A 55,316-nucleotide genomic window follows, 5' to 3' on the forward strand; every position below is an offset into this window, starting at 1 on the left:
CATCTCCGGGCCGTGAAACCGAGCCGACTCAATCCGTCATTCAGGACTCTTTGCTGAATGTCCTCCCGAAGATGGCCGTGCTCTCGCGAAAGTTGGCGTCAAATCAGGGCCCGCGCGCGTCATTCAGGGCCTGATATCCCGTGTGATGCGCGCAGCGTGACTTGCAGCGGGATCGTGCGACGACTAAATGCGGGCGGCGTCGCTCATCAGGCGCGGACCGTCCGTCGGATCGGATCCGCGCCCTGCGGCGTTTCCCGAGCTTGATGACAGCCGTAGAAGTTTTGCCGGAACGCCTGCTGCCGGACGGTCCGACTGGAGAAGGTGCATGGCGAAAGAAGAATTGATGCAGTTCGACGGTCTCGTGATCGAGATCCTGCCGGACGCGCGCTACCGCGTGCAGCTCGACCAGGGCCACGAGATCGTGGCCTACACGGCCGGCAAGATGAAGAAGAACCGCATCAAGACGCTGGCCGGCGACCGGGTCACGGTCGAGATGTCGCCCTACGATCTTGAGAAGGGCCGCCTCGTGTTCCGGCACAAGGACGAGCGCTCCGCGGGTCCGCGTCCGCAGGTGCGGGGCGGTCAGTTCCGCCGCCGTTGAGGCCCGTGCGCGCGACCCGGGTTTCCTCGGTCGCGCCGGCCTATCTGCTCCTCACCCTCACGGCGCTGCTCTGGGCGGGGAACGCCGTCACCAGCCGTTGGGCGCCGGGCCATATCTCGCCGCAGGTGATCACCACGTTGCGCTGGGCTGTGGCCTGCACGGTGCTCGCGCCATTCGCTGGCCGAAAACTCGCGGCGGAATGGCCGCTCCTGCGCCCGCACTGGCTGCGCATCCTGCTGATGGGCGGCCTCGGCTACACCGCGTTCAACTGTCTGTTCTATGCCGCCGGCGTCCATACCGGTGCGGTCAACCTGGCCCTGTTCCAAGGGGCGATCCCGGTCTTGGTGATCGTGCTCAACCGCTTGGCCTACCGGGTGCCGGTCACCCTCGGGCAGATGCTCGGCGTGGTCCTGACCCTGATCGGGGCCGGCATCGCGGCGACCCACGGTGACTGGACGGTGCTGACCCGCCTCGACTTCAACCGCGGCGACGTGCTCGTGTTCGGGGCCTGCCTGCTCTACGCGGGCTACACGATCTTTCTGCCGACGCGCCCGAAAGTCTCGGCCCTGGCGTTCTTCGCCGCCATGGCGATCGCCGCTTTCGTCACGTCGCTGCCGCCGCTCGCCGTGGAGTGGGCCACCGGTCATGCGGTCTGGCCAGGGCCTGAGGGCTGGGCGATGGTCGCCTTCGTCGGCCTGGGGCCGTCGCTACTGGCGCAGCTGTTCTTCATGCGCGGGGTCGAACTGATCGGCCCGAACCGGGCCGGCCTGTTCGTCAATCTCGTTCCGATCTTCGGCGCGATCCTCGCCGTCCTGCTGGTCGGCGAGCCGTTCGGGGCGATTCAGGCGGTCGCCCTGGCTCTCGTGCTCGGGGGGATCGCCTGTGCCGAGCGCCTGAAGCCGGCGCTCGCCGCCGAGGCGACCTCTGACGCCGCTTATTCGCAGACGCGCACGCGCCGGATGTAGACGTCGCCGTAGGGATCGACGGTGCGGCGGCGCTCGAAGTGGCAGACCGGACCGTAATCCTCCTCCACGTAGACGGGCGGCGGGGCGCGATAGACCGGGCGGCCGGGATAGTAGCCGTTGTTGGACGACGCGATGGCGCCGCCGACCGCGAGGCCGCCGAGCACGCCGAGGGCAGCGGCGCCGCCGGCGCCGATCCCGTCACGGGCCTGGGCGGCCGGCGCGAGGGTGGCGAGGCTCCCGACGATGAGGCTCGTCGCGAGAAGGTACTTCATGACATTCCCCCTGATGGGTGCGATTCGGTCCGGGATAGGCTGACTACCACATCTCAGCTTTGGGGCGTTTGTTCGGCCGCACATCCCGACTTGACGTGGGGTGTTCCGACGCACCAAACCCGGGCGAGAGCGACAGAGCGGAGGCCGGCATGGTGACACGGGGCTTCGTCGGGCGCAGGCAGCCGCCCGAGACCGGCGCGCGCATCCCGCCCGGCCAATATCTCACCGACGACTTCCCGATCCTCCAGATCGGCCCCAACCCGACCGTGGATCTCGCCACTTGGCGGTTCACGCTGCGCGAGGGCTCGCGGCCGATCAAGGCGTGGAGCTGGGACGAGTTCGAGGCGCTGCCTCGCACCACCTGGCAGGGGGACATCCACTGCGTCACCAAGTGGTCGAAGTTCGACACCGCCTGGGAGGGCGTGAGCTTCGACGACCTATTGGCCGATGCCGGCATCACGGCGCCGACCGCCTTCCTGCTGGCGGAATCCTTCGACGACTACACCACCAACGTACCGGTGGCCGACCTCGTGAACGGCCGCGCCATGGTGGCGACCCGCTATGCCGGCCAGCCGATCCATCCGGACCATGGCGGCCCGGCGCGGCTGCTGGTGCCGCATCTCTACTTCTGGAAGAGCGCCAAATGGGTGAAGGGCTTGCGCTTCACGAACGTCGACACGGCCGGCTTCTGGGAGTTACGCGGCTACCACATGTACGGGGATCCCTGGCGTGAGCAGCGCTACACCGGTGACTGAGCCGATCGTCTTCCGCTGGCACCAGGCCGAGATCACCGCGATCGCACCCGTCACCCCGCAGGTGACGAGCTTTCGGCTGCGCTCCGAGCTCGCTCAGAGCTACCGCGCCGGCCAGCATGTCGATGTCCGGCTGACCGCCGAGGACGGCTACCAGGCCCAGCGCAGCTACTCAATCGCCTCGGCGCCGGACGGCAGCGGCACCCTGGAGCTGATGGTCGAGGCGCTGCCGAACGGCGAGGTCTCGGGCTGGTTCTCGGAGGCTGCCGAAATCGGCGACCGGGTCGAGCTGCGCGGGCCGATCGGCGGCTCGTTCTCATGGGACGGCCCGGATGGCGGCCCGCTGCTGCTGGGAGCCGGCGGCTCCGGCGTGGTGCCTCTGCTGGCGATGCTGCGCCGGCGCGCGCAGGTCGCCCCGGAAATCCCGGCGGCCCTGATCTACTCTGCCCGCACCCGCGCGGAGGCGATCGCGCTGCCCGAGCTGGAGCGGCTCGCCGGAGACGGCTCGGGATTCTCCCTGCACCTCAACACCACCCGGGATGCCGGCGGCCGGCGGATCGACGCCGCCCTGGTAGCCGGCGCCCTGGCGCGGATCGGACGGCCGGGAAAGGTCTTCCTCTGCGGCTCGAACCGCTTCGTCGGCGCCGCCTCGGACCTGATCCTGGCGGCGGGCGTTCCGGCGGGGGTGATCCGCACCGAGCGATTCGGCAGCTGATCAGGGGCTGAAGATCAGCACGAGGTAGACGAAGAACACCACGAGGTGCACCGCCCCCTCCAGCACGGTCGTGCGCAGGCCCGAGAAGGTCTGCATGCTCAGGATCAGCGTCACCGCGAGCAGCGTCATCTCGGTGGGCTTGAGGCCCAGCACGACGGTCTGGCCGGTGAGCAGGCCGATGGTGAGGATCGCCGGCACGGTGAGGCCCACCGTCGAGGTGGCCGCCCCCAGGCACAGGTTGATCGCCCGCTGCAACTCGTTGCGGGCGATGGCCTTCAGCGCCGAGATCGCCTCCGGGGTGAACACGATCGCGGCGATCAGCACGCCGCCGAGGGCGGAGGGCGCGCCCAGAGCCGCGATGCCGTGATCGAGGATCGCCGCCAGGCTTTTCGCCAGCAGCACGATCGGCACGACGTTGGCGAGAAGCAGCAAGACATGCTTGGCGATCCCACCGCCCGAGGTCGAGCCCGCGCCGGACCCGGCTTCCGCCTCGACCTCGGAATCCTGGAAAAAATCGCTGTGGCGGCTGGTCTGGATCAACAGGAATACGCCGTAGAGCGCCAGCGTGAAGACCGAGAAGGTCACCGCCTGGAGGGTCGTCAGGGTGCCGTCGGCGGTCGAGCTGGTGAAGTTCGGGATGATCAGCGCGATGGTGGTCAGCGGGATGATCACCGACAGGAAGGCCGAGGCCCCCTGCAGGTTGTAGCTCTGCTGGTGATGGCGCAGGCCACCCATCAGCAGCCCGAGGCCGACTACGCCGTTGAGCACGATCATCAGCACGGCGAACATCGTGTCGCGGCCGAGGGTCGGCGCTTCCTTGGCCGAGAGCATCACGGCCGAGATCAGCGCCACCTCGATGATCACGATGGAAAGCGTGAGCACCAGGGTGCCCAGCGGCTCGCCGAGCCGGTGGGCCAGATCCTCGGCCTCGTGCACGACCCCGAAAGCCGACCAGACGATCACCGCGAGCAGCCACGCGAACAGGCCGCCCGCGAACCAGGGCTGCGACAGGTCGCCGAGCCAGGTCTTTCCGAACCACGCGAAGGCGAGCACCGTCGCCCACGCCACCGCCAGCCGCAGGGCTCCCGTCATGGTCTTGGTCATCTCCGGTCGGATCGCTGTGATGGGGCGATGCACAGAACTAGGCCGTGTCATAGGTCGGATGACCGGCAAGGCCAGGGTTGCCCGAGCGCAGCAAGGATTTAGAGGTGGACGACGCAGGCTCGCCCCGCCCGCTCAAGCCCGCGCAACCGGCCCATGCCGTGGCGGGAGTGGTCAGCCGGCTCGGTTGGCGCTACCATCTGGGACCCGAATAAAGTCCGGTGCCTGATTCCTCCGCCGCGCGATGGCGCGCTGCCGGGCGCGGCGCGGCCGTTGAGAGTTCCCGAAACTTGCCCTTCCCGACCCTGCCCGCCCCCCTCGCGCGGGCCCTGTCCGAGCGCGGCTACGCCGATCCCACCCCGGTCCAGGCCGCGGTGCTGGAGGCTGCGGCCGGCGCCCGCGACCTCCTCGTCTCAGCCCAGACCGGCTCCGGCAAGACCGTGGCATACGGTCTCGCCATGGCCGACATGTTCTTCGGCAAGTCTACTCGCGATAGTGCCGATGATGACGCGTCCGGGGGTGAGACGCTGCCGCCGCCCGGTGCGCCGCTCGCCCTGGTGATCGCTCCGACCCGGGAGCTGGCGCTTCAGGTCCAGCGCGAACTGCTGTGGCTCTACGCCCCGGCCGGCGGGCGCGTCACCGCCTGCGTCGGCGGCATGGATCCCCGCCGCGAGGCCCGGATGCTCGCTGACGGCACCCATATCGTGGTCGGCACCCCGGGCCGCCTGCGCGATCATCTGGAGCGCCGCAACCTCGACCCGACGGCCCTGCGCGCCGTCGTGCTCGACGAGGCCGACGAGATGCTCGATCTCGGCTTCCGCGAGGATATCGAGTTCATTCTCTCGGGGACGCCTCCCGAGCGGGCGACCTACCTGTTCTCCGCGACCCTGCCGAAGGCGATCGAGTCGCTGGCCGAGCGCTACCAGCGCAACGCCCTGCGGCTGGCGATCAAGGGCGAGAGCAAGGGCCACGCCGACATCGCCTACCGGGCGGTGCGGATCATGCCCCGGGAGACCGAGCACGTGGTGCTCAACCTCCTGCGCGAGGCGGATGCGCCGACCGCGATCGTGTTCTGCAACACCCGCAACGCGGTGCGCCATCTCCAGGCCAGCCTGACCGAGCGCGGCTTCTCGGTGGTCGCGCTCTCGGGCGAGCTCGGACAGGGCGAGCGCAATGCCGCTCTCCAGGCTCTGCGCGACGGCCGGGCCCGAGTCTGCGTCGCCACGGATGTCGCCGCCCGCGGCATCGACCTGCCCGGCTTGAGCCTGGTCATCCACGCCGACCTGCCGCACGACGCCGAGGTGCTCCAGCACCGCAGCGGGCGCACCGGCCGCGCCGGCCGCAAGGGCACCTCGGTGCTCCTGATCCCGAATTCCCGGCGCCGCCGCGCCGAGCAGATGTTCGCCATCGCCAAGGTCAGCCCGGACTGGTCCGGCCCGCCCTCGGCCGACGACATCCGGAAGCTTGATGGCGAGCGCATGCTCTCCGACCCGCTCTTCTCCGAGCCCCCGGCCGAGGAGGATGTCGCGCTGGCCGGCGCCCTGCTCGCCGGCAAGACGCCCGAAGAGCTCGCCGCGCTGCTAGCCCGGGTCTACCGCACCCGCCTGCCGGCGCCTGAAGAGGTCAGCGATCCCGGCGAGGGCCGTGCGCCCCGCGGCGTCAGCGAGCGGCCGCCCTACGACCCGATGAATCCCGAGCAGATCGCCGCCCTCGGGCCGGCGGTGTGGTTCCGGCTCAATCTCGGCCGGCGCGACAATGCCGATCCGCGCCGCCTGTTGCCGATGCTGACCCGCCGCGGCGGCATCGGCCGCCAGGAGATCGGGGCGATCCGGATCTTCGACCGGGAGACCAAGTTCGAGATCCGCGGCAATGCCGCCGCGCGCTTCGCTGAATCCTTCGCCCGCAACGGCTCGCCGGAGATTCAGGTCGAGGCGCTGGCGGGCGACGCCGGTCCGGCCGAGCGCAAGAGCGCCCCCAGTGGTCCGAAGGGTTTCGCCAGCCCGCGGGCCGGCAAGCACCAGCGCCACGCCGAGCGGTCCGGTCCCCGGCCCGATTCCAAGCCGGGCCGGAACACCGGCCGCAGCTGATTTTTTGGGATTTTCCCCGGGGGCGTCGTCCCCCGGGCGGGAATGTCAAAAAACCTTCTTGACGGCGTCGCCCAGCGCGTCGACGCTCTCCTTCAGCTTCCGTCCGGCGGGCGCCAGGGACGGGAGCTTGATGCCGAGCACCTCTGTCTCCTCGTCGGCCGGCTCCGCCTGCGCGACGGTCGCGGCCGCAGCGCCGGGCTTGGCGGCGTCCGCGGTCTTCTTCGCCATGGGCGGCTTGTTCACGGCCACCGCCTTGCGGGCGGTCTTCTCGGACGAAGCTGCGGCTGGTGTCGTCGCGACCGGCTTGGCCGCAGGTACCGCGGCGGGCGCGACCACATCGCGGGCCCGGACCGTTTCCGACGCGCGCGGCGGCTGCAGCGCCGCGGTGCGGGTCGGTGGCAGCGGCACGACCACCTGACGGGTGGCGATCGGCGTCACCGGGGTCGGCGTGGGAATACGCTTGGTCGGCGCCTCGGGCACGGCCACGCTCTTGGCGGGAGCCACAGCGGCGACGGGCGCGGCCTGCGCGGGGGCCGGGACGACGGGGCTCGCTGGCGCGGGGGAAACCGCGGGCGCCAACGCCTCCGGCAACGAGGCCATGCGTAGGGCCGGCTTCTCCGGCTCCGCGGGCTTCGCCGCGACGGGAGCCGCTGGGGCGATCCCGGCCACGGCCGGCAGGCCGTCCTTCAGTTCGGGCCAGTCCGCGGCCCGGCTCATCGGCGCGCGCTTGACCGGCGTGGGGGCGGCGAGCCCGGCCATCAGGGTCGAGGCGGCGACGCCGAAGCCCGCGACGGCACTCGCGCCGACCAGCCCGACCAGGACGAGCCGCAGATTGGATTTGCGTCCGGGACGGGCCTCCGGCGACCGATGCGGTCTTGTATCGGACGGGTCCAGGGCGAGATCGATCATGGTCCGGGGTCTCTAGACACGATGCACGACGCGCGCGACCGGGCTCCCCATGACCGGCCGCCTCTCTCCCTTATTCGGAGATGGGTCGACTCCAGAGTCGATAGAGGAACCGCAATACGGCGCAAAGATGTCGGCTCGAATTGCGTGCCCGGCCAGTCGAGGATCGGCTATCCACAAGATAAGCCGAAGCCGCTTAAGAATCCGTCATCGGTTCCACCCCGGCGGGGCGGATGAACCCCTCTTCCGCGCCGGGCCGGGGCATGGACTTCGGCGATACGCCCGCTATGCGTCTGACCGTGGATACGACACCGAGCCTGCTTCCGACATCTGCGCCGCCGCCGACATCCCGCCGCGCCGGCTTCCGGCCCTGGGCCGATGGGTCGACCCGGGCGCGGCTCGTCGCAGTAGTGCTGTTCATCGACGCGTTGGCGGCCTTGGTCTCCTGCGGGGTGATCGTCCTCAACGCCCGCAATGCGGTGCGGGTCGAGACGCGCGCCTCGCTTGCCACCGTCGAGTCCCTGGTCGCCGACACGATCCGCCTGTCCGACACGACCTCGCCCGACACGCTGCTCCAGACCCTGGATCTGCGCTTCAAGGTTCTGCGCCACGTCCGGGTCGCCGTCCTCGAACCGGACGGCGACCAAGTCGGTAAGCCGATGCCGCCGCATAAATCCGAGCGCGAGGCGCCGCGCTGGTTCGCCGACCTGATCATGCCGCCGATCGAGCGCCACACCCTGCCGATCGTCGTCAATGGCCAGACGCTGGGCACCGCGCAGATCACCACCCAGCCGATGGACGAGATCGACGAGATTTGGGGCTATGCCCGGGCGCTCTCGATGACCACCCTGGCGATCAATGCCGCGATGCTGATCGCGCTCTATCTGGCCCTCGGCCGCATCCTGGCGCCGCTGCAACGGCTGGGCGCCGGCCTGACGCAACTGGAGCATCACGACTATACCGCGCGCCTGGAACCCCCCGGTGCCCGCGAGCTGGCGGTGATCGCCGAGCGGTTCAACAAGGTCGCCGAGGCCCTCAGCGAGGTGCGCGGCGCCAACGGCCGCCTCAACCGTCAGCTGCTCACCGCCCAGGACGATGAGCGCCGCCGCACCGCACTCGAACTGCACGACGAGTTCGGCCCCTGCCTGTTCGCCCTGGAGGCCAACGCCGCCTCGATCGCCCGGATCGCCTCCGGCCCGGCCGAGCCCAATCGCGAAAAACTCGCCGCCCGGGCGGCCGAGATCAGCGCCATCGTCGGGCAGGTCCAGACCGTCAACCGGGAGCTGCTGAACCGCCTGCGTCCGCACGGGCTCGGGCAGGCGCCGCTCTCCACCTGCCTCGACCTGCTGCTGCGGGGCTTCGGCCAGCGGCATCCCGGCACCAGCTTCGTCGGCCGGTTCGACGGCTTGGCCCGCGGCTACGGCGACCTCGTCGACCTCACCATCTTCCGCTGCGTGCAGGAGAGCGCGACCAACGCCGTGCGCCACGGCAGTGCCACCCGGGTCGAGGCCGAGGCCATCGAGGCGGTTGGCAGACTGCACGTCACGATCCGCGACGACGGCACGGGAATCCCCGCCGAACACCGCACCGGCCTCGGTCTCTCGGGGATGCGCGAGCGTGTCGAGGCACTGGATGGGACCTTCGCCCTTGACAATGCCGGCCCCGGCGCAATCGTCACGATCATGATCCCCGTTCCGCCGGAGCGGGTCGACGAGAACAACAACGCGCCGAGCGCATGAACGCCATCGCCTCCCAGATCGACGCCGCCGCCACACGCCTGCCGGTCCTCGTGATCGACGATCACCCGATCGTCCTCCAGGGCTGTCGACGGGTCCTCGAGGATTCCGGCGTCGAGACCATCGCGGAGGCGACCACGGTGGTCGGCGGCTACCGGATCTTCCACCGGCTGCGGCCGCCGGTGGTGATCTGCGACCTGACCTTCCAGGGCAGCGGCATGGCCGGGCTCGGCCTGATCCGCCGCATCCGCGCGGTCGCGCCGGAGACGCGGATCCTGGTGTTCAGCATGCACAACGATCCGGTGATCGTCGCGCGCGCCCTGGAGGCCGGGGCGCTCGGCTACGTGTTGAAGGACCACGCCTCGGCCGAGCTGTTCGAGGCGTTCGGCAAGGTCCGGGTCGGCGAGGTCTATCTCGACCGCCGGCTCGCCACCGAGGTCGCGATGCTGCGCGCCGATGCCCGGCGCACCCCGGAATCCCAGCTCACCCCCCGCGAGCAGCAGATCCTGGCGCGTCTCGCGCAAGGCCGCTCCTACGGCGCCATCGCGGCCGACCTGTCGGTGAGCTACAAGACCGTCACCAACGCCTGTTCGCAGATGCGCCAGAAGCTCGGCGTGCGGACTCTGGCCGAGCTGATCCACGTGGCCGTCACGCACGCCCAGCGGCAGGGGTAATGCGATCCCCTGAACGGTGGCGCCGATGTCCGGGATAGATAGACAGCCTGCCGTGAACCGGCTTCGGCCACACGGGTTCGAAGCGCCATCGCTCCTGAAAGCTGCGACGCGCCCCCTCTCCCGTGCGGGAGAGGGTGGGGGTGAGGGACCCGGTCTTTCCGGAGAGGTCGCATCCCTCACCCTGTCCCTCTCCCGCACGGGATAGGGGACCTGCGCTTTCTCCGGCGCATGATGTGCTGGCGTCCGCCAGGCGAACCTGAATATCCTGTAGCTGAGACTGGGCAGGAGGTGCCTTTGACCGATGGTGACCGGGGCCCAAATTCCTTCTCCCGGGAGGCCTGGGCGCGCAACGCGGCGGCCTACGAGACCATCCGGACGATGCCGTTCAACGGGGAGCTCGCCGCCGGCACGCTGCGGCAGGACAGGTTCCGCCACTACATCGTCCAGGACGCGCATTACTTGATCGGCTTCGGCCGGGCGCTGAGCCTCGCCGCCGCGAAGGCGCCGGACCCGGACGGGATCGTCCAGTTCTCCCGCGCCGCGCAGGACGCCATCGTGGTCGAGCGCGCCCTCCATGGCGGCTTCTTCCGCGATTACGGGATCGGCCCGGAGACGTTTGCGGGCACGCCGCTGACGCCCGCTTGCCACCACTACGTCTCCTACCTGCTCGCCACGGCCTATGCCGAGCCGTTCGAGGTGCTGTGCGCGGCCCTGCTGCCGTGCTTCTGGATCTACAAGGCGGTGGGCGACGACATCTTCGCCCGGGCGGTCGCGGACAATCCCTACCGGGCCTGGATCGATACCTATGCGGGCGAGGAGTTCGCCGCGGCGGTGGCGGGGATGATCGCCGCTACCGACCGCGCGGCGGAGCAGGCTTCCCCGGGTACGCTCGCGCGCATGCACGACGCCTTCACGCAGGCGACGCGGCTCGAATGGCTGTTCTGGGACAGCGCCTACCGGGACGCCGCGTGGCCGCTGTAACCCGCCCGGCCCGGGCGTGACGCCGCCGGATCTCAGCCGCAGGGCCGTGATCGCCGCCGGTGCCGCCGCGGCGGCTTTCGGGCCGGCCCGGTCCGAAGCCGCCGACGCGCCGGCCCCGATCCCGCAGGACCGTCCGGTCCGGATCGCCATGATCCTGTATCCGGGCATGACCGCCCTCGATCTGGTCGGACCGCAGGCGCTGCTGGCCGGCCTGGCTCCCGGCAGCCTGTACCTGGTGGCGCAATCCGCAGGCCCCATCGCCAGCGATACGGGCCTGGGCCTCGTGGCGACGCATGCCTTCGAAGCCTGCCCGCCCGATCTCGACGTCCTCTTCGTCCCCGGCGGCGATGGCACGCCGGCGCAGATGCGCGACGCGGCGCTGCTGGCCTTCCTGCGCGACCGCGCCGCTCGTGCCACCTGGGTGACGAGCGTCTGCACCGGCTCGCTGATCCTCGGGGCGGCCGGTCTGCTCAGGGGCTATCGCGCCACCTCGCATTGGTGCGTGCGCGACGCGGTTCTGCCGCTGCTCGGCGCCGTCCCGGTGGCCGAGCGGGTCGTGTTCGACCGCGATCGGGCCACGGCGGCCGGCATCTCGGCCGGGCTCGATCTCGCCCTGGCACTGGCCGCCCGCCTGCGCGGCCCGGACTATGCCCGCACCGCCCAACTCGTCGCCGAATACGCCCCGGAGCCGCCGTTCCAGGCCGGAACGCCCACGCAAGCCGGCCCGGCGATCGTGCGTGCGGCGGACGCGATCCTGGCGCCCCTGGTCGCGGGGGCGACCGAGGCGGCGAAGCGCTGATCGATGCACCAATGCCACGCTTCACGTCCACGTGATGCGCTATCCTTGACGGCGGGTCGCACGAACCGAACTGTGCCGTCAGGAACCCTCGGAGCCGACATGTCCCTGATCGCACGCCTGCGCGCCTACGCGACCGAGGCCCTCGGCGTCGGCGTCTCCGAGCCGGTGGACGATACCCATCTCGCGGCCACCGCGCTGCTCGTGCACGTCGCCCGGGTCGACGGCATCCTGGCGCCCGCCGAGAGCGAACGCCTGTCCCGGATCGTGCAGGGCCGCTACGCCGAGGGGCCGGACGCCGCCCGGGCGCTGATCGAGCGCGCCGCCGCGATCGATGCCGAGACCCGCGACGTGGCGAGCCTCGTCGAGATGATCCCGCACGAGGCCAACAAGGCCGAGCGGCAGGAACTGCTGACCATGGCCTGGTCGGTGGCCGCCGCGGACGGGACCGTCGACGAATTCGAGGAGGCGCTGGTCGAGCGCCTCGGCCGGTTGCTCGGCTTCGACGAGGCGGCGGTCACCGCGGCCCGGCGAACCGGGCAGCACGGCGTCGGCGCCGTCTGACCGCACGGTCCCGGACGATGATCGCCAGCCTGGCGCTGATCCTGCTCGCCCAGCTCCTGGGTGAGGCCCTGGCCCGCGGGGCTGGCGTGCCGATCCCGGGGCCGGTGATCGGCATGGGGCTGATGTTCGGCTTCCTTCTGCTGCGCGACAGCCGCCTCGGCCTGCCGCGCGTCCTGCCGAAGCCCCTGACCGACGGCACCCTCGAGACCACGGCGCGGGGGCTCCTGATGAACCTGTCGCTGATGTTCGTGCCGGCCGGCGTCGGCGTCGTCGGCCGCCTCGACCTGCTCCGGGCGCAGGGGCTCAAGCTCGCCATCGTGCTGGTGGTCTCGACCGCCCTGTCGCTGCTGGTGACCGTGCTGGTGTTCCGCGCCGTCGCGTCCCGGGTCGAGCGGCGCCGGCCCGACGGGGAGGCCTGAGCTTTGTCCGGCGACTTCTCGCTCTGGGTCTATCTCGCCCGCACGCCGCTGCTGTGGCTGACCGTGACCCTGACCTCCTACGTCCTGGCCGACCGGATCGCCGTCGCCACCGGACGCCATCCGATCGCCAACCCGGTGCTGATCACGGTGATCCTGGTCGGCACCGTCCTGGCGGTCACCGGCACGCCGTATCCGACCTATTTCGAGGGCGCACAGTTCGTCCACTTCCTGCTCGGACCGGCGACCGTGGTGCTGGCCATGCCGCTCTACGAGCGCCGGGCTACGGTCCTGCGCGCCCTGGTGCCGATGCTGGCCGCCCTGGTGGCCGGGGCCGCCACGACGCTGGCCGTGGTCATCGTGCTGGCGCGGCTGCTCGACATCCCGCAACCGATCCTGATCTCGCTCGCACCGAAATCCGTGACCTCCGGGGTGGCCATGGGCATCGCCGAGGCGCTGGGCGGCGACCCGACGCTGACCGCGATCCTGGTGATCCTCACCGGCATCATCGGGGCGATCCTGGTGACGCCGCTGATGAATCTTTTGCGGATCACCGACATGCGCGCCCGCGGCTTCGCGGCGGCGCTCGCGGCCCACGGCATCGGCACCGCCCGGGCCTTTCAAGTCAGCGAGACGGCCGGCACCTTCGCGGGCATCGCCATGGGGTTGAACGCGTTCCTGACCGCGATCCTCGCGCCCCTGGCGCTGCACCTGCTGTTCTGAGCATTCAGGCGTCGAGCTGCCCGATGACCGCCTCCGCAAGCGACAAGCTGGACGTCAGCCCCGGGCTCTCGATCCCGAACAGGTGGACGATCCCGGGGAGCCCGTGCTCAGCCGGTCCGTCGATCCAAAAGTCCGCCGCCGGCTCGCCCGGGCCGGTGAGCTTCGGACGCAACCCGGCGTAGTCCGGGTAGAGCGCCGCGTCCGGCAGGCCCGGCCAGTAGCGGCGGATCGCGCCGTAGAAACTGTCCGCCCTCTGCGGGTCCACCTGGTAGTCGAAGCGCTCAACCCATTCCACGTCGGGCCCGAACCGGGTGCGGCCGGCGAGATCGAGGGTGAGGTGGATGCCCAGGCCGCCGTCGATCCGCGGCGCCGGATAGATCAGGCGCGAGAAAGCCGGCTTTCCGGTGCAACCGAAGTAATTCCCCCGCGCCAGGCGCAGCACCGGCACCCGGTCGGCCGGATAGCCCTCCGTCCGCGCCGCGAGGGTGGGTGCTCCGAAGCTCGCGGCGTTGATGACGGCGTCGAAGGCCATCGCCCCCGGCTCGCTGCCGCCGAAGGCCGCGTGCCATTGGCCGTCCCGCCGGGACAGGCGCTCTACCGGCGTGCGCAGCGCCAGGGCGCCGCCGTGATCCTCGATCACGCCGAGGAGCGCCAGCATCAGCGCGTGGCTGTCGACGATCCCGGTTCGGGGCGCATGCAGGGCCAGCGTGCAGGCGAGGCTGGGCTCCAGGCGCTTGGCCGCCGCGGTGTCGAGCAGCTCCAGGTCGGGGACGCCGTTCGCCTCGCCCTGCTGGCGGATCGCCGCGATCGTGTCGGCCTCCGCGTCGTCGCCGGCGACGATCAACTTGCCGCAGGCGCGATGTGGCACCCCGTGATTCGCGCAGAAGTTGTACAACTTCTCGGCGCCATCCACGCAGTGGCGGGCGCGCGCGGAACCGGACGGGTAGTACATGCCGCCATGGATCACCTCGGAGCTGCGGGCCGAGACGCCGGTCCCGAACGCCGCCTCGGCCTCCGCCACGATAACGGCATGCCCGTTCAGGGCAAAGGCCCGTCCCACGGCCAAGCCGACGACACCGGCACCGACAACCAGAACCTCCATGCGCAACCCTCTCGGCTCTCGGCCCTACAGGTCCGGTGAGTCTTCAATACCGCACCCGAGCCGCCGCATAGGCCGCGTGTTAATTCGACATTGACCTGAATTATCAATTCTAAGTAGAAACAGCCGCGCAATAGATGCTCGCAGTGGTTGTAAGCGTAGCGAGCCGGCGCATAATGCCACCACGCGCTGCCCCAGGGCGGACCGGATTTCTGTTCCGGGCTCCATCACCGGCAGCCGACAGCACTGCCCTCTATCGACCCGACAAAGCCGCATCGTCCGACTAAAAACCTTGGGAGATGACAATGCTGACGACCTCTCCGAGCGTCGAACTCGCCGCCAAGATCCTAAGCGCCTACGTGACCAAGAACAGCGTGCCGGCCGCCGTTCTCCCGAGCCTTTTGTCCGAAGTTCACCGCTCGATCACGGCGCTCGATGCGCCGGTGGAGCGGCAGGTCCAGCGGCCGACCGAGGCACAAATCCGCGCCTCGATCCGGCCTGACACGATCATGAGCTTCGAGGACGGCAAGTCCTACAAGGCCTTGCGCCGGCACCTGACCCTGCGCGGCCTCACCCCGGAGGCCTACAAGGCCAAGTGGGGCCTGCCGGTGGATTACCCCCTGGTCTCGGCGGCCTACAGCGCCCGGCGCTCGAAGATCTCGCGCGAGATCGGGCTCGGCCAGAAGCTGCGGATGCAGCAGGCGGCGGAATAACGACGGTTGACGTCATGTCGGGCAGGGCCGGCCGTGTGCGTCACGGCCGGCCTTCCGCCGTCGAAACCTCTTGGATCAGCAGGGCCACGAGGCCGGACCAGCCGGTCTGATGCGAGGCGCCGACACCACGTCCGGTGTCGCCGTGGTAATATTCGTAGAACAGCACCAGATCCCGGAAATGCGGGTCCTCCTGCTCGATCCGGCTGTCTCCGTAGACCGGTCGGTGCCCATCCGAGCCGCGGGTCGAGAGGCCAATGAGGCGTCGCGACAGTTTCTCCGCGATCTCCCGGAGCGAGTAGGTCCGCCCCGAGCCGGTCGGCGCCTCGACGCGGAAATCCGGGCCGTAATAGGCGAAGAACTGGTTCAGCCCGGCGATCAGCAAATAATTGACCGGCATCCAGACCGGCCCGCGCCAGTTCGAATTGCCGCCGAACAGGCGGGAGCGCGATTCCGCCGGTTCGTAGGCGAGCCCCATGTCCCGGCCGTCCCAGGGGAAGCAGAACGGCTGGTCCGCATAGCTGCGCGAGACCGCCCGCAACCCATGCTCCGACAGGAACTCCGCCGGGTCGAGGGCCCGGTGCAGCAAGGCCTTCAGCCGGTGGCCGCGCAGCAGCGACAGCAGCACGGTCTGACCTTCGCCGGGTACGCTCCAGCGCGAGACCAGGGCCGCCAGGTCCGGGCGGTTTTCCAGGAAGAACCGCATCCGGTTCCGGAGCGCGGGCAGCTTGTCCAGATCATGCGCGCTGATCGTCGTGACCGCGAAGATCGGGATCAGGCCGACCATGGTCCGCACCCGGATCGGCAGGCGGTGACCGTCGCGGGTCTCGATGACGTCGTAGAAGAACCCGTCCGCCTCGTCCCAGACGCCGTCGCCGGTCGCCGCCGCGATGAGCAGAAAGTGCTCGAAGAACTTTTCCGCCATGTCCTCGTAGGTCGGGTCCTGGAGCGCCAGCTCGATGGCGATGCGCATCAGGTTGAGGGCGTAGGCCGCCATCCAGGCGGTCGCGTCGGACTGGGTGAGGGTGGCGCCGTCGCCGACCGGCTTCGAGCGGTCGAAGATGCCGATATTATCGAGCCCCAGGAAACCGCCCTGGAACAGGTTGCGGTCGTCGGAATCCTTGCGGTTCACCCACCAGGTGAAGTTCAGGGTCAGCTTGTTGAAGATCCGCTTGAGGAACACGTGGTCGGGGGTGCCGGTGAGCGCCCGGTCCAGCTCGAACACCCGCCAGGCGGCGAGACCGTGGATCGGCGGGTTGGCATCCCCGAACCCCCATTCGTAGGCCGGCAGCGCCGCATTCGGGTGGGCATAGGCCTCGTCCACCAGCAGCAGGAGCTGGTTCTTGGCGAAATCCGGGTCGATCAGCGCGAACACGATCGCCTGGAGGGCGAGGTCCCAGGAGGCGAACCAGGGGTATTCCCAGGCATCCGGCATCGAGATGATGTCGTTGGCGCGCAGATGCGCCCAATCGGCGTTGCGGCCGTGCCGGCGCGCGGGGGCGGGGGCCGGCTGCGCCGGATCGCCGGCCAGCCATTCGCGCACGTCGTAATGATAAAGCTGCTTCGACCACAGCATGCCGGCCAGCGCCTGCCGCTGCACGAGCCGCATCTCGGGATCGGGGATCGCGGCCTGCAGGGCGCCGTAGAACGCATCCGCCTCGTCCTCGCGGGCCGCGAACACCGCATCGAAATCCGCGAAGGGCTCGCCGGGCGCGGTCTCGGGGCGCAGCCGCAACCGCAGGGTGCGCGACTCGCTGGGGCCGAGATGCAGGTCGTAACGGGCCGCGCATTTCGTGCCGGACAGATGGTTGGCCGCCCCCGCCTCGCCCTGGACGACGCGCCGATCGATCCCGTCCTTGTAGAACCCGGCCTCCGGGCCGGTGCCGAACAGCCGGTGGGTGTTGGTCTCGTTCTCGGTGAACAGCAACTCGGCCGCGTCCTCGGCGAAGAAGCGCATCGGCGCCACGCTCGGATGGCGCGCCCAGACAGACCCGTCCGAGCCGGCGGACAGCTCCGGCTTCTCGGTGCCGGCCTTCCACGACCACAGGTTCCGGGCCCAGAGCTGCGGCAGCAGGGTGAGGTCGGCGGTTTCGGGACCGCGATTGGTGGCGGTGACCCGCATCAGCACGTCGTCGGGGCCGGCCTTGGCGTAGGCGATCTCGACATCGAAGTAGCGGCCTTCGTCGAACAGGCCGGTCTCGAGCAGCTCGAATTCCGGATCGTCGAGGCCGCGGCGGCGGTTCTCTTCGAGCAGGCGCTCGTAGGGGAACGCGCCCTGCGGGTACTTGTAGAGCATCCGCATGAAGGCGTGGGTCGGAACGCCGTCGAGGTAGTAATAGAGCTCCTTCACGTCCTCGCCGTGGTTGCCCTCGGCGTTGGTGAGGCCGAACAGGCGCTCCTTCAGGATCGGGTCGCGGCCGTTCCACAGGGCGAGCGCGAGGCACCAGTTCAGGTGCCGGTCGCCGAAGCCGCCGATCCCGTCCTCGCCCCACCGATAGGCCCGGGACCGGGCGTGGTCGTGGGGCAGCGAATCCCAGGCCTCGCCGTCGGCGCTGTAATCCTCACGCACCGTGCCCCATTGCCGATCGCTGAGATACGGCCCCCAGCGCCGCCAGGCCGGATCGGTCCGCGCCTGCACGAGCCGCTGCCCCTCCACGGTCTCGAAGAGGCCCGGGACGCCGTTCGGCTTGGTCATGCGCTCGCTGTCCCGGTTCGGTGTCTGACTTCGTGCCCGGATATTGCCGCGGTTCGGCGGGGAGAAGTCAATTCCGGGGCGCGGCCTTTCCGGTCGCGCTCATCCATTCTGCAAGCGGCATTCCGGCGACCGCGAAGTGACCCACCCCGTCATTCCGGGGCGCTGTAGGCGAGCCCGGAATCCAGAGCCGCCGACATTGCAAGGCCTTGCGCCACCTGTGTTTCTGGATTCCGGGCGCCGCTTCGCGGCCCCGGAATGACGGGGTGGGGGCGCGGGCGGCGGCGCAGATCCTGGACCGTTGGGAGAAGCGTATGTCTCGATGCGGGGTCCTGAAAGCCTGTTTGACCGCGTGATCGCACTCGCACCACGGTTTTAGTCGATCGAGATCCCGATCTCTCCCCTCATCCTGAGGTTCTGCGCAGCAGCCTCGAAGGAGCCCTCCAGGGATCGCCCGGCTGGCTGGAGGGCTCCTTCGAGGCCTCCGCTTCGCTCCGTCGCCTCAGGATGAGGGGGTTGGGTGGGATAGACGCATCAAACAGGTTCCGAGTGACCGCATTGAGCGCGGTTAGCGGACGCCGACGACGCGCAACCCGTCCGGCCCGGCATCGACGGTCAGCGCGCGATAATCCGGGATCGTCGCATGCCGCGTCTCGATCGGCGCATGATGGGTGGCGGTGACCACCACGACGCTGGCGCCCGCCGCCTCGCCGGCCCGGATGCCGGCCGGGGCATCCTCGAACACCAGGCAATCCGCAGCCGCGACGCCCAGGCGCTCGGCGCCCAGCAAAAAGCAATCGGGGGCGGGTTTGCCCTGATCGATGTCCTCGGCGGCGACGAGTACGGCCGGGACCGGCATGGCGGTGGCCTCCAGGCGGCGCAGGGCGAGTTGCCGGGGCGCCGAGGTCACGATCGCCCAACGCTCCGCAGGAAGCGCCCGCAGGAAGGCCCGGGCGCCCGGGATCTCGGCGATGTCGCCGACATCCTCGATCTCCGCCCGGGTGATCGCCGCGGCCTCGGCCTCGGGATCGACGCCGGGCAGGCCGAGCCGGCGGATCGTGTCCACCGAGCGCACGCCATGGATCGTCGGCAGGAAGGTCGCCACGTCGAGGCCGTGGCCTTGCGCCCAGCGCGTCCAGGCCCGCTCCGCCGAGGCGATCGAGCTGATGATCGTGCCGTCCATGTCGAACAGGAAGGCGGAAAAGCGGCGCGTCGGGAGTGTTTCGAGACTCATGCCCGAGGGCTACGCGGGCCGGGGCGGGCGGACAACCGCGCCGCACGCACGGCCGCTGCCCGCCCGGTCGCCGTTGACCGGCCTCAGGACTCTTCGGTCTCGGAGCCGGGCGCCTGCCGGTTGGCTGCATGGTCCTGGTACTGGTCGGTCTGGACCGCCTTGCCATCGAGTCCGCGTTCGTCGCCGTGGCGAGACTTGTCCCGGTTGCTCAGGACCTCGTTCTCGCCGAGCACGCCGTCCGGCAGATCGGTCATGCCGCCGCTGCCCGAGCCCTTGCCCTGACCGCCCGGGCCCATGTGGTGCTTGTCGGCCTTCGCCATGTCGCGCTCCTCATCTTCCAGGGGGTGGACGCCGGGAGATGGAGTCTGCGATCCGTCCGACAAGGCGGGGTCCGGCCACCGCGAGGCCGCAGGGGCGAGCGCTTCACGGGCCGACGCCGATGGTGTAGCGCGGAGGTAATCCTGGGCCGGATCCCGTCCCTTCGTCGCGAAAACCCGTATCAGATCCATGCCGAGCCGCATCGACGCCACCTTCGCCCGCGCCCGCGCGGAGAACCGGGCCGTCCTCGTCACCTACGTGATGGCGGGCGATCCCGACCCGGAGACCTCCCTAGAGGTTCTGAAGGCGCTGCCCGGCGCCGGCGCCGATATCCTGGAATTCGGCCTGCCCTTCACGGACCCGATGGCCGACGGCCCGGCGATCCAGGCTGCGGGCCTGCGCGCTCTCAAGGCTGGCCAGGGCGTCGCCGGTACCCTCGACCTCGTGCGCCGCTTCCGCGCGGAGAATGACGGCACGCCGATCGTGCTGATGGGCTACTTCAACCCGATCCACACCTACGGGGTCGAGCGGTTTCTGGACGACGCCGTGGCGGCCGGGGTCGACGGGCTGATCGTCGTCGACCTGCCGCCGGAAGAGGATTCCGAGCTGTGCCTGCCGGCCTTGGCCAAGGGGCTCGCCTTCATCCGGCTCGCCACGCCCACCACCGACGAGCGCCGGCTCCCGGCCGTGCTCGCGAACACCGCAGGCTTCGTCTACTACGTGTCGATCACCGGCATCACCGGCACGGCGACGCCGGATTTCGGCAAGGTCTCGGAGGCGGTCGCCCGCATCCGCCGCCACACAGACCTGCCCGTGGTGGTGGGTTTCGGGGTGAAGACCGGCGCCCACGCGACGGCGATCGCCAAGGGCGCCGACGGCGTCGTGGTCGGCTCGGCGCTGGTGGACACGCTGGTCCGCTCGCTCGATGCCGAGGGACGGCCTCAGGCCGGCACCGTCCCGGCCGTGGAGGCGCTGGTGCGGGACCTCGCCGCCGGCGTCCGCGCGGGAGGCGTGGACCGGGCGGCCTGAGCCTGGGATTCCCGCGCCCCCTGGCGCCGGGGGATCCACCACCTGATATCAGCGCGAGCTTGAAGCGAACGGACACGAGTCGATGGTCGAACCGATGAACTGGATCTCGGAGGTGGTGCGCCCCCGGATCAAGACCCTGTTCAAGCGCGAGACGCCGGAGAATCTCTGGGTCAAGTGCCCGGATACCGGCCAGATGGTGTTCCACAAGGAGGTGGAGGCCAACCATTGGGTGATCCCCGGCTCCGAGCATCACTTGAAGATGAGCGCCGCCGCGCGCCTCAAGATGATGTTCGACGAGGGCACCTGGATCGACGTGGCGCTCCCCGAGGTCGCCACCGACCCGCTTAAGTTCCGCGACGAGAAGCGCTACGTCGACCGGCTCAAGGAGGCCCGCGCCAAGACCGGGCTGCAGGACGCGTTCAAGATCGGCTTCGGCCGGGTTGGCGGCCTGCCGATGACCCTGGCGGCGCAGGAATTCGGCTTCATGGCCGGCTCCCTCGGCATGGCGGCGGGCGAGGCCTTCGTGCGCGGTGCCGAGACCGCCCTGGAGAAGCGTACGCCGTACGTGCTGTTCTCGGCCTCGGGCGGCGCCCGCATGCAGGAGGGCATCCTGTCGCTGATGCAGATGCCCCGGACCACCGTGGCGGTGCGCCGACTCAACGCCGCGCGCCTGCCCTATATCGTGGTGCTGACCAACCCGACCACCGGTGGCGTCACCGCCTCCTACGCCATGCTCGGCGACGTGCATCTCGCCGAACCGGGCGCGCTGATCTGCTTCGCCGGCCCCCGTGTGATCGAGCAGACCATCCGGGAGAAGCTGCCGGACGGGTTCCAGCGCGCCGAGTACCTGCGCGAGCACGGCATGGTCGACCAAGTGGTCCACCGGCACGCCCTGAAGGAGACGATCGCCCGGATCTGCGGCCTCCTGACCAACGCCGCGACAGCCGAGGCGCCGGGTCCCGCCCAGGCCGCGGCCTAGCCCGCCGCATGGCCTCCTCCGACGCCCTCATGGCGCGATTCCTCGCGCTCCATCCGCGCACCATCGACCTGTCGCTGGGCCGGATCGAGCGGCTGCTGGCCCGGTTGAACCACCCGGAGCGGCGCCTGCCGCCGGTGATCCACGTCGCCGGGACCAACGGCAAGGGATCGACCATCGCGTTCATGCGGGCGATCCTCGAGGCCGGGAGCCTGGCCGCCCACGTCTACACCTCGCCCCACCTCGTCCGGTTCCACGAGCGGATCCGGCTCGGCGGGATCGGCGGCGGGCAGTTCGTGGACGAGGACCGGCTGGCCGACGCGTTCTCCCGCTGCGAGGCCGCCAATGCCGGCGAGCCGATCACGATGTTCGAGATCACCACGGCGGCGGCGTTGCTGCTGTTCTCGGAAAGCCGGGCCGACGTGCTGCTGCTGGAAGTCGGTCTCGGCGGACGGCTCGATGCCACCAACGTCATCGCCCAGCCGGCCTGCGCGGTCGTGACCCCGATCGGGCGTGACCATGCCGAGTATCTCGGCGACACGGTCGAGTCGGTGGCCGCCGAGAAGGCCGGGATCTTCAAGCGCGGCTGCCCGGCGGTGATCGCCGCGCAGGACTATGCCGAGGCCGACGCCGTGCTGTGCCGGCACGCCGAAGCCGTGGGCGCGACCCCGGTCCTGATCGGCAACCAGGATTTCTCCGCGCACGACGAGCGTGGCCGCATGGTCTACCAGGACGAGACCGACCTGTTCGATCTGCCCAGGCCGCGGCTGGCCGGGCGCCATCAATTGGTCAACGCCGCCACCGCGATCACGGCCCTGCGGGCAGCAGGCTTCGGCGATATCGGCAACGCCGCCCTGGAGCGGGGCCTCGTCGAGGTCGACTGGCCCGGGCGGCTGCAACGCCTCGGCCGCGGGCGACTGGCCGCCCAGCTCGATCCCGGCGCCGAGCTGTGGCTCGACGGCGGCCACAACATCGACGGCGGCCGGATCCTCGCCGCCGCCATGGCCGATCTCGGCGAGCGCAGCGACGTGCCGCTGGTGCTGATCGTGGGCCTGCTCAGCACCAAGGACGCCGACGGCTTCCTGCGCAACTTCGTCGGCCTGGCCCGGGCGTTGATCGCGGTCCCGATCACCACCTCGATGGCGGCGCGGCCGGCCGAGGAGGTGGCGCGGATCGGTGAGGGCGTCGGTCTCTCGACCCGGACCGCCCCGAGCATCGAGGCGGCGCTGGCGCAGGTGAAGGATATCGCCTTCGAGCAGCCGCCCCGCATCCTGATCTGCGGCTCGCTCTACTTGGCCGGTCTTGTGCTCGCCGCCAATGATACGCCGCCGGTCTGAGTCGCAGCGCGCCTTTGTCTTGGGCGCTGGCTTTTTTGAGAAGTTGGGTTAACGGCCCACTAATCGCCGTTGATTCGCCGCATTCGACCCCGCGAAATGTCTCCAACGGCCACGCTTTCCCCTGGCTGTGGCAGCGAAGCTACATCCCCGGCAGGTCCGATCCCATAACTTCGGCGTCGATCGGGCTTGTGCTGGGGATCACTGGAATGAAGACGCTTCTCACCTCTCTCGCGGCATTCACCGCGCTTACCGCCGCCGCTTCCGCCGCCGACCTGCCGCGTCGCGCCGCGCCGCCGCCGGTGTTCACCCCCGTTCCGGTGTTCACCTGGACCGGCTTTTACTTCGGTATCAACGCCGGCTACGCCTTCGACGCCAGCGACACCGACAGCAACCGCGGCTTCGTGCAGACCGCCGGCAGCCCGGCCGTGCTGGGCGCCAACGGCCTCGTGCCGTACCGCGCTCTGGCGCCGCTCGGCTCCTCGCTGATCTACAACCGCAACAACCGCGAAGGTTTCTCGGGCGGTGGCCAGATCGGCTACAACTACCAGTTCACCCCGGGCTCGGGCGTCGTGATCGGCTTCGAGGCCGACGCGCAGTACCTCGATTTCGGTGGTCGTCCGCGCTACGCCACGAACGCCGCCGCGATCAATCCGGGCTTCATCCCGGTCAACGGCACCCTGAACACGCTGGACTTCTTCGGCACCGTGCGCGGCCGCCTCGGCTACGCCTTTGACAAGACCCTCGTGTACGCCACCGGCGGTTTCGCTTACGCCACCGGCGACCAGGGCACCCAGGGCGTCGCCTTCCAGAACTTCGCTGGCCGTCGCGACGACTTCAAGACCGGCTACACCGTCGGCGGCGGCGCCGAGTTCGCGCTCCCCACCGACTCGTTCCTGAACTTCTTCCGCTCGTCGGCGGTGACGTTCAAGGTCGAAGGTCTGTACGTGAGCCTGGACCGCAACCGCACCGGCCTCCCGCTGGTCGGCGCTGCCCTCAACTCCGGCGCCGTCCTGCCGGTCTACGCCGTCACCGGCAACACCAGCCGCAACACGAACGACTTCGCCGTCGTCCGCGCTGGCCTGAACTACAAGTTCGGCTCGTACTAAGAGCTTTCTCACAAAGCTTTCTCTCGCGAGAGACCCCCGCCGCACGGCCCCGTGCGGCGGGTTTTTTGTGAAAGACTCCAAGATCGAACCAGAATCCCGGGCCTCCGCCCGGGATATTTTTTTACCAAAACCGACATATTGCGAAGACTTCGATAAAATATAGCAATGTCTCTGACTGGAAATAGATAAACAGAATATATCTGTATTTAATCCCTCTGATCTAATTTCAATGCCTGAATAGAAATACCTGAATTTGACGATATTATTCCGTGCAGCCGGCTCCGACTTTTGACCTTTTCTAGCTGAAGTTTATAAAATTCCGGACATGGGATCGATATCGGGGCAGGGGCCGGCATGACGTTCCGGACAAGCGTGGGCAATCAGCTCGCGATCGCGACGGGCGGCGCAGTGGCGCTGGTCATCCTCGGCCTGCTGGTCATCTCGGGATGGAACGCCGATGCGCGCATCCGGGCGGACTTCACGGCCCAGGCGACGGAGAAAGCCGCCGGGTTCGCCGGACGGGTCTCGACCGAGCTCGCCGAGCCGGTCTCCGCGGCCGTCAGCATGACGGCCAGCCTCTCCGCCCTGATCGAGGGCGGCGCGGCGAAGCGCTCCGACATCCTCGCCGTCACCAAAGCCGTCTTGCAGAACTATCCGGTCGCCTTCGGCTCCTGGGTCTCCGAAACGACCGACCGGCCCCTGGCCTCGAAGATCTCCGGCCAGGAGGCGGTCAACAAGACCGGCTTGTTCACGCCGTACTGGACCAAGACCAAGGCGGATGCGATCGAATTCAGCACCTTCGAGATCGTGCCCGAGGAGCCCTGGTATGCCGCGCCGCTCACGACGGGCAAGAGCCTCCTGACCGAGCCGTATCGGAGCACCACGGGCGATCTCATCACCTCCGTCTCGGTACCGCTCCGCGCGGAGGGCCGGGTCGTGGGCTTGGCCGGCCTCGATATCAAGCTCAGCCGGCTCCAGGAGATGTTCGGCAGCTTTCACCCGTTCGGCAGCGGCCGGGTGACTCTGCTCTCGGGCGCCGGCAACTGGCTCGTTCCGCCGAGCCAGGACCTCGAGACGAAGGCGTATGACGGCGCCGGCGCAAGCGAGCTGAAGGCCGCCCTCGCGGATGGACGGATGCGCGTGGTTACCGACGGGCTCGGCGGCGCGCTGCGGTTGATCTATCCGTTCACCGTGCCGAACATGAACACGATGTGGGCGCTGGCCGTCGATGTACCGGCGACCGTCCTGTCCGAACCCGTCGAGGAGGACCGGAGGGAAATCGTCCTGCGCGGATGCGTCCTGCTGGCGGCGGTCCTGCTGGTGGTCGTCCTGACGACACGCCTCCTCGTGACCAAGCCCTTGGCCGAAGCGGCCCGGATCGTGGAGGCTCTGATCGGCCGCCAGTACGACGTCGTGGTCCCGAACACGGAGCGGCGGGACGAGATCGGCGCGATCAGCCGGGCGCTGGCGCTGTTCCGGGACACGGCGCGGGAGACGGAACGGCTGAAGGCCGAGCAGGAGGCGCTTCAGCGCAGGCAGGAGGCCCGCATGGCGCTGATCCAGCAGCATTCCGAGACTTTCGATCGCCGCATCACGGCGCTCACCGATACGGTGCTCGGCCTCGTCACCGATCTCGATACGGCCTCCTCCAACCTGTCGAAGCAGGCGCAGTCGACCAGCGAGCGCAGCGTCTCGGTCGCGGCCGCCTCGGAGCAGGCCTCTGCCAATGTCGGGACGATCGCGGCGGCGGCCGAGGAATTGCTGGCCTCGGTCAACGAGATCGGCCGCCAGGTCGGCCTATCGGCTGAGATCACCGGGGACGCGGTGAGCCAGGCGCGGGAGGCGAACGGCAAGGTTGGCGGCTTGGCCGATGCCGCCCATCGCATCGAGGAGGTCATCCAGCTGATCAAGGGCATCGCCGGGAGGACCAACCTGCTCGCCCTCAACGCGACGATCGAAGCGGCGCGCGCCGGCGAGGCCGGGCGGGGCTTCGCGATCGTCGCCACGGAGGTCAAGGACCTCGCCGGGCAGACGGCGCGCGCGACGGAGGAGATCGCGCAGCAGATCGAGGCGGTCCAATCCGGGACGAAGGATGCCGTCCAGGCGATCCTGACCATCTCGGATGTCATCGAGAAGATCAGCGAAGTCACCCTGTCGATCCGCGAAGCGGCGGATCACCAGGGCTTGGCGGTGCGCGAGATCGCCCTGAATATCCAGAACGCCTCCGCCGGCACCCGGGACGTCTCGACCAGCATCTCGGATGTCTCGAAATCCGCCGACGGGACGGGCCAGGCCGCCAAGGTGGTGAGTTCCGCCGCCCTCGTCCTGCAGGGCAAGTCCACGGAGCTGCGTCAGGAGGTCGTGACCTTCCTGACGCAGGTTCGTGAAGCCGGCTAAAGCCGGTTCGATCCTTCGAGACCAACCAGAGCCATTCCCAATCGCATTCCAATCGGGAATGGCCCTAGCCGGGCATGGGTCACGCGACCTGGGTGCCGATCCAGCGGGACAAGTCGCCCTTCGGGGCGGCGCCGACTTTCTTGTCGACCTCGGTGCCGTTCTTGAACAGCAGCAGCGTCGGGATTGAGCGGATGCCGTACTGGGCGGCGATCTGCGGGTTCTCGTCGACGTTGACCTTGGCGATCTTCACCTTGCCCTGGAGATCACTGGCGATCTCTTCGAGCGCCGGGCCGATCTGGCGGCAGGGGCCGCACCATTCCGCCCAGAAATCCACGACGACGGGCTCGGCGGACTTGAGAACGTCCTGCTCGAAGCTCGCGTCGGTTACTTTCACCGTCGCCATAACGTCACCTTTCGGAAGTGGCCGCCGGTGAGGCGGCCTCGGACGGGCAGGGGCCCGCGCGGTTCGATGAGAATTGGCGACGGGCCGGCGCCCGGTCAAGCAGTCCGCCCGCCGATGCATGGGGGCGTCTCCAAGGGCGCATTGCGATGTGCGCTGGCGCATGTCGGGTGGGGAAGGACGCGGGAGAAGACCCTTCCAGCGGATGCCGCCGCGTTGCAGCTTTTTTCCTCGACACCCCCACCAATCGTCATTGCGAGCGCAGCGAAGCAACCCAGTGATGCGCCACGTTTTAAGATCGCGCGCCGCCCTAGGTTGCTTCGCTACGCTCGCAATGACGTCGTGAGGCGCGGATGATTCGCCCAGGAACAGTCCACTGCACCCGCCCACCCGAAAAGGCGCCCGTCAGTCGTCGATGCCCGCCTGCCCCAGCGCCGCCCGGATGTCGTCGCCGCTCAAGGTCCGGATCACCGGGCCGGAGGTCCAGATCAGCATCGGCCGAATCGTCCGGTCCGGATAGATCTGGCCGAGGAGCTGCGCGTAGAGGGCGATCTGCCCGGCTTCGGCAGCCGGTAGCGGCTCGTCCTCGGCCGGGGGGCGGCCGGTCTTGAAGTCGGCGATCCGGATCGTGTCGGCCGCGACCGCGAGGCGGTCGACGCGGCCCTGCACCACCCGCTCGGCGCCGCCGGCCCGGACGCGGCCCGTGAGGTTCACCTCGGCGCGGGCGTCGGGGGCGAACAGGGGGGCGAGGTCGGGATCGTCGATCAGGCGTAGCACCGAGCGGACGATGCCGTAAGTCGCCGGGCGCGGAATGCCGGGCGCGCGCGCCCGCACGAAGGCGAGGCCGGCCGCCTCCCGGCGCTCGGGCTCGATCCGCGGCAGATGCTGCAGCAGGGAATGGATCAGGATGCCTCGACGCCGCGCCTGGGCATCCGCCAGCCGGGGCGGCGGCACCCGCGAGCCATCGGCCGCCTGGAGGGCGCCGGACGGGTTGAGGACCGGGATCTCCGGCTCCGGCGGCACGGGGCTGCGCAGCCAGTCCGGCTCCGGCTCGCGGGCGAGAGGCGGTGATGGAATCTCCGGCGGGCGGAGCGTCTCGGTGCCGTCCCGCCACAGGGTGGCGGGGCCGTAGGGCAGGTCCAGCGCCTGTCCCGCGCCGAGGGCGGCCTCCAGGCCGGCCCGGACCATCCGGCACCAGGCCGCCTCGCTCTCGCGCTCGTGGCCGCGGAACGGCGCGACGATCAGCCGGTCGGCTGCCCGGGTCATGGCCACGTAGAGCAGACGATTGTGCTCCTGCCGCGCCCGGGCCAGCAAAGCCGCCCGGGCCTCGCCGGTGGCCGCGCAATCCTGTGTCTTCCCGCTGGACCAGACTGGCGGCAGCGCCGTGCCGTTGCCCGCCAGCGGCAGCAGCGGCGGATCGTTGCGCCCCAGCGGCTCGCAGCCATCCATGACCACGACCACCGGTGCTTCGAGGCCCTTGGCCCCGTGCACGGTCATCACCCGCACCTCGTCGCGGCCCGATTCCATGTCGCGCTTGACCGTGTGCCCGGCCTCGGTGCCGACATAGCGGGCCAGGAAGCCGCCGAGCGAGGGCGCGTCCTCGCCGGTCTCCGCCTGGGCGGCGGCGGCCAGGAAGACGTCGATGGCGTCGCCTGCCTCGCCGCCGAGCCGGGCGACCAGCTTCGCCCGCCCGCCCTGCGGCCCGAGGAGTCGCGCGTAGAAGCCGAACGGACCGTGGAGCCCCGCGAGCGCGATCCAGTTCGAGAGCGCCGACAGCCCACGGATCGCCGCGGGATCGCCGGCCTCGGCGTGGCGGTGCAGGGAATCCTCCAGGGTCTCCGACAGGTCGCGGCGGGCGGCGAGCCGCACCAGATCCTCGTCGGTGAGCCCGACCAGCGGCGTCTTGAGCGCGGTGGCGAGCGTCAGATCGTCGGCCGGCAGCAGCCCGGCCCGCCCGGCGGCGACGAGGTCAGCCACCGCGATATGGGCCGAGACCTCCAGCCGGTCCTGGCCGGCCACCGGGACGCCGAGATTCTTCAGGGCGCGGATCACCTCCTCGAAGGCCGGCCCGCGCTTGCGCACGAGGATCAGCACGTCGCCCGGGCGCCAGACCCGGCCGGTGGCGTCGCCGGTGGTCGTCCAGGTCCGCACCGCCTGCGCCACGCGGCGGGCGGTGACGATCGCCGGGGCGCTGGTCTCGGGGGCGTCCACCGGCGCCGTCCAGGCATCCGGCTCGGGCGTCGGCTCGGGCTCGGCGATCGGCCACAGCTCGACGGCGCCGGGCGCCCCGGGCCGGGCGCTGGCATGGACGGTCCTGCGGGCGGTGTCCTCGAACGCCAGCCCCTCGTTGTGCGCGTCGAGGGCGAACACCGCGTCGACCGCCTGGAGAACCAGGCCGGTGGAGCGGAACGAGAGGGTCAGCGGCACGTCCTCGAAGGTGAGGCCGGCGGCGCGCGATTCCTGGATCCAGGCCGCCCGGGTGAGGGCGAATTCCCGGGGCTCGGCGCCCTGGAAACCGTAGATCGACTGCTTCGGGTCGCCCACCGCGAAGCGGGTCCGGGTCCCGGCCCGGGCGCCCTCGCCGGCGGCGAATTCCTGGGTGATCGCCCGCAGGATCTCCCACTGCTCCGGGTTGGTGTCCTGCGCTTCGTCGACCAGAACGTGGTCGATGCCGCGGTCGAGCTTGTACAGCACCCAGCCGGCCCCGACCCGGGCCAGCAGGTCGAGCGCCTTGTGGATCAGGTCGTCGAAATCCAGCGCCCCGAGCCGGGCCTTCTGGGCCTCGACCCGGCGGTGGATCTCGGCGGCCAACTGGAACAGCGCCTGCGTCCGGGCATGGGCCCGTGCAGCGCGCAAGCGATCGAACAGCGGCTCCAGCCGGTCGCGCTCGGCGATCAGGCTTTCCTTTGCCGACGCCGGAACGCTCTTGGTGCCGAGGCTGCTGTCGGCTTTCGGCTCATCCTTCTGGGTGAAGAACACCGCCCGGTAGAGATCGAGCGCCTCGGACCGGTCCGGCAGCTCTTCCGACCGTGCCCGCTCGGCTTCCGCCGCCGCCAGCGCATCGGCCAGCTTCTCGTCGTTGGCCTTGCCGGTGCGCAGGGCTTCGATCAAGGCCGCCCGATCCTCGGGGCGGCAGCCCGGGCCGCCATCCAGGATCGCGGCCTCGATGGCCTCCGCAGTCTCTTCGGCGGCAAGCCCCAGCGCCCCGTGCAATTGCGCGAAGGATGCGTCCATCCGAGCCCGGTCGCCGATCAAACTCCGCGCCCGCAACGCCGAGCGTATCGCCGCCCGCAGGGTGTCGCCCGTGGCCTCGGGGGTGACCCGGGCCAGGGCGGCGCTGAGCGGCGTGTCGCCGTTCGAGACCGCGTCGGCCAGGACGTTGGCCATCTCGATGTCGAAAATCTCCCGGGCCTTGGTCTCGTCGAGCACCACGAAGCGGGCCGGCACGTTCGCCTCGAACGGGAACATGTGCAGCAACCGTTCGCACAGGGCGTGCAGCGTCTCGATCTTCAGGCCGCCCGGCGTCTCCACCGCCCGGGCGAACAGGCGCCGGGCCATGCGCAGACGCTCCGCGTCGGCCCGCTCGCCGGTCAGCGCCGCGAGTTCGGCGGCCAGCGCCGCGTCATCGAGGGTCACCCAGCGGCCGAGCAGCCGAAACACCCGGATCGCCATGTTGGCGGCCGCCGCCTTGGTGAAGGTCAGGCACAGGATCCGGCCCGGAGGCGCGCCGTCGAGGAGCAGCCGCACCACCCGGTCGGTGAGCACCTTGGTCTTGCCGGCTCCGGCATTGGCCGAGACCCAGGCCGAGGCACGGGGATCGGCCGCCCGGCGCTGGTTGGCCTGGGTCAGGTCGTCGACGACGAAGGGGTTTGCGATTGGGGCGCTGCTCAACGGTCTCGTCCGGCTCGGCTGCGGCACCTCTCTACAACAGAAACGCGCCTGCGGGCCGAGCAAGGCGTCACACCGGGCGTTGCGGGATTGCCCCGGGCGCGGTCGCGCCGCATGGATGCATCAGACATCCTCGCGACACCGAAAACGCCCGTGACCCAGCCGACATCCGAGCCGGCGCGCCCGCCGATCCGCTTCCGCGGCCGCTCCTTCATGGCCACCGTCCTGGCCCCCGTGCCGCCCGTGGCCGAGTGGTTCGGCGACCTCGATGCCCTGAACCGGCGCGCGCCCAACTTCTTCGCCGGCCGGCCGGTAATCCTCGACCTCGCCGGCCTGAAGCTCACCCGCGAGGATCTCGACGGGTTGCTCGCAGAACTCGCTGCCCGCAGGATCGCGATCCTCGGCATTGAGGGCGCGCCGCCGTCGATCCTCACCCCCGAACTGCCGCCGGCTCTCTCGGGGGGCCGCCCCGTCGGCGAGGTCGCCACCCCGGACGCGGATGCGCCGCCCGAGCCGGCGCCCAAGGAGAACACCGCGCGCTCGCTGATCCTCGACGCCCCGGTGCGCTCGGGCCAGACCGTGCTGCATCTCGAAGGCGACGTGACCGTGCTGGGCGCCGTGGCCTCGGGCGCCGAGGTGATCGCCGGCGGCTCGATCCACGTCTACGGCGCCCTGCGCGGCCGGGCGGTGGCGGGCGCGGCCGGCAATCCGGGCGCCCGGATCTGGTGCCGCCGCTTCGAGCCGGAATTGGTAGCGATCGACGGCCTCTACCGCGCCGCCGACGACCTCGACCCGGCCTTCCGGGGCCAGGCCGTGGAGGTGCGGCTGGTGGAGGACGCGATCAAGCTGGGTCTGTTCGAGCGGGGGTAAGATGAGCGGCGACGCATGGACAGCGCCAACCGCAGAGAACTAGTATCGCAAGGTACTACCTCGGCTGGAAGAGGCAGCTCATGGCCGCGCCGACATCGATCAAGCTCGACGACACGCTGAAAGGTCGGGTCCAGCATCTCGCGGAGATCCGCCGCCGCACGCCCCACTGGATTATGCGGGAAGCGATCATGCAGTACGTGGAGCGCGAGGAGAAACGCGAGGCGCTGCGGCAAGAGACGCTGAAGGCTTGGGAAGACACTCAGGCGACCGGCCTGCACGCGACGGCCGCGGAGGTCGAGACATGGCTGGCGACCTGGGGCTCTGAGAACGAGCTGCAGCCCCCAGAATGCCACGAGTAGTCTTCGCTCCGGCGGCAATCCGGGATCTCGAACGACTCCGCGCATTCCTGCATCCCAAGAGTCCATCGGCCGCCAAGCGAGCCGGTGAAGCGATCATCCAGGGCGTGCAGGATCTCGGCACATATCCTCGGATGGGCCGGATGATCGAAGACCTGCCCGAGCAGTACCGGGACTGGCTGATCGATTTTGGAGATAGCGGCTACGTGGCCCGCTATCGCGTCGATGACGACGTGGTCACGATCTTGGCCGTGCGGCACCAGAAGGAAGCAGGTTTCTGACAAGATTTTTCGTTGAATCAGTCGGCCTATCCTACCCCCGTCCTCGCGAGTGTCGCGAAGCGAACCAGGGACACGAAGGTCTGGGACGCTCTCACCAAGTTTTTTCGCAACGCTTGCGATGACGGTGATGCCCGCCATGCGTCCTGATCCGGAAACCGTATGCCGAGGCGGCAACGTCGTGCGTTGCTGTATTGGCTGCGATCGACGAAGGATGAGCGCGTCGCGATCGGGATCGTAGACACCGGATTTCGAGCGCGGCCACAGACGGGTGTGCTCGAAACGCGAAGCCCGACCGGCCATCGAGGACAGAGTCCGCAATTCATCGAACCAAATTTTTTACCGCAGAAGGCGAGACGCGCCGCGTCCTTTAGCCGGCGGTCGATCCGAGTTTCGGCGGCACCGCGCCGGTGCGTTCAAGCGCATCTTCTTGGGAAATCTGAAGTTCAACAACAGCTTAGGCCGGCGTGACCCTGTGCGTTCGCAGGGCCGGCTCGCGCCGGCCGGCCCCGATGCTTGCGGTTGTAGGGCGACCCCGGCGTCCTGGCTGCGCAGGCCCCAGGCTCCACCGATACCAGGATCCCGGCAGAATTTGCCGACCGGATCCAAAACTTAACCCTTCGGTAACCATGCCCGCCGTCAATGGTCCGGTAAGGACTCTTAACGGGCCGACATGAGCGAAACCCTCCCCGAGCCGATCGACGACCCGGAGACCGCCCCAGCGGCGGCTCCTGCGCCCCGGCCGCTCAGCCTTCGCGGGCGGGCGTTCAAGGGCCTGGCCCTCACCCCCGAGCCGCCGCTGCCCGAGTGGCTTGCGGGCCTCGACGCGGCGCTCAAGCGCTCGCCGACCCTGCTGAAAGGCCGGGCCGTGATCCTGGACTGCGCCCAGCTCAAGCCCGAGCCGGACGCGCTCGAAACGTTAATGGCCGAGCTCAAGGCCCGCGGCATCGCGGTCCTGGGGATCGAAGGGATCGACGCCGTCGCGGCCGGATTTCCGCCACTGCTGGTGCAGGGGCGTCCGTCGGACACGGTCGAGATGCCGGCCGCTCCCGCCGAGCCGGAGCTGCAGGTGGTGACCTCGATCACCGTCGAGGGCTCGGTCCGCTCCGGACAGAGCGTGATCAACCCCACCGGCGACGTCACCGTGATGGGGTCCGTCTCCTCGGGGGCGGAGATTCTGGCGGGGGGCTCGATCCACGTCTACGGCGCCCTGCGGGGCCGCGCGATCGCCGGTGCGGCGCGCAACCCGCGGGCCCGAATCTACTGCCGCAAATTCGAGCCCGAGTTGCTGGGGATCGACCGCCTCGTGCGGACGGCGGAGGACATGGGCACGGCCCTGCGCGGCAAGGCCGCTCAGGTCTGGCTCGATGGCGGCAACATCCGAATGGCAAGCTTAGACTAACGCAAGCTTAGAAATCAGGGAGATCGACGCGTGGCAAAGGTTCTCGTCGTCACATCGGGCAAGGGCGGCGTCGGCAAGACGACGACGACCGCGGCCCTCGGAGCGGCCCTGGCGCAGGGCGGGCAGAGCGTGTGCGTCGTCGACTTCGACGTCGGCCTGCGCAACCTCGACCTGGTCATGGGTGCCGAGCGCCGAGTGGTCTACGACCTCATCAACGTGGTCAACGGCGACGCCAAGCTGCCGCAGGCGCTGATCAAGGACAAGCGTCTCGACACCCTGTTCCTGCTGCCGGCCTCGCAGACCCGCGACAAGGACGCGCTCACCGATGTCGGCGTCGCCCGGGTGATGGAAGAGCTGCGCGAGCGGTTCGACTGGGTGGTGTGCGACTCGCCGGCCGGCATCGAGCGCGGCGCCCAGCTCGCCATGCACCACGCCGACGTGGCCGTGGTCGTGACCAACCCCGAGGTCTCCTCGGTGCGCGACTCCGACCGGATCATCGGCCTCCTCGATTCCAAGACCGCCAAGGCGGAGAAGGGCGAGGAGATGGAGAAGCACCTGATCCTCACCCGCTACGACCCAATGCGGGCCGACCGCGGCGACATGCTCAAGACCGAGGACGTGCTCGACATCCTGTCGATCCCGCTGCTGGCGATCATCCCCGAGAGCCAGGAGGTGCTGCGCGCCTCGAACCTCGGCTGCCCGGTCACCCTCAACAACCCCCTCTGCGCCCCGGCGCGGGCCTACGCCGATGCGGCGCGCCGGCTGAAGGGCGAGGCCGTGCCGATGAGCATGCCGACCGAGCGGAAGTCGTTCCTGGACAAGCTGTTCATGCGGAGGGCGGCATGAGCATCCTCGGCATCTTCCAGAAGCGCAATTCCGGCGCGGTCGCCCGCGACCGCCTGCAGCTGATCCTCGCCCACGAGCGCGCCGAGTCGGGCCGCCCCGATTTGGTGATGCAGCTCCGCGACGAGATCCTGGCGGTGATCGCCAACCATGTCTCGGTGGAAGCCGACAAGGTGAAGGTCACCCTGGAGCGCGGCGAGGGCGTCTCGACGCTGGGTCTCGACATCGAGCTGCCGCTCGGTGTCTCGGCCAAGCTCGATGCGAAGCTGTCGGCCAAGCTCGCCGAGGTCGCGGCGAACAAGGCCGGGCGGAAGCCGGCAGCCAAGAAGGCCGCTTGAGCCGGGCCGGGATCGTCACCGCCGGCACGAACCTGCGCAAGCCGCGCCCGCTGAGCCGGGTGCGGCTTTTTTTTGAGAATTGAGCCGCGATTCCGTCGGACTTCCCGCGTCCGGGCGAGGACCGGGATCAGGCGCCAGCCGGTTCCCGCGGGATGAGCTGGAACTTGGCGAAACGCTGCGGCTGGGTGGTGACCACCGCATGCGGCAGGATCGGTTCGCGATCCTCCAGCACCAGCCGGAACCGGGCGAGCAACCGCGCCAGCGACAGCACCGTCTCGATCAGCGCGAATTGCGCGCCGATGCAGACCCGCGGGCCCGCCCCGAACGGCAGGTAGGAGAAGCGGGCCGGCGGCTTCGCGCCGGGCAGGAACCGGCCCGGGTCGAAGGCTTCCGGATCTGACCAGAGCCCCCGGTGCCGATGGAGCACCCAGGGGCTCACCATCACGATATCGCCCTTCCGGACCGGATGGCCCGCGATCGTATCCGGGCCGAGCGCCCGGCGGACGATGACGAAAGCCGCCGGATAGAGGCGCAGGGTCTCGTCCACCGTCGCCCGGATCAGCGGCAGCCGGCCGTCGCTCTGGCAACCGGTCGGGTTGGTGAGGTCGGCCGTCCGGGCTTCGGCGGCCAAGCGCTCCTGCAGTTCGGGGGCGAGCGCCAGCATGTAGGCGGCCCAGAACAGCGTGCCGGCCGTGGTCTCGTGGCCGGCCAGGATCATGGTGGCGACCTGGTCGCGCAGTTCCTCGGCGCTGAACGGGGCGCCGGTATCCGGATTGCGGGCTGTGGCGAGCAGGTCGAGCAGGTCGCCGGAATGGCCCGCCTCCCGCGTCGCGGCTTGGCGCGCCGCGATGATCCGGTCGAGAAACGGGATCCAGCGCCGCCGGAACCGCGCCCGGGACCAGTCGAGCGGCACCGGCCAGCCCGGCGGGATCACGATATCGAGGAGGTGCGGCCGGCCGATCTTGACGCTGTACTCGGCGATGAAGTCGCGCAGTTCCTCGCCGTACTGGTCCATTCCGACCGAGAACATGCTGCGGCCGGCAATTTCCAGCGCCAGCCGGTGGAAGGCCGTGAACAGGTCGATCGGACCCTCGGCCGCATCGGCGACGATTCGCTCCATCCCGTCGGTCACGGCAGCGGCGATGTGGGGCACCAGCCCGTCGATCGCCCGGGGCGTGAAGGCCGGCGCCAGGGTGCGGCGCTGGTGGCGCCAGGCCGAGCCCTCGCTGATCAGCAGGCCGTCACCCAGGATCGGGCGCAGGATCCGCACCGTGCCGGTGGTGCGGGCGTAGTTGGCCTGATTCTCCACCAAGAAATGGCGGATCGCCTCTGGGTCGTTCAGGACGTAGCTCGACCGCCCCAGCAGGCTGCGGCGGGTGATCGGCTCCTCGAAGGCGCGCCGGGGGAAACCGGCCAGGCCGTTGTCGCGGATCGAGCGCAAATAGGCCGAGAGCGGCAGCTCGCGCTCCGCCAGGGCCGGGTGCGGCGGCACCAAGCGCGGCAGGCCGGCTAGGCTCGGATTCGTCCGGTCCGAACTCGCGATCGCGTCGGTCAATACAGCCATGTTGGGCCAACCTGTGCCGGAGACGGGCTGCAGTGTAAACCGTCGGCCGGACCGGGTCGTGCGTCACGGCACCGCCGCGTTCGCTTCACTCGGCGGCGTTGCGCAGACGGGATTCGGTGGGCCGGAGCGCCAGCCGTGTCGGGAAGCGCGCGGCATCCGCCTCGCTGGACACGCTCGCCACGAGACTCCCCTTGGGCAGAACCGCCGCCGTCACGTCGAGCAGCGTTTCCACGCCGCGCTCGAGCTGCTCGCTGACCCGCTCGACCACGAGGATCTCCGGGTCGCGCAGCAGCGCCCGGGCCAGGCCGATCCGGACGCGCACGCGCTCGGTCAGGAGCTGGCCGCGGTTGCCGACCTGCTGGTCGAGGCCGCGCCGCTGGACCGGCCGCTCCAGGTCGAACTGGCGGAACACCGCCCGGGCCTCGCGCTGGACGATCTGCTCGCCATGCATCCGCGCGGTGTCGATGCGGCCGAACAGCAGGTTGTCGAGGACGGTGCTGCGCGGATTGATCCGGTTCGGGTCGTAGGATTCGATGTCGCAGCCGTCATGGCCGTGCATGAACGCCTGCACCACGCCCCGCGCGCCCACGATCCGGAGCTTGAGCGGCTGGTCGAGCAGGCCGAAGCGCATCCGCGGCTCGACATAGGCGAGCGCCAGCGCCAGGAACGCCACGCTGTCCGCCTCGTCCAGCCGGCCCTCCGCGGGCAGGCGGGCGAGCCGGCGCAGATACTCGGGCAGGGCGTCCGGGGTGATCAGCGAGAAGCGCCGGAACAGGGGGTGGCCCGGCGGCACGTCGGCGAAGATGTCCTTGAGGTTCTGGGCGATCGCCACGCCCATCCGGTCGAGATCGTCCAGGAGCTTCGCCCGCTCCAGCGCCTCACGGAACAGCCGCACGCCCGCGAGCCGCCGCGGATCCGTCAGGGTCGGGTCGCGCGGCACTCCGAACATCAGGTTCTCCGCCACGGTCGCCTGGACGTTGTAGCTGCCGCGCGAGAACGGGATCACCAGGTCGGCGAGCCCGCTCTGGGCGAAATGCTCGCGCAGATGCTCCCGGGCGGCGATCATGCGCTGGCCCGCCGGCGTGTCGTGGACCACCGTGCTGAGCGCGCCGAGGCCGAACCGGTACAGGTCGTCGCCGAGATCCAGGCGGAAGAGCAGGTCGAGCAGGCGCTCGTCGAGTTCCCGGGCATCGCGGACGCCGAACCGGGCGTAGTCGATCCAGGGGTCGTCGATGCTGTCGGCCGGGTTGCCGGTCTTCACCGCCTCGTTGATCCGCGCCTTGCTCAGGTCGAGGCTCGTCGTCCGCAGGGGTTTGACCCGTAGCCCGTAGAGGAGGTTGTCGCGCACCGTCCCGGGAAACAGGACCGGTGCGAGATCGGCGAAGGCGATGCGGCGGGCACGGGTCGATCGCGGCAGGGTCGACAGGTCGTGGTCGCCGATCCGGATCGAACCGCTGGTCGGAACCCGCAGGCCCGCGAGCGTCCGGGCGAATTCCTGCGCGATCGGTCCGGGCGGGACCAGGGCGAACCGGCCCGGCAGCGCGGCCTGGACATCGCCGATCTCGATCGGCAGGCCCCCCTGTGGATCGCGCAGCGCCAGGGCTTCGGCGCGCAGCGGGCTGCCGAGCAGCGGCGGCGTCCCCTGCTTCTCCCGCTCCGCGGGCAGGAGGCGCTGCGGCCCGAAATGCGCCGCCACGGTCTCGTACTTCACCTCGACGTCGAGGCGCTGCTGGTCCCAGTCGATCAGCTCCTTCAGGGGCGGCGGCAGGTCGCGATAGGCCGCGAGCACCGCCACGAGCTGGCCGATATCGAGCTCGCCCTTGAGGGCGAACACGCCGCCGATGGCGTAGAACAGGAACGGCGTGATCTGCGCGAGCAGGTTGTTGAGGTATTTGACCGCGAATTTCCGCCGGTAGATGCGCAGGCGCAGGTCGTACAGGCTGTAGAGCCGGCCGCCGATCTCGGCCCGCTCCCAGCGGCCGGTGTCGTTGAGCGTCACGGCCTGCAGCCCATCGAGCACCTCGGCGACCCGGCCGGCCAGGTTGCGCGAGGCGATCTGGCGCTGGCGGCTGAGCAGGATGATCTGCCGCCGCAGCCGCGGGATCACGGTCATCTGCACCGCCACCATCCCGCCGGCCGCGAGGCCGAGCCAGATGTTCTGCATCATGATGAAGGCGAGCGCGGTCGCGGCCTGGGTGCCGAGGAAGACCGGCACCACGATCGCGTCGCCGATGAACGAGCCGATCGGCTCGACCTCGTCGCGGATGATCGTCGCCGTCTCGGAGGATTTCACCTCCCGCTGCGCCTCCGGGGTGAAGCGCAGCATCAGGGAGAACAGCTGGTAGCGCAGCCGGCGCAGCATCCGCTCGCCGAGGATGCCCTTCTGCAGGTTGATGTAGAACTTGAACGCGCCGTTGATCAGCACGAGCACCAGGAACAGGGTCGAGAGCCCGAGCAGCAGCTCGAACCGGTCGAACTGAAAGCCTTCGAACACGCGCGTCGTGCCGCCACCCAGCAGGTCCGGCCAGTGGATCGTCACGTCGAGGAAAGGGGCGGTGGCCTCGCCATGCGCGAAGGCCTTGCCGGTTATGGCATCGTTGACGATGCGCTTCGGCAGGTCGAGCGAGGCGAAGTAGAACGGCAGCGAGGCCAGCACCACGGCGCAGATCTTGAGCTGCTCGGCCTTGGAGTAGCGCCAGATGTAGGGAAAGAGCCGCGGCTCAAGCTCGCGCATCGGGAACGTCCGGCAAAGGTCTCTCCTGGCGAAAACGATGCCGGCTCGGTGTGCGCCCACGCACAGATCTGAGCGAAAACGTCATCGGACGATGCGGTTCCATTGCGTAAGCTTGGCGGCATCGGACGCAGGCCGCCGGTCCCGTTGGTGCAACCGCGCGGTCCCGCTGCGCGGCCGTCGTGTCATCGCGCCGTCATATAGGGCATGCCGGGCGCACGGCGGCACCATCCGATCACGGATTGCGTGCTGCGCTGTGCGTACCGCAGGGCGTGGTGCGGCGGTTCAGATGGAGCGGGTCACTCCGCCATCGACGCGTAGGTTCTGCCCGGTGATGTAGGCCGCGCCGTCCGAGGCGAGGAACGCGACCGTGGCGGCGATCTCGTCGGTGCGGCCGTAGCGGCCCATCGGGACGCTGAGCCGGCGCTCCTCCGCGGCGGGCAGGCTGTCGATCCAGCCTGGCAGCACGTTGTTCATGCGGACATTGTCGGCCGCGTAAGTGTCGGCAAACAGCTTCGTGTAGGCCGCGAGCCCGGCCCGGAACACCGCCGAGGTCGGGAACATCGGGCTCGGCTCGAAGGCCCAGGCTGTCGAGATGTTGATGATCGCGCCGGCGCGCTGCGCCTGCATGATCGGCGTTACCAGGCGCGCCGCCCGCACCACGTTCATCAGATAGGTGTCCAGGCCGGCGTGCCACTGCGCGTCGGTGATGTCGAGCAGGGGCGCCCGGGGGCCATGTCCGGCGCTGTTGACCAGGATATCGACCCGGCCCCAGCGGGCCATCGCCCCGTCGACCAGGCGCTGCAGGTCCTCGGCAGATTGGTTCGAGCCGGTCACGCCGAACCCGCCCAGTTCCTGACCCAGCGCCTCACCCTTGCCGGACGACGACAGGATCCCGACCGCGAAACCGTCGGCGGCGAGCTTTTGGGCGGCGGCCGCGCCCATGCCGCTGCCGCCCGCCGTCACGAGAGCCACCCTGTCGCCCATAATCGTCCGCTCCGCTCTCGTCCGGTGACCCTGCCGGGCAGGTGCAGGGGCGACGAATCGCCACCGCCGGCAAGCCGTAGCGGTTTACGGTACGCGAACGGTTGGGCGGAACGGACTTCGCAGCAAAACGACGAGACTACGGCGTGCGATAAGGTGGATCGCTGCCGCTTCGAGCCCGAAATTTGCTGGCACCACGTGTGGTTTAGCAGGGGACGCCGCGCGCAACGGCGTACCGGCATGCATCCGCTGGCCTTGCCGCGGGGCCCGCGGGCTTATATTGCGACGCAACCACCTCGACCGTACCTCACCCGGCGCGGACGGCCGCGCCGCGCGGCCGCCAGGGAGCCGGCACAACCCGTTTCGGGCCGCCATGAATCTGCGCAACATCGCCATCATTGCCCACGTCGACCACGGCAAGACGACGCTCGTCGACAAGCTGCTGGCCCAGTCCGGCACCTTCCGCGAGAATCAGCGGGTCGAGGAGCGGGCAATGGACTCCAACGACCTGGAGAAGGAGCGTGGCATCACGATCCTGGCCAAGGCGACTTCGGTCGTCTGGGACGACACCCGGGTCAACATCGTCGACACCCCCGGCCACGCCGATTTCGGCGGCGAGGTCGAGCGCATCCTGTCGATGGTCGACGGCGTGATCGTGCTGGTGGATGCCGCCGAGGGGCCGATGCCCCAGACCAAGTTCGTGGTCGGCAAGGCGCTCAAGATCGGCCTGCGCCCGATCGTGGCGATCAATAAGGTCGACCGTCCGGACGCGCGCATCACCGAGGTCGTGAACGAGGTGTTCGACCTGTTCGCGGCGCTCGACGCCACCGATGATCAGCTCGACTTCCCGATCCTCTACGGCTCCGGCCGCAACGGCTGGATGGCCGACAGCCCCGAGGCCGACCCGTCGGTGGGCCTCAAGCCGCTGTTCGAGCTCGTGTTGAAGCACGTGCCGCCGGCCAAGGTTGAAGAGGGTCCGTTCCGGATGCTCGGCACCCTGCTCGAGGCCAACCCGTTCCTGGGCCGGATCATCACCGGCCGCATCGCGTCGGGCACCGTCAAGCCGAACCAACAGATCAAAGTGCTGTCGCGGGATGGTAAGGTCGTCGAGACCGGCCGCGTCTCGAAGATCCTCGCCTTCCGGGGCCTGGAGCGCGCGCCGATCGATATCGGCGAGGCGGGCGACATCGTCTCCATCGCCGGCCTGATCAAGGGCACCGTGGCCGACACGTTCTGCGATCCGCAGGTGGATACGCCGATCCAGGCCCAGCCGATCGATCCGCCGACCGTGACCATGTCGTTCATCGTCAACGACTCGCCGCTCGCCGGCACCGAGGGCGACAAGGTCACCAGCCGGATGATCCGCGACCGCCTGTTCAAGGAGGGCGAGGGCAACGTCACGCTCAAGATCGAGGAAGCGTCCGACAAGGATTCTTTCTATGTGTCCGGTCGCGGTGAATTGCAGCTCGCCATCCTGATCGAGACCATGCGCCGCGAGGGCTTCGAGATCGCGGTCTCTCGTCCGCGGGTCGTCTACGAGAAGGACGAGAATGGCGAACTTCTCGAGCCGATCGAAGAGGTCGTGATCGACGTCGACGAGGAGCATTCGGGCGTCGTCGTCCAGAAGATGTCGGAGCGTAAGGCCGAGATGCTGGAGATGCGGCCTTCGGGCGGCGATCGCCTGCGCCTCGTGTTCCACGCCCCGACCCGCGGCCTGATCGGTTACCAGGGCGAGCTGCTCACCGACACCCGCGGCACGGCGATCATGAACCGCCTGTTCAAGGCTTACGAGCCGTTCAAGGGCGAGATCGCGGGCCGCCGCAACGGTGTGCTGATCTCCAACGACAAGGGCGAGGCCGTGGCTTACGCCATGTGGAACCTCGAAGACCGCGGTCCGATGATGATCGAGCCCGGCTGGAAGGTCTACCAGGGCATGATCATCGGCGAGCACAACCGCGAGAACGATCTCGAGGTTAACGTGCTTAAGGGCAAGAAGCTCACCAACATCCGCACCACCTCGAAGGACGAGGCCGTGCGCCTGACGCCGCCGATCCGGATGACCCTGGAGCGCTCGCTCGCCTGGATCCAGGACGACGAGCTGGTCGAGGTCACGCCGAAGTCGATCCGTCTGCGCAAGACCGTGCTGGATCCGAACGACCGCAAGCGCGTCGAGCGCTCGTCGAAGGACACTGCCGCCTGAGCTGAATGCCGGGCAACCGGGCGCTCAGGCCCGGTTGCCGATGGGGACTTCATTCTGCTCCCCGGTTGACCCACCGAGCCGTCCCGCAGAGCATTCCGGCTCGGCGGGACGGCCCGAGCGGGCCGCATGAAACCCCGTGACCCCGATGCCCGTCGCCTTGAACGCCAACCTGCCGGCCCGCTCGGCCCCGGCAGCCGCTCCGTATCTCGTCGGCCAGGATGGCGAAGGCCATTGGGTCGCCGTCGAGACCGGCGGCAGGGCAGGGGGCCTGTTTCGGACCCGCCAGGACGCGATCCGCTACGCCTGCGTCGAGACCGGTTGCCGTCCGGACGAGGTCGCGTTGGCCGTCGAGCCGATCCGCGTCCGGCTTTCCTGAGCGCGTATCCCAAACGATTAGAACCCCGCATCGACCTTGGGGCTCATGCCCCGAGGTCTGCGGCCATCTCGAAAAGAGACCTCAGCTGCCGCCGGGGTCGGTCTCGTCGTTCTGGCTCTTGTCGCCCTGCGGACCCATCCCGGGCTTGCCGTCGGTCTTCTCGTTGGGGTCCTTCACCGCGTCGGGCGCGACGTTGGCCGGCTTCTCCGGCTTCGGCTCTTCGCGCTCGCTCACTTTTTGTCCTCCTGCTCGACGCGATAGTGTCCGTCGGCCACTTTCTGGTCGGCGGCCGGGCCCCGCGACGCTGTCTGGTCCGAATGGCCGCCCGACGAGCCGCCGACAGCGGGGGGTGAGCGTCCGGCCTCGCCGGATTGGCCCCACCCCTCCTTGGACTCGGTCTTGGCCGCTTCGCCCGAACCCATATCGGTGATCGCTGCCTGTTCGGCAGTCTGGTGACCGCCGCCCGCCGGAGGCTCGCCCTTCGAGCCGACCGTGTCGTCGGGCTTGCGGGTAACGGTTCCGGAATCGCTGGTGAGCCTGCCCATCAGCGTTTCCCATCGTCCTGGCCGACCGCCGCGGTGGCCCGGTCGATCGCCTCGCCCAGGCTCGAGCCCTTGTCCGAAGCCTTGCCGAACTCGCCCTGCAGCTTCTTCAGGTTCTCGGGTGGCGTCTCCGCCTCGGTGGCGTCGGTGGCGTCCGAGCCCGGGGTGCCGGAGGCGATCCGCGCCGCCTGGGCGTCGCCCGCCGGATCGCGCTTCAGGTCGGCCTGCGTGTTGGCAGGCAGACCCACGTCGAGGGGCGAATCCTGGCCGAGATCCTGACCGTTGCGGTCGGCATTGGCGTTGAAGTCCTTCAACGACGGCCGTGTCGTCTGCTCTGCCATGGCTCCTGCCTCTCCTGCTGTGCGCTGTGGCGGGACAACGGGGGCGGGAGATCAGGGTTGCGTCGGCGCCGGTGATCCCTCGGAGCCGTCCGGTCCGCGGGCTGCCGGCGGTGAATCACATTCAGGGGCCGACGATCCTGGGGGCAAGGTTCTGCACCAGGGCCCGCACCGAATCCTCGGCGTGCCCCGGGCTGTCGGCCTTGGCCTGGATCATCAGCAGGTCGCCGTCGCGCAGGATCACCGCGGTCGATCCGCCGCCATTTCCCAGCCCATAGACGGTGATCCACCCGATGGCCGGGCTCACCGGCAGAGCCGAGAGGCGGCAATCCGGGTTCTGCTGGATGCACAGCGATTCGAGCTTGGCGAAGGTGGTCGCCCCGGATCGCACCCGCTTTTCGGTTCCGTCGTTCAGGCGTCCGAGCTCGATATCGGCTATGGGCGAACCCCGGCACGGGGCACAGGTCACGGTCAGGGTCAGCGGGGTCGCCTGCACCGAGGCCTTGGTGTCGATCGCGATCCGGACCCGGTCCACGAATCCCGTGAGGTCGTGGCTGGCAAAGCCCTGCGCCTGCGCAGCCTGGGCGATGAAGCAGCCGAGGAGAACGAGAAGCCAGCGCATGCGGGGATGTCCGTCCGGTCTTGGATCGTCGGCGGGGCGAGGGGCCCGGGACTCACATGACCGATGCGCGAAGGTTTTCCAAGATTTGGGTCTCGATGCGTCGTCGCGCGGCGCGCAGATCACGGATGATGCTGAAGGATACTGGGTATAAACCGGGACAAATCGACAAGATTGATGAGAGGCGCCACCCGATCGAAGTCGTGGATCATTGAGGCTAATCTATTGCTCGCGACAGTTGGTACTTCAGCGCGATAACTTGGACGGAATAGTTCGTGGAATAGGCAGCCGCTATCGTTCCGAAACGCCAAAGCCGCGCCGGCTCCAAGAGAACCGGCGCGGCTTGAGAGGTCATCGTCAGTGTCGGTGCGTGGCGTGGAGCTGCCCCGCCCGGTGCTAGCCGATCCCGTCGAACAGGGCCGACGAGATATAGCGCTCGGCGAACGAGCAGGCGATCGTGACGATCCGCTTGCCCTGGAATTCCGGCCGCTTGGCCAGTTCCAGCGCCGCCGCGACATTGCCGCCGGTGGAGATGCCGCCCGGGATGCCCTCGAGCCGGGCGAGCGCCCGCGAGGTCTCGAAGGCGGTGTCGTTGGAGACCTTGAGCACGCCGTCGAGGATGTCGGTGTGCAGGTTCCCCGGGATGAAGCCCGCGCCGATGCCCTGGATCTTGTGCGGGCCGGGCTGGCCGCCGGAGATCACCGGGGAATCCACCGGCTCCACCGCGAAGACCTTGAGGTTGGGCAGCCGCGGCTTCAGGACTTCGCCGACGCCGGTCACGGTGCCGCCGGTGCCGACGCCGGCCACGAAGGCATCGAGTTGGCCGCCGGTATCGGTCCAGATCTCCTCGGCCGTGGTCTTGCGGTGGATCTCGGGATTGGCCGGGTTCGAAAATTGCTGCGGCATCACCGAGCCCGGGATCTCCTTGAGCAGTTCCTCGGCCTTCGCGATGGCGCCCTTCATGCCTTGTGCGCCGGGGGTGAGCGCCAGCTCGGCACCCAGGAAGGCCAGCATCTTGCGCCGCTCGATGGACATCGTCTCCGGCATCACCAGGATCAGCCGGTAGCCCCGCGCCGCGGCCACGAAGGCCAGCGCGATCCCGGTGTTGCCGGAGGTCGGCTCGACCAGCGTGCCGCCGGGCTGCAACTGGCCCGCGGCCTCCAGGGCGTCGATCATGTTGACGCCGATACGGTCCTTCACGCTGGCGATCGGGTTGAAGAATTCGAGCTTCAGCAGGATCTCGGCATCGACGCCGTGCTCTTTGGGCAGGCGGTTGAGGCGCACCAGCGGGGTGTTGCCGATGGTCTCGGTGATCGAGCCGTAGACACGGCCGTGGCCGACCTTCGCCGGCGCGTTGAGGGAATCGGCCATCGCGGAACTCCTGCAGGTCTCAAGTCGAACGGATGTCGGGTCCGGGCGATCCGTGCCAAGGGGAGCCTCGGCCGGCCGGCGGACAGGAGGCTGCGATATCGCGTCGCCGAACCGGGGGCAATCGGGCTAAGTGGCCTGTACGAAAGTTCTTTTTGCCGGCGGTGGGGAATATTCCCGATTATGGAAGAAGGCGGCTGATGCGCAGTCGTTTTGTGGAATATCGTTCTCTCGCCCGATGCGATACGCCGCGCCGCGGATGGCTGCCGACGAGGGATGACCGATGAAACGCCGTCCACTCGCTGCCGCCGGCCCGACTCGCCGCGCCGGTCTTCTGGCCGCCTTTGGCCTCGTTCTCGTACGGTCGACCTGTGCTGCGGAGCCGACGCGCGTCGTTCTTGCCACCGCGACACCGGGTGGCGGCTTCCCGGCCTTCGGGGATGCCTTCGCGGCAGCGATCCGCGCGGCGGATCCCGAACTCGCCATCGAAACGCGCGCCAGCGGCGGCTCGGCCGAGAATATCGGGCTGTTGCGCGCCGGCCGGGTCGACCTGGCCCTGGTCCAGGGCGAATACGCCTATCCGGCCCTGGCTGAGCCGGGCGGCCTCACGGTTCTGGCGCCGATGTACCCCTCGCCCGGCCTGTTCGCCGTTCCCGCGGCGAGCCCGATTCGCGCGGTCGAGGATTTGCGCGGGCGGACGGTGGTGTTGGGCACGCATAAGTCCGGCCTCACCGTGATGGGCCGTAGCGCACTCCAAGCTTCGGGGCTCGATCCCGAGCGCGACATCCGCCCGATCCTGCTCGCCCAGGCCGGCGACGGGCCGCCCATGGTGCGCGATGGCCACGCCGACGCTCTCTGGGGCGGCGGCCTCGGCTGGCCAGGTTTCCTCGCGATGGCGCAAGCGCCGGGCGGCGCCCGGTTCTTCGGGCCGTCGGAGGCCGGCATCGCGCGGCTGGCGCAGCCCGGCGCGGCGCTTCAGCGCCTGATCGTGCCACCCGGCAGCTTCCCCGGTCAGTCCGCCGCAATCGAGACGGTGGGCTCCTGGAGCCTCGTGCTCGCGCGGCCCGGCTTCGAGGCCGACACGGCGTATCGGATCGTCCGGGCCCTGGCCCGGGCCGATATGGTCGCCCGCCATCCGCAGGGCGCGGATAGCCATCCGAAGAACCTGTCCGGACTTGTGCCGGCGACGCAGCTCAACCCCGGCACGCGTCGCTATCTCGGCGAGACCGGTGTCGTCGTCCGCTGAGCCTCCGGGGGGCTAGCGGAACGAGGCGACGCGCCGGTCGCGCTTGCGCTCCGCGGCCGGCTGGTAGGCGATCTCGGCGTGGTGGGTGCAGTAGGGCAGCCCGGTGATCGAGCGGGCGCCGCAGAACCGGAATTCCGGCGTGGTCGGGTCGCCTAGCGGCCACCGACACATGGATTCGCGCAGGTCCATGATCGTGACCCGCTGCGACACCGACAGCGCCACCGGCTCGGGGGCCGCTGGGGCTGGTGCCGGGAAGACCGGCGCGGGACGATGCGACAGGATCGCCACCGGCTCGGGCGCCTGGGTCTCGACCACCGCGATGGCGGTCTCGATCTCCACGGCCTTTGCGGTTTGCGCTGCGGCGGGAGCCTCCTCGCCGCCTCGGGCGCGGCCGCCCAGGCCGAGACGATGCACCTTGCCGATCACCGCGTTGCGGGTGACGCCGCCGAGCTGCGCCGCGATCTTGCTCGCGCTTTGCCCGTCTTCCCACAGCCGGCGCAGGAGCGCCACGCGATCATCCGTCCAGCTCAGGCCCGCTTCCATAGTCCCCCTCCGCCCCCTGCGGCCCGCGCGCTATACCCGCGTGACGGGGTGCGTTCCGGATCATACAGACCCGCCCGGCCGTTCTGCCGGTGCGAACCGCACCCGTGCGCGTCACCCATGCGCGTCGGATGCCGCACCGCGTGCGACACCCTGTCTCGTCAGGCCACGGCTGGACCCTAGCGCGGCGTTCGCGACGCTTGCAAGGGCGCCCCGGAGACGGAGACCGGCCCTGTCCACCGGCAATGGCTCCCTCGTCCGAGAAGGTGGTTACCGGCGTCGGAAGCGCAGAGCGATCCCGGGACGGCGTGTCGCCGGCGTCACAGGCCGGCGCAATCGCATCACAATCGTGCCGAATGCTAAGCTCGGCGGGAACGCCGTTACGGCCAAGCTGCTTCCGTGTGGCAAAAGGGGCGAGCGTTGCTGTTATCCGAGGTGAGGACGATGGGTTACCGTCAGGGGGGGCTGCGCGTGCTGGTCGCGCTCGGGCTGGCCGGCCAGGTGGCGGCCTGCGGCAGCGTCCCACGCACCGCCTACACGGCCGAGCAGGCCGCGTTCGCCAGTGTACCCGGCATCCCGGGGGCGCGGGTCTATGCCGACGCGTCGGTGGACACGATCGCGGAACTCGCCGGCAATCCGCAGCGCCGCTCCGCCGGCTTCAACTATCTGGCCCTGTCGGGCGGCGGCGGCGACGGCGCCTACGGGGCCGGCGTGCTCAATGGCTGGACGGCCTCCGGCACCCGCCCGGAATTCAGCCTGGTCTCGGGTGTGTCCACCGGCGCGCTGATCGCGCCCTTCGCGTTCCTGGGCCCGGCCTACGATCCGTACCTCACCGAGTTCTACACCAGCGGCGTCGCCGGCGAGCTGGTGACCTCGCCCAACATCGCCAACGTGCTGTTCGGCTCCGGCCTGTTCGGGGATGGGCGCCTGCGCAACCTGATCGCCCGCTACGTGACCCCGGAGCTGCTCACCGCCATCGCGGAGGAGCATGCCAAGGGCCGCCGCCTCATGGTCGTGACGACCAATCTCGATTCCCAGCGTGCGGTGATCTGGAACATGGGCGTGATCGCGTCGAGCGGCGCGCCGAACGCCCTGGAGCTGTTCCGCGACGTGCTGGCCGCCTCGGCCAGCATCCCGGCGGTGTTCCCGCCGCAAATGATCGACGTGACCGCCGCCGACTCCCGCTTCCAGGAGATGCACGTCGACGGCTCGGTGGTCACGCCGGTCTTTACCCTGCCGCAGACGCTGCTGCTCCGCGACGGCAAGATCCGCACCGGCGGCAAAGCCAACATCTACGTGGTGATCAACGGCCGCCTGGAGCCGGATTTCGAGGTGACGAAGGACAACACCCTGTCGATCGTCGAGCGCTCGTTCACGACGGCGAGCCGCGCCCGCTCGCGTGCCACCCTGACGGCGACCTACGCCCTGGCACGCGGCAACGGCATGGGCTTCAACCTGACCTATATCGACGAGAACGGCCCGAAGGCCTCCGCCGCCAAGGGCTTCGATACCGGGTATATGCGGGCGCTCTATCAGGCGGGCCTCGAGAAGGGCCGGACCGGGACGTTCTGGCAGCACACGGTGCCGGCCGCGCCGACGCTCAAGCAGACCGCGGCCGCCGTCGCAAATTGATTGTCTGAGGCTTCAGCGCCGCGCCCCAGATGGGGGCGCGGCGATCGGTCTGGTTACTTGCCCAGGATCTTGGTGACCAAGCGGCCGATCGGCGTCGCGGTGCTGGCGTTCCGGTCGTCGCGGTCGATGGGGCGGTTCTCGTTGCCGAGAAGCTTGGTGACGATGCGTCCGATCAGGCTCATGGGTCCCTCCGCGCGTTCGCGCCAAAACGGCGCAGCTTGCCCATTAACGGGCGATGCGCGGCCGACGTTCCGCGGCTCGCGGCGTCAGATCTGCATCAGCCGGATGTTGTTGGTGTTCCCCATCGTGTGGAACGGGATGCCGGCGGTGACGACGATGATGTCGTTCGGCCGGGCGAAGCCCTCGTCCTGCGCGTGCTGACAGGCCTTGGCGGTCATCTCCTCGTAGGAATCGACATCGTCCGTGTGGACGCTGTGGGCACCCCAGAGCAGGCACAGGCGCCGCGAGGTCGCGAGGCTCGGGGTCAGCGCCAGGATCGACGCGGCGGGGCGCTTGCGGGCGACCCGGGCCGCCGTCGTACCGCTGGTGGTGTAGGTGACGATCGCGGAGGCGCGCACGGCCTCGGCCAGATCGGCCGTGGCGGTGGCGACCGCGTGGGGCGGCGTCTCCTCCTCGCCGGGCTCCGAGGCGGCCACGATCGAGTGGTAGAGCTTGTGACCCTCCACGCTGCGGATGATCCGGTCCATCATCGACACGGCCTCGACCGGATATTGCCCGGTGGCCGATTCCGCCGAGAGCATCACCGCGTCGGCACCGTCGTAGATCGCGGTGGCGACGTCCGACGCCTCCGCGCGGGTCGGGGCGGGTGCGTTGACCATCGAGTCCAGCATCTGGGTCGCCACGATCACCGGCTTCACGGCGAGCCGGCAGGCACGGATCAGCTCCTTCTGCCGCCCGGGCACGTCCTCGTGCGGGATCTCGACGCCGAGATCGCCGCGGGCAACCATCACGGCGTCGGAGAGCCGGATGATGTCGTCGATCCGCTCCAGCGCCTGCGGCTTCTCGATCTTCGACATGATGCCGGCCCGGTCGCCGATGATCCCGCGGGCCTCGATCAGGTCCGACGGCTTCTGGACGAAGGATAGGGCGACCCAGTCGACGCCGAGCTCCAGCCCGAAGGCGAGGTCGGCCCGGTCCTTCTCGGTGAGCGGCGACAGGTCGAGCAGGGTGCCGGGCAGGTTGACGCCCTTGCGGTTCGAGATCGGGCCGCCGGTCACCACCTCGGCGGTGATCGAATCCCGTTCCGGCCCCACGACCCGCACACGCACCCGCCCGTCGTCGATCAGGAGCTCCTGGCCTGGCACCACCGCGGCGAAGATCTCGGGGTGGTGGAGCGGGATCGCCTGCTTGTCGCCCTCCGCCCCTTCGAGGACGAAACGGATCGTCTCCCCGGCGACGAGATCCTGGCGCCCGCCCTGCAGCGTGCCGATCCGGATCTTCGGACCCTGCAGATCCTGCAGGATCCCGATCGGGCGGCCGACCTCCCGCTCCAAGGCGCGGATCGAAGCGTGGACCTTGGCGTGGTCCTCCTGCACGCCGTGGCTGAAGTTGAGCCGGAAGGTGTCGACCCCGGCGAGGAACAGGGCGCGCAGCCGGTCGGGCGCGGAACTCGCGGGACCGACGGTGGCGACGATCTTGGCGTGGCGGTGACGGCGCATGCGGGGCTCTGCCATGAACACGACCTCCGGGAATCGGCCGGCCGATCGGGTCCGCCGACGGCCCCCACATTGGTAAGGATGCGCGCCGAGGCGAGCTTTTTTTGCGAGACGCGCGAGATTCGCCGATCGGGCTCGCCGCCTACTCCGCCGCCTACTCCGCCGCCTACTTGGCGACCTCGCGGGCGATGCCGGCGAGGCCCGCGTCGTAGACGCCGGTGATGTCCGCGAGGGCCTCGGCGTCGCTCATGCCCTCTGCGTCGAAGGTCGCGGTCCAGACCACCGTGGAGCCCGCGCCGTTCGGGCGGACCGCCAGCGTGGCGTTGTAGGCCCGCACCGGCAGCGGACCCTGGATGAAGCTGTAGCTGTAGCTCATGCCCGCCTCGTCGCGGGCGGTTTCGACCTCCACGATCGTGCCGAGGCCACCCTTCGCCACGACGCCGCGAATCTGCGCCCGGATGCCGTCATCGTCGTCCTCGCGCGACAGGATGCAGCGCTCGACCTGCGGATGCCACAACCCGATGGCGCAGAAATCGCCGATCAGCGCCCAGATCGCCGCGGGCGGCGCCGGGATATCCCGGCTGCGGGTGACTTCCAGGGCGCAGGCCGGGCTGGCGATGAATAACGCTGCGATGCCGAGGGCTGCACGGGCGGGTCGCTTCACGTTGGGGTCTCCGCCGGATATCGCCGAACGGAAGTAGGGCGCCTGGTGGAGGAAACCCATCCGGGCTCCGGCAGCCGATCCCTGGAAACCGCCGAGCTCGGCCGATAAGACAGCTGGGTTGATCGCTCGGCCGCTCGACCTTTCGCCGTCATTGCGAGCGTAGCGAAGCAACCCAGGGAAACGCGACATTCGGAGATCGCGCGCGGCCCTGGGTTGCTTCGCTTCGCTCGCAATGACGGCGCGGCGCGCTTCGACCACATGTCAGGCTTGGAGCCGGAGACGCCGATGGACGATCGCATCATGTCGGCTTCCCCATCGCGGCAAGGCAGGCATACGGGGCTTCGCGCCCTCAGGCTCGGGATCGCAGCCCTGGCGCTGGCTCCGGGGCTGGCCGTGGCGGCACCGGAGGCGGCCCCGCCCTCCGTGCCGACCCCGTCTTTCGAGACCTGCCGCACCGATCTGATCGCCTGGGCCGCGGCGCATGACGTGCCGCAGGCCATCGCGCAGGCGCAGCTCGGCAGCCTGGAGCCCGATCCGGACGTGCTGGCCGCGACCCGGAACCAGGGCGAGTTCGTCCGGCCGATCTGGGACTATATCGAGGCTAGCATCACGCCGGCCCGGATCGAGGCCGGGCAGCGCAAGCTCGCCGAGCTGGCGACGCCGCTCGCGGCGATCGAGACGAAATACGGCGTCGACCGCTACACCCTCGTCGCCTTCTGGGGCGTGGAATCGACCTACGGCACCGTGCTCGACAATCTGTCTGTGGTGAAGCCGGTGGTGCGCTCGCTCGCGACCCTGAGCTGCGGCGATCCCACCCGCGCCGCCTACTGGCGCGACGAGCTGACCGCCGCCCTGCAGATCCTCGCCCGCGACGAGGCGCCCCTCGACAAGATGCCCGGCGGACTGACCGGATCCTGGGCCGGCGCCATGGGCCACACCCAGTTCATGCCGACCGTCTACCAGCAGAACGCGGTCGATTTCGACGGCGACGGCAAGCGGGACATCTGGACCTCGGCCACGGACGCGCTCGCCTCCACGGCGAATTACCTGCGCGCCCATGGCTGGCGGCCCGGCGAGGGCTGGGGCTACGAGGCGGTCCTGCCGGAGGGGTTCGACGCCGCACTCGCCGACGAGACCACGCCGCGGAGCCTCGCCGCCTGGCGGGACCTCGGCGTGAAGCCGACCCGGGACCGTCCGATCCCGGATGAGACCGCGCAGGCGACCCTGATCCTGCCCGCGGGGATCCGCGGACCCGCCTTCCTGCTCCGGCCGAACTTTGCGGTGATCCTGCGCTACAACACGGCCCTCGCCTATGCCCTGACGGTGGCGCAGCTCTCGGACCGCCTGCGCGGCGATCCGGGTCTGTCGCGGGACTGGCCGCGGGGCGACCGGCCGCTCACCGGGGACGAGCGCCGCGACCTCCAGACCCGGCTGACCGAGCGCGGCTATGCCACCGGCGGCGTCGATGGCAAGATCGGCCCGAAAACCCGGGCGGCCCTGCGGGCCTACCAGGGCACGCAGGGATTGCCGGCGGATGGCTACGCGGACGCCGCCCTGCTGGAGCGGATCCGGGCGGCGCCGTGATCAAGCCAGGAAGGCCGGCTCGTCCCGGGCGAGCACGCGCTTGACGCTCTCGAGGTGCAGGCGCGCGCTCTCGGCGCGGCCGGCGGCTTCCTGGGCGGCCACGTGCTTCACGATCTCCTCGGGGACGACCTTCAGGGTGCGGCCCGTGCTCATGGCGAGCACCTGCGCCTGGGCGGCGCGCTCCAGGTAGTAGAGATCGTCCCAGGCCTCCGCGATGGTTTCGCCCAGGACCATGACCCCGTGGTTCTTCAGGAACACGATATCGGCCTCGCCGGCGCTCCGGGCGATCCGCTCGCCCTCGCGGGAATCGAGCGCCAGCCCGTTGTAATCCTCGTCCACCGCGATGCGGCCGTAGAAGCGCAGGGCGGTCTGCCCGGCCCAGAGCAGCGGTTGCCCTTCGAGCATGGCGAGCGCCGTGGCGTAGGGCATGTGGGTGTGGAACGCGGCCCGGGCGTTGGGCTTCAGCCGGTGCAGTTCGGCATGGATGTGGAAGGCGGTCGCCTCCGGCTGGCCATCGCCCTCCACCACGTTGCCGTGGAAGTCGCACAGCAGCAGGCTCGATGCGGTCACCTCGGCGAAGGCCAGGCCGTAAGGATTGACCAAGAACAGGTCCGGCCGCTCCGGCAGCACCGCCGAGAAGTGGTTGCAGATCCCCTCTTCGAGGCCGTTGCGCGCGGCCCAGCGCAGGCAGGCGGCCAGATCGACACGGGCGCGGCGGACGCCGTCCGCGTTCAGGGGCTCATTGCTGCGGACGGGGGGCGTGCCCGAAGCGGTGACGGCGTGCGCCATGCGGGAAGGCTTTCTCTCGGTTGGAATCTTGGCCGCCGGAATCAGGCGGCCCGGCATCTTACGCGGTTGCGCGGCGCAGCGGACTACCCCTGCGTGCAGACAGTCAGGCGCCTCCGTCGGTGACGCCATCGACGAGGTTGAGCGCCAGCAGGAAATCCGAGGCGAAATCCGTGCGCACCACAGGATCGCGCGGCACAGGCTCGCGCAGGGCGTCGCGCTCGGCCCGGCGGGCCGCCACCGCGTCGGCAACCGTGACGCTCCGAAACGACAACCGCGTCCCGCCCTGCGCCTGGGCGAGCCGCCCGAGATCCGGCCCGATCACCGTCGCGATCTTCGGATAGCCGCCGGTCGATTGCCGATCGGCCATCAGGATGATCGGCAGGCCGTTGCCGGGCACCTGGATCGCGCCCATCGCCACGCCGTCGGAGACGATATCGTGGCCCTTGGCGTGGGTCAGCGGTGCGCCGTCGAGGAAACAAGCCATGCGGTCGCCGCGGGGCGAGACGGTCCAGGGACCGGCGAGGAAAGCATCGATCTGGTCGGCGGCGAAATAATCGTCCTGCGGGCCGAGCACGACCCGGATTGTTTCGGGATTCCGGACGAGCCAGGGGGCGATCAGACGGTGTGGCGAGACCTCGCCGGCGCGGGGCTCGGCGACCGGGAGGCGGTCGCCGGCAGCCAGCCCCCGCCCATCCAGGCCGCCGAGGCCGGAGCGGGTGTGGGTCGCGGTCGATCCGAGGACCGGCGCCACGTCGATGCGCCCCTGCACGGCCAAGTAGCCCCAGGCGCCGGATGCGCCCGCGCGCACCGTCAGTGTCCGGCCGGGTTCCAGGGTCAGCGCCACCGCGTCAGGCAGGGCGGCCCCGTCGAGGGTGATCCGGAAGCTTCGGGAGACCATGGCGATCCCGAGCGGCCCGCCCTCGGCCGTGACCGTGAGGCCGCCGGTGGAGACCTCGATGGTGGTGGCATCGAGGGGATTGCCCGCCGCCCGGTTGGCAGTGGCGTGCATCAGCGGATCCATCGGGCCCGCGGCCGTGATGCCGTAGCGCAGGTAGCCGTGCCGGCCGCCATCCTGCAGCGTGACACCGGGCCCGGCGGATTCGATGACGAGGGCGGTCATCGAACGGCCTCTTCGCGGCGGGCGACCGGCTCGCCGGCCGCCTCCCGGGCCGTCAGGGCGTCGAAGGTCGTGACGTCCACCGGCTCGAACCGGATCAGGTCGCCGGCGCCGATGAAGAAACTCTGTTCGCGCTCCGGGGCGTAGAGCCGGGCCGGGGTCGCGCCGATCACGTACCAGCCGGTCGGCATCGGTACCGTGGCCACCGCGGCGAGGCCGCCGCCGATCACCACGGCATTGCGCGGATGCGGCGGCCGGGGGCTCGCGCGCCGCGGCACCGCCAGGGTCTTGGGCAGGCCGCCGAGATAGGCGAAGCCCGGCGCGAAGCCGTACATGTAGACCCGGTAGGTCGCCCCGGCATGGGTCGCCACGATCGCCTCGGGGGACAGGCCGGTACGCTCGGCGACCTGGGCGATGTCCTCCCCGTGCGGGGCGTCGTAGCAGCAGGGCAGGGTCCACAGGGTCGGCGTGCCGGCCCGCGCCACGGCCCCGGCGACCAGCGTCTGGACCCGCTCGGCCAGCGCCTCCCGGTCGAGCACCAGCGGATCGTAGTGGAGCATCAGCGAGCGGTAGGTCGGCACGCGCTCGCGCAGGCCTTCGGGCGGATCCGCGCCGAGGGCGTCGTCGAGCGCCAGGACCCGGTCGCTGATCGCGGGATCGACGGTGCTGCCGAACTCCATCACCAGGGCCGCCTCGCCGGAATCGAGCAGCCGGGGCTCGCCCTCGCTCATGTCCGGAACGGCGCCAGCGTCACGCCGGCGCCCTCCAGCCGGGCGCGCACCGC

At 69.8% G+C, this 55,316-nt stretch carries 55 protein-coding genes (2 of these 55 running past the window's edge); 30 read left to right on the plus strand and 25 right to left on the minus strand.

The window, feature by feature from the left end:
* From MKL20_RS18240 to MKL20_RS18250, 3 genes are all read left to right on the plus strand, one after another.
* On the plus strand, positions 1-16 hold the 3' portion of the coding sequence (locus MKL20_RS18240) for a branched-chain amino acid ABC transporter substrate-binding protein (RefSeq protein ID WP_244037855.1). The gene continues 1,127 nt to the left of window position 1, outside the view; only the last 16 of its 1,143 coding nucleotides appear in the window; the start codon falls outside the window, past its left edge; it ends in the stop codon at positions 14-16.
* A gap of 309 nt (positions 17-325) precedes the next feature.
* The gene (gene infA / locus MKL20_RS18245; RefSeq protein WP_007561169.1) at positions 326-601 is read left to right on the plus strand and encodes a translation initiation factor IF-1; all 276 of its coding nucleotides are present in this window, start codon (positions 326-328) and stop codon (positions 599-601) included.
* The gene (locus MKL20_RS18250; protein ID WP_244037856.1) at positions 598-1,566 is read left to right on the plus strand and encodes a DMT family transporter; all 969 of its coding nucleotides are present in this window, start codon (positions 598-600) and stop codon (positions 1,564-1,566) included. Before infA ends, MKL20_RS18250 begins: the two co-directional genes overlap by 4 nt.
* On the opposite strand, the gene MKL20_RS18255 is transcribed toward MKL20_RS18250, so the two are convergent.
* A complete protein-coding gene (locus tag MKL20_RS18255; protein ID WP_243968586.1) occupies positions 1,536-1,838 on the minus strand; it encodes a hypothetical protein in 303 nt (100 codons plus the stop codon). The genes MKL20_RS18250 and MKL20_RS18255 overlap by 31 nt on opposite strands.
* Positions 1,839-1,987: 149 nt before the next feature.
* Between MKL20_RS18255 and MKL20_RS18260 the strand changes: the two genes are divergently transcribed.
* Together MKL20_RS18260 and MKL20_RS18265 are read left to right on the plus strand one after the other, a co-directional pair.
* Positions 1,988-2,593 carry a sulfite oxidase-like oxidoreductase gene (locus tag MKL20_RS18260; protein ID WP_244037857.1) on the plus strand — a complete coding sequence of 202 codons (606 nt, stop codon included), beginning with the start codon at positions 1,988-1,990 and terminating at the stop codon, positions 2,591-2,593.
* On the plus strand, positions 2,568-3,305 hold the full coding sequence (locus MKL20_RS18265; protein ID WP_244037858.1) for an FAD-binding oxidoreductase: 738 nt from the start codon (positions 2,568-2,570) through the stop codon (positions 3,303-3,305). The genes MKL20_RS18260 and MKL20_RS18265 overlap by 26 nt, the downstream gene beginning before the upstream one ends.
* Here the strand turns inward: MKL20_RS18265 and MKL20_RS18270 are convergent, their stop codons facing one another.
* Positions 3,306-4,397, minus strand: coding sequence for a calcium:proton antiporter (locus tag MKL20_RS18270; RefSeq protein ID WP_313902731.1), 1,092 nt, complete (start codon positions 4,395-4,397; stop codon positions 3,306-3,308).
* 299 nt (positions 4,398-4,696) lie between these two features.
* On the opposite strand from MKL20_RS18270, the gene MKL20_RS18275 reads away from it, so the two are divergent.
* A complete protein-coding gene (locus tag MKL20_RS18275; RefSeq protein WP_244037860.1) occupies positions 4,697-6,493 on the plus strand; it encodes a DEAD/DEAH box helicase in 1,797 nt (598 codons plus the stop codon).
* A 45-nt stretch (positions 6,494-6,538) separates the two neighbouring features.
* Here the strand turns inward: MKL20_RS18275 and MKL20_RS18280 are convergent, their stop codons facing one another.
* On the minus strand, positions 6,539-7,402 hold the full coding sequence (locus tag MKL20_RS18280) for a hypothetical protein (RefSeq protein ID WP_244037861.1): 864 nt from the start codon (positions 7,400-7,402) through the stop codon (positions 6,539-6,541).
* Positions 7,403-7,662: 260 nt separating this feature from the next.
* Between MKL20_RS18280 and MKL20_RS18285 the strand changes: the two genes are divergently transcribed.
* The 7 genes from MKL20_RS18285 (at position 7,663) to MKL20_RS18315 (ending at position 13,289) form a co-directional block, all read left to right on the plus strand.
* Positions 7,663-9,138, plus strand: coding sequence for an ATP-binding protein (locus MKL20_RS18285; protein ID WP_244037911.1), 1,476 nt, complete (start codon positions 7,663-7,665; stop codon positions 9,136-9,138).
* Positions 9,135-9,809 carry a response regulator gene (locus MKL20_RS18290; RefSeq protein ID WP_007561188.1) on the plus strand — a complete coding sequence of 225 codons (675 nt, stop codon included), beginning with the start codon at positions 9,135-9,137 and terminating at the stop codon, positions 9,807-9,809. Before MKL20_RS18285 ends, MKL20_RS18290 begins: the two co-directional genes overlap by 4 nt.
* Positions 9,810-10,103: 294 nt before the next feature.
* Entirely contained in the window at positions 10,104-10,790 is a 687-nt protein-coding gene (gene tenA, locus MKL20_RS18295) for a thiaminase II (RefSeq protein ID WP_244037862.1), read from the plus strand.
* 16 nt (positions 10,791-10,806) lie between these two features.
* Positions 10,807-11,589 (plus strand): DJ-1/PfpI family protein, encoded by a 783-nt coding sequence (locus tag MKL20_RS18300; protein WP_244037863.1) that lies wholly within the window; start codon positions 10,807-10,809, stop codon positions 11,587-11,589.
* Between the two features lie 99 nt (positions 11,590-11,688).
* Positions 11,689-12,150, plus strand: a complete 462-nt coding sequence (locus tag MKL20_RS18305; protein WP_243968570.1) for a TerB family tellurite resistance protein — start codon at positions 11,689-11,691, stop codon at positions 12,148-12,150.
* Positions 12,151-12,167: 17 nt separating this feature from the next.
* A complete protein-coding gene (locus MKL20_RS18310) occupies positions 12,168-12,569 on the plus strand; it encodes a CidA/LrgA family protein (protein ID WP_244037864.1) in 402 nt (133 codons plus the stop codon).
* A gap of 3 nt (positions 12,570-12,572) precedes the next feature.
* A complete protein-coding gene (locus MKL20_RS18315) occupies positions 12,573-13,289 on the plus strand; it encodes an LrgB family protein (RefSeq protein ID WP_244037865.1) in 717 nt (238 codons plus the stop codon).
* Positions 13,290-13,293: 4 nt separating this feature from the next.
* On the opposite strand, the gene MKL20_RS18320 is transcribed toward MKL20_RS18315, so the two are convergent.
* Complete coding sequence (locus MKL20_RS18320; RefSeq protein ID WP_244037866.1) at positions 13,294-14,391, minus strand: NAD(P)/FAD-dependent oxidoreductase; 1,098 nt, start codon at positions 14,389-14,391, stop codon at positions 13,294-13,296.
* Between the two features lie 302 nt (positions 14,392-14,693).
* On the opposite strand from MKL20_RS18320, the gene MKL20_RS18325 reads away from it, so the two are divergent.
* Positions 14,694-15,101, plus strand: coding sequence for a MucR family transcriptional regulator (locus tag MKL20_RS18325; RefSeq protein ID WP_243968564.1), 408 nt, complete (start codon positions 14,694-14,696; stop codon positions 15,099-15,101).
* Between the two features lie 40 nt (positions 15,102-15,141).
* Here the strand turns inward: MKL20_RS18325 and MKL20_RS18330 are convergent, their stop codons facing one another.
* The 3 genes from MKL20_RS18330 to MKL20_RS18340 form a co-directional block, all read right to left on the minus strand.
* Positions 15,142-17,793: an MGH1-like glycoside hydrolase domain-containing protein gene (locus MKL20_RS18330; protein ID WP_244037867.1), complete on the minus strand. Its 2,652-nt coding sequence runs from the start codon at positions 17,791-17,793 to the stop codon at positions 15,142-15,144.
* Between the two features lie 565 nt (positions 17,794-18,358).
* Positions 18,359-19,024 (minus strand): HAD-IA family hydrolase, encoded by a 666-nt coding sequence (locus tag MKL20_RS18335; RefSeq protein ID WP_244037868.1) that lies wholly within the window; start codon positions 19,022-19,024, stop codon positions 18,359-18,361.
* An 83-nt stretch (positions 19,025-19,107) separates the two neighbouring features.
* Positions 19,108-19,344: a hypothetical protein gene (locus MKL20_RS18340; protein ID WP_244037869.1), complete on the minus strand. Its 237-nt coding sequence runs from the start codon at positions 19,342-19,344 to the stop codon at positions 19,108-19,110.
* A 187-nt stretch (positions 19,345-19,531) separates the two neighbouring features.
* On the opposite strand from MKL20_RS18340, the gene trpA reads away from it, so the two are divergent.
* The 5 genes from trpA to MKL20_RS33160 all read left to right on the plus strand — a co-directional run bounded on the left by trpA (position 19,532) and on the right by MKL20_RS33160 (position 26,187).
* Complete coding sequence (gene trpA, locus MKL20_RS18345; protein ID WP_243968555.1) at positions 19,532-20,371, plus strand: tryptophan synthase subunit alpha; 840 nt, start codon at positions 19,532-19,534, stop codon at positions 20,369-20,371.
* Positions 20,372-20,453: 82 nt separating this feature from the next.
* Complete coding sequence (gene accD, locus MKL20_RS18350; RefSeq protein WP_243968553.1) at positions 20,454-21,350, plus strand: acetyl-CoA carboxylase, carboxyltransferase subunit beta; 897 nt, start codon at positions 20,454-20,456, stop codon at positions 21,348-21,350.
* Between the two features lie 8 nt (positions 21,351-21,358).
* Positions 21,359-22,684: a bifunctional folylpolyglutamate synthase/dihydrofolate synthase gene (locus MKL20_RS18355; RefSeq protein ID WP_244037870.1), complete on the plus strand. Its 1,326-nt coding sequence runs from the start codon at positions 21,359-21,361 to the stop codon at positions 22,682-22,684.
* A 206-nt stretch (positions 22,685-22,890) separates the two neighbouring features.
* The gene (locus MKL20_RS18360; protein WP_243968549.1) at positions 22,891-23,790 is read left to right on the plus strand and encodes an outer membrane protein; all 900 of its coding nucleotides are present in this window, start codon (positions 22,891-22,893) and stop codon (positions 23,788-23,790) included.
* Between the two features lie 372 nt (positions 23,791-24,162).
* On the plus strand, positions 24,163-26,187 hold the full coding sequence (locus MKL20_RS33160) for a methyl-accepting chemotaxis protein (RefSeq protein ID WP_244037871.1): 2,025 nt from the start codon (positions 24,163-24,165) through the stop codon (positions 26,185-26,187).
* Between the two features lie 79 nt (positions 26,188-26,266).
* On the opposite strand, the gene trxA is transcribed toward MKL20_RS33160, so the two are convergent.
* Together trxA and addA are read right to left on the minus strand one after the other, a co-directional pair.
* Positions 26,267-26,590 carry a thioredoxin gene (gene trxA, locus MKL20_RS18370; protein WP_243968544.1) on the minus strand — a complete coding sequence of 108 codons (324 nt, stop codon included), beginning with the start codon at positions 26,588-26,590 and terminating at the stop codon, positions 26,267-26,269.
* A 402-nt stretch (positions 26,591-26,992) separates the two neighbouring features.
* Positions 26,993-30,478 (minus strand): double-strand break repair helicase AddA, encoded by a 3,486-nt coding sequence (addA, locus tag MKL20_RS18375; RefSeq protein WP_244037872.1) that lies wholly within the window; start codon positions 30,476-30,478, stop codon positions 26,993-26,995.
* A 111-nt stretch (positions 30,479-30,589) separates the two neighbouring features.
* On the opposite strand from addA, the gene minC (MKL20_RS18380) reads away from it, so the two are divergent.
* From minC (MKL20_RS18380) to minE, 6 genes are all read left to right on the plus strand, one after another.
* Positions 30,590-31,345 carry a septum site-determining protein MinC gene (minC, locus tag MKL20_RS18380; protein ID WP_244037873.1) on the plus strand — a complete coding sequence of 252 codons (756 nt, stop codon included), beginning with the start codon at positions 30,590-30,592 and terminating at the stop codon, positions 31,343-31,345.
* Between the two features lie 80 nt (positions 31,346-31,425).
* Positions 31,426-31,704 (plus strand): CopG family ribbon-helix-helix protein, encoded by a 279-nt coding sequence (locus MKL20_RS18385; RefSeq protein ID WP_244037874.1) that lies wholly within the window; start codon positions 31,426-31,428, stop codon positions 31,702-31,704.
* The gene (locus tag MKL20_RS18390; protein ID WP_244037875.1) at positions 31,692-31,982 is read left to right on the plus strand and encodes a type II toxin-antitoxin system RelE/ParE family toxin; all 291 of its coding nucleotides are present in this window, start codon (positions 31,692-31,694) and stop codon (positions 31,980-31,982) included. Before MKL20_RS18385 ends, MKL20_RS18390 begins: the two co-directional genes overlap by 13 nt.
* Positions 31,983-32,652: 670 nt before the next feature.
* Entirely contained in the window at positions 32,653-33,381 is a 729-nt protein-coding gene (minC, locus tag MKL20_RS18395) for a septum site-determining protein MinC (protein WP_244037876.1), read from the plus strand.
* Between the two features lie 30 nt (positions 33,382-33,411).
* A complete protein-coding gene (gene minD / locus MKL20_RS18400) occupies positions 33,412-34,227 on the plus strand; it encodes a septum site-determining protein MinD (protein ID WP_243968531.1) in 816 nt (271 codons plus the stop codon).
* Entirely contained in the window at positions 34,224-34,562 is a 339-nt protein-coding gene (gene minE, locus MKL20_RS18405) for a cell division topological specificity factor MinE (RefSeq protein ID WP_244037877.1), read from the plus strand. Before minD ends, minE begins: the two co-directional genes overlap by 4 nt.
* Before the next feature lie 127 nt (positions 34,563-34,689).
* Here the strand turns inward: minE and MKL20_RS18410 are convergent, their stop codons facing one another.
* From MKL20_RS18410 to MKL20_RS18420, 3 genes are all read right to left on the minus strand, one after another.
* Positions 34,690-36,126, minus strand: a complete 1,437-nt coding sequence (locus tag MKL20_RS18410) for a cytochrome P450 (RefSeq protein ID WP_244037878.1) — start codon at positions 36,124-36,126, stop codon at positions 34,690-34,692.
* 85 nt (positions 36,127-36,211) lie between these two features.
* On the minus strand, positions 36,212-38,860 hold the full coding sequence (locus MKL20_RS18415; protein WP_244037879.1) for an ABC transporter ATP-binding protein/permease: 2,649 nt from the start codon (positions 38,858-38,860) through the stop codon (positions 36,212-36,214).
* A gap of 282 nt (positions 38,861-39,142) precedes the next feature.
* On the minus strand, positions 39,143-39,844 hold the full coding sequence (locus MKL20_RS18420; RefSeq protein ID WP_279594838.1) for an SDR family oxidoreductase: 702 nt from the start codon (positions 39,842-39,844) through the stop codon (positions 39,143-39,145).
* A gap of 370 nt (positions 39,845-40,214) precedes the next feature.
* On the opposite strand from MKL20_RS18420, the gene typA reads away from it, so the two are divergent.
* Together typA and MKL20_RS18430 are read left to right on the plus strand one after the other, a co-directional pair.
* On the plus strand, positions 40,215-42,041 hold the full coding sequence (typA, locus tag MKL20_RS18425; protein WP_243968522.1) for a translational GTPase TypA: 1,827 nt from the start codon (positions 40,215-40,217) through the stop codon (positions 42,039-42,041).
* A 145-nt stretch (positions 42,042-42,186) separates the two neighbouring features.
* Positions 42,187-42,417 carry an RAG2 PHD domain containing protein gene (locus tag MKL20_RS18430; RefSeq protein ID WP_244037880.1) on the plus strand — a complete coding sequence of 77 codons (231 nt, stop codon included), beginning with the start codon at positions 42,187-42,189 and terminating at the stop codon, positions 42,415-42,417.
* 81 nt (positions 42,418-42,498) lie between these two features.
* Here MKL20_RS18430 and MKL20_RS18435 read toward each other — a convergent pair whose 3' ends face one another.
* From MKL20_RS18435 to cysK, 5 genes are all read right to left on the minus strand, one after another.
* Positions 42,499-42,651 carry a hypothetical protein gene (locus tag MKL20_RS18435; RefSeq protein ID WP_244037881.1) on the minus strand — a complete coding sequence of 51 codons (153 nt, stop codon included), beginning with the start codon at positions 42,649-42,651 and terminating at the stop codon, positions 42,499-42,501.
* Complete coding sequence (locus MKL20_RS18440) at positions 42,648-42,962, minus strand: hypothetical protein (protein WP_244037882.1); 315 nt, start codon at positions 42,960-42,962, stop codon at positions 42,648-42,650. Before MKL20_RS18440 ends, MKL20_RS18435 begins: the two co-directional genes overlap by 4 nt.
* The gene (locus MKL20_RS18445) at positions 42,962-43,300 is read right to left on the minus strand and encodes a hypothetical protein (protein ID WP_244037883.1); all 339 of its coding nucleotides are present in this window, start codon (positions 43,298-43,300) and stop codon (positions 42,962-42,964) included. The genes MKL20_RS18440 and MKL20_RS18445 overlap by 1 nt, the downstream gene beginning before the upstream one ends.
* A gap of 121 nt (positions 43,301-43,421) precedes the next feature.
* Positions 43,422-43,919: a hypothetical protein gene (locus MKL20_RS18450; protein WP_244037884.1), complete on the minus strand. Its 498-nt coding sequence runs from the start codon at positions 43,917-43,919 to the stop codon at positions 43,422-43,424.
* Positions 43,920-44,312: 393 nt separating this feature from the next.
* Entirely contained in the window at positions 44,313-45,287 is a 975-nt protein-coding gene (gene cysK, locus MKL20_RS18455) for a cysteine synthase A (RefSeq protein WP_244037885.1), read from the minus strand.
* A 280-nt stretch (positions 45,288-45,567) separates the two neighbouring features.
* Between cysK and MKL20_RS18460 the strand changes: the two genes are divergently transcribed.
* Positions 45,568-46,530, plus strand: a complete 963-nt coding sequence (locus MKL20_RS18460) for a TAXI family TRAP transporter solute-binding subunit (RefSeq protein ID WP_244037886.1) — start codon at positions 45,568-45,570, stop codon at positions 46,528-46,530.
* A 12-nt stretch (positions 46,531-46,542) separates the two neighbouring features.
* On the opposite strand, the gene MKL20_RS18465 is transcribed toward MKL20_RS18460, so the two are convergent.
* Complete coding sequence (locus MKL20_RS18465) at positions 46,543-47,073, minus strand: GcrA family cell cycle regulator (RefSeq protein ID WP_244037887.1); 531 nt, start codon at positions 47,071-47,073, stop codon at positions 46,543-46,545.
* A gap of 441 nt (positions 47,074-47,514) precedes the next feature.
* On the opposite strand from MKL20_RS18465, the gene MKL20_RS18470 reads away from it, so the two are divergent.
* Positions 47,515-48,702 (plus strand): patatin-like phospholipase family protein, encoded by a 1,188-nt coding sequence (locus MKL20_RS18470; RefSeq protein WP_244037888.1) that lies wholly within the window; start codon positions 47,515-47,517, stop codon positions 48,700-48,702.
* 53 nt (positions 48,703-48,755) lie between these two features.
* On the opposite strand, the gene MKL20_RS18475 is transcribed toward MKL20_RS18470, so the two are convergent.
* From MKL20_RS18475 to MKL20_RS18485, 3 genes are all read right to left on the minus strand, one after another.
* Positions 48,756-48,884, minus strand: coding sequence for a hypothetical protein (locus MKL20_RS18475; protein ID WP_007561257.1), 129 nt, complete (start codon positions 48,882-48,884; stop codon positions 48,756-48,758).
* 84 nt (positions 48,885-48,968) lie between these two features.
* Positions 48,969-50,381, minus strand: coding sequence for a pyruvate kinase (pyk, locus tag MKL20_RS18480; protein ID WP_244037913.1), 1,413 nt, complete (start codon positions 50,379-50,381; stop codon positions 48,969-48,971).
* Positions 50,382-50,544: 163 nt separating this feature from the next.
* A complete protein-coding gene (locus MKL20_RS18485) occupies positions 50,545-51,042 on the minus strand; it encodes an SRPBCC family protein (RefSeq protein ID WP_244037889.1) in 498 nt (165 codons plus the stop codon).
* A gap of 285 nt (positions 51,043-51,327) precedes the next feature.
* Between MKL20_RS18485 and MKL20_RS18490 the strand changes: the two genes are divergently transcribed.
* Positions 51,328-52,626: a lytic murein transglycosylase gene (locus tag MKL20_RS18490; RefSeq protein WP_244037890.1), complete on the plus strand. Its 1,299-nt coding sequence runs from the start codon at positions 51,328-51,330 to the stop codon at positions 52,624-52,626.
* Here the strand turns inward: MKL20_RS18490 and MKL20_RS18495 are convergent, their stop codons facing one another.
* From MKL20_RS18495 to MKL20_RS18510, 4 genes are all read right to left on the minus strand, one after another.
* Positions 52,627-53,415 carry an aldolase gene (locus MKL20_RS18495; protein WP_244037891.1) on the minus strand — a complete coding sequence of 263 codons (789 nt, stop codon included), beginning with the start codon at positions 53,413-53,415 and terminating at the stop codon, positions 52,627-52,629. It abuts the gene before it with no gap.
* Between the two features lie 103 nt (positions 53,416-53,518).
* On the minus strand, positions 53,519-54,535 hold the full coding sequence (locus tag MKL20_RS18500; protein ID WP_244037892.1) for a biotin-dependent carboxyltransferase family protein: 1,017 nt from the start codon (positions 54,533-54,535) through the stop codon (positions 53,519-53,521).
* The gene (locus MKL20_RS18505) at positions 54,532-55,263 is read right to left on the minus strand and encodes a 5-oxoprolinase subunit B family protein (RefSeq protein ID WP_244037893.1); all 732 of its coding nucleotides are present in this window, start codon (positions 55,261-55,263) and stop codon (positions 54,532-54,534) included. Before MKL20_RS18505 ends, MKL20_RS18500 begins: the two co-directional genes overlap by 4 nt.
* Positions 55,260-55,316: the end of a 5-oxoprolinase subunit PxpA gene (locus MKL20_RS18510; protein ID WP_244037894.1), read on the minus strand. The gene runs 705 nt beyond the window's last position; the window shows 57 of its 762 coding nt (coding positions 706-762); its start codon lies beyond the right edge, outside the window; it ends in the stop codon at positions 55,260-55,262. Before MKL20_RS18510 ends, MKL20_RS18505 begins: the two co-directional genes overlap by 4 nt.

Origin of the sequence: Methylobacterium sp. E-066 (genome assembly GCF_022829635.1) — a bacterium.
GTDB lineage: Bacteria > Pseudomonadota > Alphaproteobacteria > Rhizobiales > Beijerinckiaceae > Methylobacterium.

Excerpts from the sequence above, each read along its gene's own strand:
- MKL20_RS18465 (WP_244037887.1), bottom strand. The coding sequence starts at position 47,073 with ATGGAAGCGGGCCTGAGCTGGACGGATGATCGCGTGGCGCTCCTGCGC.
- minC (WP_244037873.1), top strand. The coding sequence starts at position 30,590 with ATGGATGCATCAGACATCCTCGCGACACCGAAAACGCCCGTGACCCAG.
- MKL20_RS18460 (WP_244037886.1), top strand. The coding sequence starts at position 45,568 with ATGAAACGCCGTCCACTCGCTGCCGCCGGCCCGACTCGCCGCGCCGGT.
- MKL20_RS18330 (WP_244037867.1), bottom strand. The coding sequence starts at position 17,793 with ATGACCAAGCCGAACGGCGTCCCGGGCCTCTTCGAGACCGTGGAGGGG.
- MKL20_RS18385 (WP_244037874.1), top strand. The coding sequence starts at position 31,426 with ATGGCCGCGCCGACATCGATCAAGCTCGACGACACGCTGAAAGGTCGG.
- MKL20_RS18310 (WP_244037864.1), top strand. The coding sequence starts at position 12,168 with ATGATCGCCAGCCTGGCGCTGATCCTGCTCGCCCAGCTCCTGGGTGAG.
- MKL20_RS18335 (WP_244037868.1), bottom strand. The coding sequence starts at position 19,024 with ATGAGTCTCGAAACACTCCCGACGCGCCGCTTTTCCGCCTTCCTGTTC.
- MKL20_RS18360 (WP_243968549.1), top strand. The coding sequence starts at position 22,891 with ATGAAGACGCTTCTCACCTCTCTCGCGGCATTCACCGCGCTTACCGCC.
- MKL20_RS18440 (WP_244037882.1), bottom strand. The coding sequence starts at position 42,962 with ATGGGCAGGCTCACCAGCGATTCCGGAACCGTTACCCGCAAGCCCGAC.
- accD (WP_243968553.1), top strand. The coding sequence starts at position 20,454 with ATGGTCGAACCGATGAACTGGATCTCGGAGGTGGTGCGCCCCCGGATC.
- MKL20_RS18500 (WP_244037892.1), bottom strand. The coding sequence starts at position 54,535 with ATGACCGCCCTCGTCATCGAATCCGCCGGGCCCGGTGTCACGCTGCAG.
- MKL20_RS18270 (WP_313902731.1), bottom strand. The coding sequence starts at position 4,397 with ATGACGGGAGCCCTGCGGCTGGCGGTGGCGTGGGCGACGGTGCTCGCC.
- MKL20_RS18255 (WP_243968586.1), bottom strand. The coding sequence starts at position 1,838 with ATGAAGTACCTTCTCGCGACGAGCCTCATCGTCGGGAGCCTCGCCACC.
- MKL20_RS18280 (WP_244037861.1), bottom strand. The coding sequence starts at position 7,402 with ATGATCGATCTCGCCCTGGACCCGTCCGATACAAGACCGCATCGGTCG.
- minE (WP_244037877.1), top strand. The coding sequence starts at position 34,224 with ATGAGCATCCTCGGCATCTTCCAGAAGCGCAATTCCGGCGCGGTCGCC.
- MKL20_RS18285 (WP_244037911.1), top strand. The coding sequence starts at position 7,663 with ATGGACTTCGGCGATACGCCCGCTATGCGTCTGACCGTGGATACGACA.
- cysK (WP_244037885.1), bottom strand. The coding sequence starts at position 45,287 with ATGGCCGATTCCCTCAACGCGCCGGCGAAGGTCGGCCACGGCCGTGTC.
- trpA (WP_243968555.1), top strand. The coding sequence starts at position 19,532 with ATGCCGAGCCGCATCGACGCCACCTTCGCCCGCGCCCGCGCGGAGAAC.
- MKL20_RS18420 (WP_279594838.1), bottom strand. The coding sequence starts at position 39,844 with ATGGGCGACAGGGTGGCTCTCGTGACGGCGGGCGGCAGCGGCATGGGC.
- MKL20_RS18505 (WP_244037893.1), bottom strand. The coding sequence starts at position 55,263 with ATGAGCGAGGGCGAGCCCCGGCTGCTCGATTCCGGCGAGGCGGCCCTG.
- MKL20_RS18495 (WP_244037891.1), bottom strand. The coding sequence starts at position 53,415 with ATGGCGCACGCCGTCACCGCTTCGGGCACGCCCCCCGTCCGCAGCAAT.
- MKL20_RS18355 (WP_244037870.1), top strand. The coding sequence starts at position 21,359 with ATGGCCTCCTCCGACGCCCTCATGGCGCGATTCCTCGCGCTCCATCCG.
- MKL20_RS18475 (WP_007561257.1), bottom strand. The coding sequence starts at position 48,884 with ATGAGCCTGATCGGACGCATCGTCACCAAGCTTCTCGGCAACGAGAAC.
- MKL20_RS18325 (WP_243968564.1), top strand. The coding sequence starts at position 14,694 with ATGCTGACGACCTCTCCGAGCGTCGAACTCGCCGCCAAGATCCTAAGC.
- infA (WP_007561169.1), top strand. The coding sequence starts at position 326 with ATGGCGAAAGAAGAATTGATGCAGTTCGACGGTCTCGTGATCGAGATC.
- MKL20_RS18390 (WP_244037875.1), top strand. The coding sequence starts at position 31,692 with ATGCCACGAGTAGTCTTCGCTCCGGCGGCAATCCGGGATCTCGAACGA.
- MKL20_RS18430 (WP_244037880.1), top strand. The coding sequence starts at position 42,187 with ATGCCCGTCGCCTTGAACGCCAACCTGCCGGCCCGCTCGGCCCCGGCA.
- MKL20_RS18445 (WP_244037883.1), bottom strand. The coding sequence starts at position 43,300 with ATGGCAGAGCAGACGACACGGCCGTCGTTGAAGGACTTCAACGCCAAT.
- MKL20_RS18260 (WP_244037857.1), top strand. The coding sequence starts at position 1,988 with ATGGTGACACGGGGCTTCGTCGGGCGCAGGCAGCCGCCCGAGACCGGC.
- MKL20_RS18410 (WP_244037878.1), bottom strand. The coding sequence starts at position 36,126 with ATGGCTGTATTGACCGACGCGATCGCGAGTTCGGACCGGACGAATCCG.
- trxA (WP_243968544.1), bottom strand. The coding sequence starts at position 26,590 with ATGGCGACGGTGAAAGTAACCGACGCGAGCTTCGAGCAGGACGTTCTC.
- MKL20_RS18450 (WP_244037884.1), bottom strand. The coding sequence starts at position 43,919 with ATGCGCTGGCTTCTCGTTCTCCTCGGCTGCTTCATCGCCCAGGCTGCG.
- MKL20_RS18305 (WP_243968570.1), top strand. The coding sequence starts at position 11,689 with ATGTCCCTGATCGCACGCCTGCGCGCCTACGCGACCGAGGCCCTCGGC.
- typA (WP_243968522.1), top strand. The coding sequence starts at position 40,215 with ATGAATCTGCGCAACATCGCCATCATTGCCCACGTCGACCACGGCAAG.
- MKL20_RS18290 (WP_007561188.1), top strand. The coding sequence starts at position 9,135 with ATGAACGCCATCGCCTCCCAGATCGACGCCGCCGCCACACGCCTGCCG.
- MKL20_RS18340 (WP_244037869.1), bottom strand. The coding sequence starts at position 19,344 with ATGGCGAAGGCCGACAAGCACCACATGGGCCCGGGCGGTCAGGGCAAG.
- pyk (WP_244037913.1), bottom strand. The coding sequence starts at position 50,381 with ATGCGCCGTCACCGCCACGCCAAGATCGTCGCCACCGTCGGTCCCGCG.
- MKL20_RS18320 (WP_244037866.1), bottom strand. The coding sequence starts at position 14,391 with ATGGAGGTTCTGGTTGTCGGTGCCGGTGTCGTCGGCTTGGCCGTGGGA.
- MKL20_RS18490 (WP_244037890.1), top strand. The coding sequence starts at position 51,328 with ATGGACGATCGCATCATGTCGGCTTCCCCATCGCGGCAAGGCAGGCAT.
- minC (WP_244037876.1), top strand. The coding sequence starts at position 32,653 with ATGAGCGAAACCCTCCCCGAGCCGATCGACGACCCGGAGACCGCCCCA.
- MKL20_RS18470 (WP_244037888.1), top strand. The coding sequence starts at position 47,515 with ATGGGTTACCGTCAGGGGGGGCTGCGCGTGCTGGTCGCGCTCGGGCTG.
- MKL20_RS18415 (WP_244037879.1), bottom strand. The coding sequence starts at position 38,860 with ATGCGCGAGCTTGAGCCGCGGCTCTTTCCCTACATCTGGCGCTACTCC.